Annotated in this window: 48 protein-coding genes, 4 pseudogenes and 1 riboswitch (2 of these 53 running past the window's edge); of the genes and pseudogenes, 15 read left to right on the top strand and 37 right to left on the bottom strand. The window is 37.5% G+C overall.

Translation table 11 applies throughout. The features are described from left to right. Positions 1-346: the 3' portion of a Type 1 glutamine amidotransferase-like domain-containing protein gene (locus tag JNUCC25_RS08225; RefSeq protein WP_253880727.1), read on the top strand. The gene continues 83 nt to the left of window position 1, outside the view; only the last 346 of its 429 coding nucleotides appear in the window; its start codon lies off the left edge, out of view; it ends in the stop codon at positions 344-346. A gap of 38 nt (positions 347-384) precedes the next feature. Next, positions 385-819: a hypothetical protein gene (locus tag JNUCC25_RS08220; protein WP_253880725.1), complete on the top strand. Its 435-nt coding sequence runs from the start codon at positions 385-387 to the stop codon at positions 817-819. Positions 820-894: 75 nt separating this feature from the next. Here JNUCC25_RS08220 and JNUCC25_RS08215 read toward each other — a convergent pair whose 3' ends face one another. From JNUCC25_RS08215 to JNUCC25_RS08200, 4 genes are all read right to left on the bottom strand, one after another. Then, entirely contained in the window at positions 895-2,940 is a 2,046-nt protein-coding gene (locus JNUCC25_RS08215) for a sigma 54-interacting transcriptional regulator (RefSeq protein ID WP_064471524.1), read from the bottom strand. A gap of 218 nt (positions 2,941-3,158) precedes the next feature. After that, complete coding sequence (locus JNUCC25_RS08210; RefSeq protein WP_263033068.1) at positions 3,159-5,729, bottom strand: cyanophycinase; 2,571 nt, start codon at positions 5,727-5,729, stop codon at positions 3,159-3,161. 108 nt (positions 5,730-5,837) lie between these two features. Beyond that, positions 5,838-7,010 (bottom strand): beta-aspartyl-peptidase, encoded by a 1,173-nt coding sequence (gene iadA, locus JNUCC25_RS08205; protein ID WP_013056329.1) that lies wholly within the window; start codon positions 7,008-7,010, stop codon positions 5,838-5,840. A 63-nt stretch (positions 7,011-7,073) separates the two neighbouring features. Then, the gene (locus tag JNUCC25_RS08200; RefSeq protein WP_454223076.1) at positions 7,074-8,495 is read right to left on the bottom strand and encodes a YfcC family protein; all 1,422 of its coding nucleotides are present in this window, start codon (positions 8,493-8,495) and stop codon (positions 7,074-7,076) included. A gap of 457 nt (positions 8,496-8,952) precedes the next feature. On the opposite strand from JNUCC25_RS08200, the pseudogene JNUCC25_RS08195 reads away from it, so the two are divergent. Further along, a pseudogene (locus JNUCC25_RS08195) lies at positions 8,953-9,660 on the top strand (isocitrate/isopropylmalate family dehydrogenase); the annotation flags it as partial. 33 nt (positions 9,661-9,693) lie between these two features. Then, the gene (locus tag JNUCC25_RS08190) at positions 9,694-10,632 is read left to right on the top strand and encodes a nucleoside hydrolase (protein WP_064471520.1); all 939 of its coding nucleotides are present in this window, start codon (positions 9,694-9,696) and stop codon (positions 10,630-10,632) included. A gap of 88 nt (positions 10,633-10,720) precedes the next feature. Here JNUCC25_RS08190 and JNUCC25_RS08185 read toward each other — a convergent pair whose 3' ends face one another. From JNUCC25_RS08185 to JNUCC25_RS08150, 8 genes are all read right to left on the bottom strand, one after another. Continuing rightward, entirely contained in the window at positions 10,721-10,885 is a 165-nt protein-coding gene (locus JNUCC25_RS08185; protein ID WP_454223075.1) for a hypothetical protein, read from the bottom strand. A 3-nt stretch (positions 10,886-10,888) separates the two neighbouring features. After that, the gene (locus tag JNUCC25_RS08180; RefSeq protein WP_078081662.1) at positions 10,889-11,320 is read right to left on the bottom strand and encodes a MarR family winged helix-turn-helix transcriptional regulator; all 432 of its coding nucleotides are present in this window, start codon (positions 11,318-11,320) and stop codon (positions 10,889-10,891) included. A gap of 190 nt (positions 11,321-11,510) precedes the next feature. Then, complete coding sequence (locus JNUCC25_RS08175; RefSeq protein ID WP_025601393.1) at positions 11,511-12,494, bottom strand: agmatinase family protein; 984 nt, start codon at positions 12,492-12,494, stop codon at positions 11,511-11,513. Then, positions 12,469-13,758: an imidazolonepropionase gene (gene hutI, locus JNUCC25_RS08170; RefSeq protein ID WP_098562984.1), complete on the bottom strand. Its 1,290-nt coding sequence runs from the start codon at positions 13,756-13,758 to the stop codon at positions 12,469-12,471. The genes JNUCC25_RS08175 and hutI overlap by 26 nt, the downstream gene beginning before the upstream one ends. Before the next feature lie 16 nt (positions 13,759-13,774). After that, positions 13,775-15,436: a urocanate hydratase gene (gene hutU / locus JNUCC25_RS08165; protein ID WP_029324272.1), complete on the bottom strand. Its 1,662-nt coding sequence runs from the start codon at positions 15,434-15,436 to the stop codon at positions 13,775-13,777. Between the two features lie 50 nt (positions 15,437-15,486). Next, the gene (gene hutH / locus JNUCC25_RS08160; RefSeq protein ID WP_454223281.1) at positions 15,487-16,998 is read right to left on the bottom strand and encodes a histidine ammonia-lyase; all 1,512 of its coding nucleotides are present in this window, start codon (positions 16,996-16,998) and stop codon (positions 15,487-15,489) included. Positions 16,999-17,358: 360 nt separating this feature from the next. Beyond that, positions 17,359-18,183 (bottom strand): aldo/keto reductase, encoded by an 825-nt coding sequence (locus JNUCC25_RS08155; RefSeq protein ID WP_454223072.1) that lies wholly within the window; start codon positions 18,181-18,183, stop codon positions 17,359-17,361. A 37-nt stretch (positions 18,184-18,220) separates the two neighbouring features. Further along, positions 18,221-18,412, bottom strand: a complete 192-nt coding sequence (locus JNUCC25_RS08150) for a hypothetical protein (RefSeq protein WP_098239443.1) — start codon at positions 18,410-18,412, stop codon at positions 18,221-18,223. Positions 18,413-18,727: 315 nt separating this feature from the next. On the opposite strand from JNUCC25_RS08150, the gene JNUCC25_RS08145 reads away from it, so the two are divergent. Next, positions 18,728-19,201 (top strand): YbaK/EbsC family protein, encoded by a 474-nt coding sequence (locus tag JNUCC25_RS08145; RefSeq protein ID WP_013056318.1) that lies wholly within the window; start codon positions 18,728-18,730, stop codon positions 19,199-19,201. An 867-nt stretch (positions 19,202-20,068) separates the two neighbouring features. Here JNUCC25_RS08145 and JNUCC25_RS08140 read toward each other — a convergent pair. From JNUCC25_RS08140 to JNUCC25_RS08125, 4 genes and pseudogenes are all read right to left on the bottom strand, one after another. Further along, entirely contained in the window at positions 20,069-20,377 is a 309-nt protein-coding gene (locus tag JNUCC25_RS08140) for a DUF5634 family protein (protein ID WP_013056316.1), read from the bottom strand. A gap of 307 nt (positions 20,378-20,684) precedes the next feature. Further along, positions 20,685-21,392 carry a GntR family transcriptional regulator gene (locus JNUCC25_RS08135; protein WP_013056315.1) on the bottom strand — a complete coding sequence of 236 codons (708 nt, stop codon included), beginning with the start codon at positions 21,390-21,392 and terminating at the stop codon, positions 20,685-20,687. 88 nt (positions 21,393-21,480) lie between these two features. After that, positions 21,481-22,890: a GH1 family beta-glucosidase gene (locus tag JNUCC25_RS08130; protein WP_013056314.1), complete on the bottom strand. Its 1,410-nt coding sequence runs from the start codon at positions 22,888-22,890 to the stop codon at positions 21,481-21,483. Positions 22,891-23,398: 508 nt separating this feature from the next. Further along, positions 23,399-24,607: pseudogene (locus JNUCC25_RS08125) on the bottom strand (macrolide family glycosyltransferase). A gap of 270 nt (positions 24,608-24,877) precedes the next feature. On the opposite strand from JNUCC25_RS08125, the gene JNUCC25_RS08120 reads away from it, so the two are divergent. Further along, positions 24,878-24,997 (top strand): copper amine oxidase, encoded by a 120-nt coding sequence (locus tag JNUCC25_RS08120; protein ID WP_306471774.1) that lies wholly within the window; start codon positions 24,878-24,880, stop codon positions 24,995-24,997. 105 nt (positions 24,998-25,102) lie between these two features. On the opposite strand, the gene JNUCC25_RS08115 is transcribed toward JNUCC25_RS08120, so the two are convergent. The 5 genes from JNUCC25_RS08115 to JNUCC25_RS08095 all read right to left on the bottom strand — a co-directional run bounded on the left by JNUCC25_RS08115 (position 25,103) and on the right by JNUCC25_RS08095 (position 30,488). Beyond that, positions 25,103-26,227 carry a GerAB/ArcD/ProY family transporter gene (locus tag JNUCC25_RS08115; protein ID WP_025601825.1) on the bottom strand — a complete coding sequence of 375 codons (1,125 nt, stop codon included), beginning with the start codon at positions 26,225-26,227 and terminating at the stop codon, positions 25,103-25,105. A 109-nt stretch (positions 26,228-26,336) separates the two neighbouring features. After that, positions 26,337-27,416, bottom strand: coding sequence for a GerAB/ArcD/ProY family transporter (locus JNUCC25_RS08110; RefSeq protein WP_029711254.1), 1,080 nt, complete (start codon positions 27,414-27,416; stop codon positions 26,337-26,339). A gap of 40 nt (positions 27,417-27,456) precedes the next feature. Continuing rightward, positions 27,457-27,684, bottom strand: coding sequence for a hypothetical protein (locus tag JNUCC25_RS08105; protein ID WP_057274661.1), 228 nt, complete (start codon positions 27,682-27,684; stop codon positions 27,457-27,459). Then, on the bottom strand, positions 27,681-28,889 hold the full coding sequence (locus tag JNUCC25_RS08100; protein ID WP_081252128.1) for a Ger(x)C family spore germination protein: 1,209 nt from the start codon (positions 28,887-28,889) through the stop codon (positions 27,681-27,683). Before JNUCC25_RS08100 ends, JNUCC25_RS08105 begins: the two co-directional genes overlap by 4 nt. Before the next feature lie 36 nt (positions 28,890-28,925). Next, the gene (locus JNUCC25_RS08095) at positions 28,926-30,488 is read right to left on the bottom strand and encodes a spore germination protein (RefSeq protein WP_029711256.1); all 1,563 of its coding nucleotides are present in this window, start codon (positions 30,486-30,488) and stop codon (positions 28,926-28,928) included. Positions 30,489-30,962: 474 nt separating this feature from the next. Here JNUCC25_RS08095 and JNUCC25_RS08090 point away from each other — a divergent pair, with 474 nt between their 5' ends. Next, the gene (locus tag JNUCC25_RS08090; protein ID WP_013056312.1) at positions 30,963-31,736 is read left to right on the top strand and encodes an alpha/beta fold hydrolase; all 774 of its coding nucleotides are present in this window, start codon (positions 30,963-30,965) and stop codon (positions 31,734-31,736) included. Between the two features lie 292 nt (positions 31,737-32,028). Here JNUCC25_RS08090 and JNUCC25_RS08085 read toward each other — a convergent pair. Continuing rightward, positions 32,029-32,371 (bottom strand): annotated as a pseudogene (locus JNUCC25_RS08085) (phosphatase PAP2 family protein); the annotation flags it as partial. Positions 32,372-32,668: 297 nt separating this feature from the next. Here JNUCC25_RS08085 and JNUCC25_RS08080 point away from each other — a divergent pair. Both JNUCC25_RS08080 and JNUCC25_RS08075 read left to right on the top strand, forming a co-directional pair. Beyond that, positions 32,669-32,884 carry a hypothetical protein gene (locus JNUCC25_RS08080; protein ID WP_041816517.1) on the top strand — a complete coding sequence of 72 codons (216 nt, stop codon included), beginning with the start codon at positions 32,669-32,671 and terminating at the stop codon, positions 32,882-32,884. 274 nt (positions 32,885-33,158) lie between these two features. Continuing rightward, positions 33,159-34,091, top strand: a complete 933-nt coding sequence (locus tag JNUCC25_RS08075; RefSeq protein WP_140456706.1) for an alpha/beta hydrolase — start codon at positions 33,159-33,161, stop codon at positions 34,089-34,091. A gap of 263 nt (positions 34,092-34,354) precedes the next feature. Here the strand turns inward: JNUCC25_RS08075 and map are convergent. From map to JNUCC25_RS08045, 6 genes and pseudogenes are all read right to left on the bottom strand, one after another. Continuing rightward, positions 34,355-35,150 (bottom strand): annotated as a pseudogene (map, locus tag JNUCC25_RS08070) (type I methionyl aminopeptidase). A gap of 382 nt (positions 35,151-35,532) precedes the next feature. Next, on the bottom strand, positions 35,533-36,882 hold the full coding sequence (locus JNUCC25_RS08065; RefSeq protein WP_454223067.1) for an LLM class flavin-dependent oxidoreductase: 1,350 nt from the start codon (positions 36,880-36,882) through the stop codon (positions 35,533-35,535). A gap of 21 nt (positions 36,883-36,903) precedes the next feature. Beyond that, the gene (locus tag JNUCC25_RS08060) at positions 36,904-37,755 is read right to left on the bottom strand and encodes a MetQ/NlpA family ABC transporter substrate-binding protein (RefSeq protein ID WP_064471518.1); all 852 of its coding nucleotides are present in this window, start codon (positions 37,753-37,755) and stop codon (positions 36,904-36,906) included. A 40-nt stretch (positions 37,756-37,795) separates the two neighbouring features. Beyond that, entirely contained in the window at positions 37,796-38,449 is a 654-nt protein-coding gene (locus JNUCC25_RS08055) for a methionine ABC transporter permease (protein ID WP_013056305.1), read from the bottom strand. Then, a complete protein-coding gene (locus JNUCC25_RS08050; protein ID WP_029324264.1) occupies positions 38,388-39,470 on the bottom strand; it encodes a methionine ABC transporter ATP-binding protein in 1,083 nt (360 codons plus the stop codon). The genes JNUCC25_RS08055 and JNUCC25_RS08050 overlap by 62 nt, the downstream gene beginning before the upstream one ends. 56 nt (positions 39,471-39,526) lie before the next feature. Beyond that, positions 39,527-40,354 carry a MetQ/NlpA family ABC transporter substrate-binding protein gene (locus tag JNUCC25_RS08045; protein ID WP_013056303.1) on the bottom strand — a complete coding sequence of 276 codons (828 nt, stop codon included), beginning with the start codon at positions 40,352-40,354 and terminating at the stop codon, positions 39,527-39,529. Between the two features lie 508 nt (positions 40,355-40,862). Here JNUCC25_RS08045 and JNUCC25_RS08040 point away from each other — a divergent pair. The 3 genes from JNUCC25_RS08040 (at position 40,863) to JNUCC25_RS08030 (ending at position 45,001) form a co-directional block, all read left to right on the top strand. Then, complete coding sequence (locus JNUCC25_RS08040; protein WP_057274652.1) at positions 40,863-42,041, top strand: acyl-CoA dehydrogenase family protein; 1,179 nt, start codon at positions 40,863-40,865, stop codon at positions 42,039-42,041. 46 nt (positions 42,042-42,087) lie between these two features. After that, positions 42,088-43,482 carry an LLM class flavin-dependent oxidoreductase gene (locus JNUCC25_RS08035; protein WP_029324260.1) on the top strand — a complete coding sequence of 465 codons (1,395 nt, stop codon included), beginning with the start codon at positions 42,088-42,090 and terminating at the stop codon, positions 43,480-43,482. Positions 43,483-43,600: 118 nt separating this feature from the next. Next, positions 43,601-45,001 (top strand): APC family permease, encoded by a 1,401-nt coding sequence (locus JNUCC25_RS08030; RefSeq protein WP_064471516.1) that lies wholly within the window; start codon positions 43,601-43,603, stop codon positions 44,999-45,001. 111 nt (positions 45,002-45,112) lie between these two features. On the opposite strand, the gene JNUCC25_RS08025 is transcribed toward JNUCC25_RS08030, so the two are convergent. The 3 genes from JNUCC25_RS08025 to JNUCC25_RS08015 are packed head-to-tail and all read right to left on the bottom strand — an operon-like array spanning position 45,113 to position 47,623. After that, positions 45,113-45,778 carry a methionine ABC transporter permease gene (locus JNUCC25_RS08025; protein ID WP_013082499.1) on the bottom strand — a complete coding sequence of 222 codons (666 nt, stop codon included), beginning with the start codon at positions 45,776-45,778 and terminating at the stop codon, positions 45,113-45,115. Continuing rightward, on the bottom strand, positions 45,779-46,792 hold the full coding sequence (locus JNUCC25_RS08020) for a methionine ABC transporter ATP-binding protein (RefSeq protein ID WP_064471515.1): 1,014 nt from the start codon (positions 46,790-46,792) through the stop codon (positions 45,779-45,781). 12 nt (positions 46,793-46,804) lie between these two features. Next, positions 46,805-47,623: a MetQ/NlpA family ABC transporter substrate-binding protein gene (locus JNUCC25_RS08015; protein ID WP_063671118.1), complete on the bottom strand. Its 819-nt coding sequence runs from the start codon at positions 47,621-47,623 to the stop codon at positions 46,805-46,807. A gap of 80 nt (positions 47,624-47,703) precedes the next feature. Further along, a riboswitch (SAM riboswitch) is annotated at positions 47,704-47,820 on the bottom strand. Positions 47,821-48,286: 466 nt separating this feature from the next. On the opposite strand from JNUCC25_RS08015, the gene JNUCC25_RS08010 reads away from it, so the two are divergent. From JNUCC25_RS08010 to JNUCC25_RS08000, 3 genes are read left to right on the top strand one after another with little or no spacing between them, the layout of a single operon-like run. After that, positions 48,287-49,132, top strand: coding sequence for a transporter substrate-binding domain-containing protein (locus JNUCC25_RS08010; protein WP_064471513.1), 846 nt, complete (start codon positions 48,287-48,289; stop codon positions 49,130-49,132). Between the two features lie 37 nt (positions 49,133-49,169). Continuing rightward, positions 49,170-49,871, top strand: coding sequence for an amino acid ABC transporter permease (locus JNUCC25_RS08005; protein ID WP_064471512.1), 702 nt, complete (start codon positions 49,170-49,172; stop codon positions 49,869-49,871). Positions 49,872-49,898: 27 nt separating this feature from the next. Next, positions 49,899-50,624: an amino acid ABC transporter permease gene (locus JNUCC25_RS08000; protein ID WP_013056300.1), complete on the top strand. Its 726-nt coding sequence runs from the start codon at positions 49,899-49,901 to the stop codon at positions 50,622-50,624. 69 nt (positions 50,625-50,693) lie between these two features. Here JNUCC25_RS08000 and JNUCC25_RS07995 read toward each other — a convergent pair whose 3' ends face one another. From JNUCC25_RS07995 to JNUCC25_RS07970, 6 genes are all read right to left on the bottom strand, one after another. Then, positions 50,694-54,269, bottom strand: a complete 3,576-nt coding sequence (locus JNUCC25_RS07995) for a GH32 C-terminal domain-containing protein (RefSeq protein ID WP_078081658.1) — start codon at positions 54,267-54,269, stop codon at positions 50,694-50,696. Positions 54,270-54,355: 86 nt separating this feature from the next. Further along, positions 54,356-55,183: a mannose/fructose/sorbose PTS transporter subunit IID gene (locus JNUCC25_RS07990; protein WP_013056298.1), complete on the bottom strand. Its 828-nt coding sequence runs from the start codon at positions 55,181-55,183 to the stop codon at positions 54,356-54,358. 26 nt (positions 55,184-55,209) lie between these two features. Continuing rightward, positions 55,210-56,016, bottom strand: a complete 807-nt coding sequence (locus JNUCC25_RS07985; protein ID WP_013056297.1) for a PTS mannose/fructose/sorbose transporter subunit IIC — start codon at positions 56,014-56,016, stop codon at positions 55,210-55,212. Between the two features lie 12 nt (positions 56,017-56,028). Next, the gene (locus tag JNUCC25_RS07980) at positions 56,029-56,523 is read right to left on the bottom strand and encodes a PTS system mannose/fructose/N-acetylgalactosamine-transporter subunit IIB (RefSeq protein WP_013056296.1); all 495 of its coding nucleotides are present in this window, start codon (positions 56,521-56,523) and stop codon (positions 56,029-56,031) included. After that, positions 56,520-56,960, bottom strand: a complete 441-nt coding sequence (locus tag JNUCC25_RS07975) for a mannose/fructose/sorbose PTS transporter subunit IIA (protein ID WP_014460796.1) — start codon at positions 56,958-56,960, stop codon at positions 56,520-56,522. The genes JNUCC25_RS07980 and JNUCC25_RS07975 overlap by 4 nt, the downstream gene beginning before the upstream one ends. A gap of 254 nt (positions 56,961-57,214) precedes the next feature. Beyond that, positions 57,215-57,671 carry the final stretch of a sigma 54-interacting transcriptional regulator gene (locus JNUCC25_RS07970; protein WP_064471510.1) on the bottom strand. 2,330 nt of this gene lie beyond the right edge of the window, so the window shows 457 of its 2,787 coding nt (coding positions 2,331-2,787); the start codon falls outside the window, past its right edge; it ends in the stop codon at positions 57,215-57,217.

Genomic DNA, 57,671 nt, shown 5'->3' with positions numbered 1-57,671 from the left:
GACGGGTACTGACGCCTATAATTCATATATCTATAACCTAGCAAAAAGTATAGGTAAGCCCCTTAACTCTGTTAGCACAATTGTCGTTGATGATTTAATAAGAGCAGGCTCAGACTCTTCTTTGATTGATAAAATTAACAAAGCAGAAGGTATTTTTTTTGCTGGAGGCAATCAAGCTGATTACGTAGATTTCTTAGAAGGCTCCCCGGCTCTTACAGCATTAAATAACCGTATTACGCAGGGCATTCCTTTTGGAGGAACGAGTGCCGGCACCATGATTCAAGGTGATCACATTTATGATTCTATCTCAGCAGGCTCTACAACTTTAGATTCGAAACAGCGCTAAACAACCCGTATAGTTCTCTTATTTCTTTTACAGATTATTTGATTCAAACACCGCATAATAACAACATTCAAACAGACACTCACTTTGAACAACAAGATAGAATGGGGCGCTTTTTAACATTTCTTGCACGTAATATCCAAGACGGAGAAGAAACTGGAACAAGCGCAAAAGGAATTGCTGTTAATGAACAGTCAGCACTGTTGGTAGAAAAAGATGGTTCAGCTAAAGTAGCAACACAGCCAGGCTCTACAAATGCTGCTGTTTATCTGGCTAAAACAAATAAGGCGCCTACTACTTGTATAAGCGGTCAGCCTCTGACGTTTAATAATATTTCTATCTATAAACTATTTAATGGCAGCACTTTTAATCTTTCCACTTGGACAGGTTCTGAAGGATTAGCTTATACTTTAAACGTAAACGGCGGTGTTATTACTTCTTCTACAGGAAAAGTTTACGGCGGAAATCAGCCGTAAACGCCGAGTTTATGACTACATTATTTTATAAAAAAAGGGAAGCTTAATTAGTTAAGTTTCCCTTTCCCCTGTATATCAAGGATGAATCAAGTGCTGTTTTGTTTTTAAATGATATAGATAATGCAGTCCTTTTTCTGTTATTTTTGTTCCTGCTCTGCCTCTGCGCTTTATAATATACTCTTTTTCTTCTAGTACATCTAAACGATTTCTCACCTGCTGTTCTGTAAGAATAAAGCCTTTTAAATGCTGTGTAATCCACTTTCTGCTTGCTGCTTTTCCTGTATCATTACACTGTTTTATCGTTTCTAACAGAGCATGATTTTCTTGAAGTTCAATCAAGTCCAACGATTCATTTTCAATTTCATACAAAGAATGATCCTCTTTTTGACTACTAAGCCTATATTCTACGTCTTTTGCTTTCACTTCGTTTTCATCACAGACGGTAAGCAAATACTCAATGACTCCTTTTAATTCTCTTATATTTCCTAACCATTCATATTCGATAAGCAGCTTCATCGCTTCTGGATGGATATGCGTCCACGTTTTCGATTTAGAAATAAAATGATGAATCAGTAAAGGAATATCGGTTCTTCTATATCTTAAAGGAGGAATGGTTAAAGATAATACATGTAAACGATAGTATAAATCTTCTCGAAACACACCTTCTTTCATTTTATGTATTAAATTGTTGTGAGTGGCTGCTATTATCCTTACATTGATAGGAATTACTCTTGTGCCTCCTACCCGCCTAATTTCTTTTTCTTGAAGCACTCTTAAAAGCTGGGTCTGCAAACGCGGACTGATATCACCAATTTCATCTAGAAAGATCGTGCCTTTATCAGCGCTCTCGAACAGCCCTTTTTTACCGCCTTTTTGCGCTCCTGTAAAGCTGGCTTCTTCGTACCCAAACAGCTCGCTTTCTAGCAGCGTATCAGTCATGGCACTGCAGTTAACGGCAAGAAACGGTCCATTTTTACGTGTAGAATAATTGTGGATAGCCTGAGCAAACAGCTCTTTCCCTGTACCGGTTTCTCCTTGAATTAAAATAGGATACTCAGTAACCGCCATTTTTCGGGAAATTCCAATCGTTTTAAGCAAAGCTGGGTGTTCTCCTATAATATCTTGATAGTTATACTTAGCAGAAAAACCGTTTTTTCTAAGTTCTGACTGCGCTTTCCCTTCTATTTCAACAGCTTGATTAACACTTTTAAACGTTGCTACAGTAGTATTGCTTTCGTGAATCATTGACTTATAGATAACCATTTCGTATCCGTTTATGTTAAAGTACTGACTTTTCTCGTCCGACAAAGTAATAAACTCCACAAGGCCTTCGTCGAAAATTACATTTTGAATTTCATGATCTACAACATCAGAAGAAGATAGCTGAAACAATGATTCTAACCTTTTATTAAATAACGTAATTCTTTTATTGAAATCCACGGCAAGAATACCATCTTCAACTACATTTACAACACTTTTTACATGCAGGTGAAGTTCTTTCATTTGCCCCTCTGCTTCTATTAGTTTTTTTTGCAGCTCAATAATATTTCGTAAATAGCGATCCCAAATAATTGAATGATTAGACTGATTAAAACCAAATGATTTTATAAGTTCAAAAATGGTAGCCATGTCAAAAAGCCTAACGCCTATATCAATTACATGTTTTACATATGGCGGGCATAAGTGAACCTCACCTGGAGAAACAGCAATTTCAACCCCTTCGTAATAGGTCTTTTGCTTTTTAAAAGGAATAAACTGAACATGATTAATCCCTACTTGATAGAGAGACTCTATTAACTTAAGAGTTTCTTTATCATCATCGTTTACAATTAACACCTTTGTATGGGCAGGGATTTTCAGCAATTCATTTATATGTTTATGGTGAATCGTTCTATTTCCTACGATTTCATGTGCATGCTGAACGTCTAATCTGTCCTTCATTTCGTGCTTTATACTCTCCGATGAATAAAGGACAACATCGCCATCAATTTTTCCGGGTAATTCTTCATCAATCGCAAAGCATTCAATAGAAATGTAATCTCCTAACAACTCTTTTAGTTGATTATGTAAAATGATTCTAGTTTGCTTGCTTCCTGTTATTAAAACTAATTTCTTTTTCATCGTATGGACACCTTTCTACAGGCCTTTAACTTGACTTGCCTTCAGAGATTAGTTTATGGAATATATACCTATCATTTTATACTTTGCTGCGCATTTCATCTAGCGGACGTTTGTCCCTATTACAAATAAAACAAGTAGAAAAAAGAACCTCCACTTCAATAGATGGAGGCACGCTATGTCAAAGCTCTACATGCATTTAATTACTTTCTGTTTTCTTTTTATTTAATAGCTACTTTTATTGGTTTGATATCTAACGTAACTTTCACAATGGAATAATCGTCTTTTTGACCGTCTGTATAAGCCCAATAACCATTGCTTTCAGCGCTTTTTCGGAAGGTAAGCTCAAAACCTTTGTTTTGGTTAAACGCATAGCTCTTTATTTCTTTACTCTGAGCATTATCAATAAGATCGTAAGCTAAAAACTTTCTTAATACACCGTGCGGAGAGAAAAGACCTGTATTTGGTCCAACCTTTTCACTGTAGTATTCATTTTTTCTAGTAGATGTTTTAGCTGGGTTTATGACGATTTCTTTTGTTGTGATATTTACTTTATCGCCTGGCGTAATACAAGAGATAAGAATATTTTTGTAATCACTCGGAAATTTGTCATTTGCCTGTACCTTCGCTAAGTCAACTAGCGTAATGCCGCCTCTTCCCACAACTTCTATTTGCTTTTCTGCATTGTTCACTATCATGGCAGTATCTTCATCAATTCCGTACGCAAGCTGATTTTTATTTCCTTTTTCATATGCTGTTGCAATAAGCCGCCCCAATCTTGCTTTGTTGTCAAAATGCTGATCTACAAGACCGTATTGGAAGAAGCCAAGGCCTTTTTCTAAATAAGCAGGCCCTTGTTCTTGCTGAGTCATATTATCATATGTGTCTGTAAACCCGTACGAAAGAGCTCCGTAGCTATCCCCGCCAGCGAGCATAGTATTACTCATAATTGCAGCTCCGGCGCTCGTACCGCCAAGTACTGCTCCCTTTTTATACGTATCCCATATAGCTTGTAAGACTTTTGAGTCTGAACCATTTTCATTACGCAACGAGCCCGTAATCATCGTCTGATCTCCTCCTACAAACCAAATGCCTGTTAGCCCTTTAACTTTTTGCGCTAGTTTTTCATTGTTCATATTTGGTTTCCAACTCGACTCGTTTTCAGAAGTTCCTTTAAAGTCATGGTTTGAAATAGGTAAAATTTCTATATTTTCTGCCTTCACTCCGTATTTAACTAAATCGCCTTTAAACTGACTAGAGGAATCGAACTTAGTACTCGCTGCAGGCACAATTCCTATTTTGGCCTCTTTTCCTCCTGCAAGATCAATAAACTTGTTATACACGCTTGAATTGCTGCTGCCAAGCGCTCCGCCTGCAATTAAAAGATTACCTTTGATCGAATCGTATGCAGGACTTTCAGATAAAGAAAAAGTAGATTTTTTATAAGTTAAACTAGTTTTTTTATCCGGCTGGAATTTGACGGTTTTGGGCGTAATATCCATTCTTACATTTACAATGGAATAGTCATCTTTTTGTCCGTCAGTATATCTCCAGTAACCGTTTGTGTCATTATCCTTTTGAAAAGCAATTTCGTAACCAGACCCTCTACTGTCATAAACATAGCTGCTAGCAGATTTCATCGATTTATTGTCAACAAAAGAATATGATAAATAAGCCTTTAATCTTCCATAGGGTGTAAAAACACCCGTAGCAGGCAGTGCATTAAAGGAATTATATTCAAATCCCTTCGTTTCTACTTTATCTTTTGGAAATTCAAATGATTTTAAATGATAGTCAATTTGATCTCCAGGAGATAAGTAACTAACTTTTATGTTCGCTAAGCCTGAAAGCGCTTTTTGCTTAGATGTATAGTTTGAAGCTGATTTTAGCTTAGCTTCGCTCATATCCAAGACAGCTACTCCACTTCGTCCAACAACTTCAATTTTTTGATCTTTATTATTAACAACCATAGCTGTATCTTCGTCCACACCGTATGCAAAGTTTTGTTCTTTGTCGCGTTCAAAATTATACGCAGCTACTGCAAGTCGCCCAAGTCGTGCTCGTTCATCCATATGCTGATCGATTATGCCGTGTTGGAAAAAACCCAGCCCCTTTTGAACTGATAAAGGCTCGTACTCTTTTTTACCGTCTTCCCCTTCATTTACATGCTTATTTGCCTTGTTTCCTATACTTTCTTTTAAAGCTCCTAGACTGTCTCCCCCCGTAATCATGACGTCACTCATAATTGCAGCTCCTGCACTTGTACCTCCAATTACTGCTCCTTTACGATAAATATCCCAAATAGCTTTTAACGCTTCGGAATCGCTTCCATTATTTTGCCGAAGGGAATCTACAATTTTTGTTTGGTCTCCTCCAACAAACCAAACTGCCGTTAGTCCTTTAATTGTACCGGATAACTTCTTATCGTTTACTTGGCTCTTCCAAGTTGATTCATCCCTTTGTGTGTCAGAAAAATCGTGATTTGAAACGGGAAGTATCTGAATAGAATCTGAGTTTACTCCGTATTTCACGAGGTCTTTCTTAAACGTTTCAGAAGACTGCAGCGTTGTGCTAGCAGCTGGAATAATCCCTATTTTGGCTTTTTCTTTTCCTCCAGCAAGCGAGAGGAATTTTTCATATATGTCGTGATTAGATGTTCCTACACCTCCGCCTGCAATAACAAGGTTGCCTTTAATGTCCTGAGTATTGTCTTGTGCTTTTGCAAGCAGCGGTGTACTCAAAGAAGAAAGTAATGTAAAGCTGATCAGACATGAAACAAGTTTCTTTTTCATTGGAATGCCCCTTTTCACGCAAATTTCAATAGCTCTTTCTAATTAGCTCATATCCTTTCCACAATACGTTCGTTAAATGATGCTTCGCTGCTTAGAGCCTAAAATCTGTTATTCAAACGTTCCTTTCACAAGAGGAACACCATCTTTTAGCATCATCTTACCTTGAGCAAAAACTGTTTTAATCGTTAGCGTCTCTTTATCTAAAAGGACTAAATCTGCATCTTTTCCAGGTTGAATATGCCCTTTATTGTACAATTTTAATACTTTAGCAGGGTTAGAGGTAATAACTTGAAGAGCTGTTTCTAACGGTACTGATTCCTCTAATACTGCATCTCGTACTTCTTGAAATAAAGAAGACACTTTTCCAACTTGAAGACCTTTATAATCTCCGTTATCATCAAAAAACGGCAGGCTCGCGTTTCCATCGGATGAAAACGTAATACTTGAGATCGGAACTTCTTCTTCAAGCATGATGCGTAACCCTTTGCTGCACTTCACTTCCCCTTCTTCTAAAAAATGGGGAATGGTGCTAGTCGTCAAATCTACATATCCGCCTCGTTTTGCAAATTGAATTCCTTCTTTAAACAGCTCTTCATTTCGATTAATGTGTGTAGGATGAAATTGACGAATTGGCAGGTCTGTTTTATCTGCAATTTGATTTAATAAAGATAATTTTCGTTCTCCATCTCCTACGTGAACTTCTAATATTCCAGCTTTTCCTGATAAAATCCCTCCATTGCGGGCAGCGGAAGCCACCTTTACCAGTTCTTCAAATGTCGGTTCAGAGGAACGGTGGTCAGAGATCGCAATTTCACCTACTCCAATAATTTTATCAATTAAAATAAGATCTTCCTCGATGCTGCTGGTTAACGTTTTTACCGGTATTTGATAGGAACCTGTGTGAATGAAACAGCTAATCCCTTCTTCTTCTAATCCTCTTGCTTTGGCCAGAAGATTTTCCATTCTTCTTGTTGTACCGTCTGTTCCAAGTACACCTACAATAGTTGTAACACCGGCAGTCGTTGCATCGGTTAACATTAGTTCAGGAGTGCGTGTTTTATATCCACCTTCTCCTCCTCCACCAATAATATGAACATGTGAGTCAATGAAGCCTGGAGCTATAATGTGATTAGCGGCGTCTACAACATCAATAGGAATGGACGTATTTAAATGCTCAATATAATCTTTTATAAGGATGATTTTGCTGTCTGCAAGTAATACGTCTTTTTTTCCTAAAGGCTGTGGTGCATATACTTCTGCGTTTTTGATTAAGGTTAACAACTTCTATTCCTCCTACTAGTAAGCTCGACTTGCGGATAATATTTTTCTATATAATTTTAATGCTTAAAATGGTCCGTAATTGATAAAATAAGCAATCACAACGGCTATTAGACCAATCACATATTGAATAAGGACTAACGGCAGCACCCATTTTGCCCACTTTGTCCATGAAATTCCCGCAATCGCTAAGCCAGCCATTAATGTTCCAGCCGTCGGGAAAATAATGTTTCCGATGCCGTCTGCAAAAGAAAAAGATAATACTGCTGTTTGTCTTGTAATGTCAAGCAAATCTGCAAGCGGCGTCATGATTGGCATTGTCAGCATCGCATGACCTGTTCCAGATGCTAAAATAAGGTGAATCAGCGCTTGGAAGTTATAAATTCCGATAACGCTTAAATATCCCGGAATATGTTGAATGGCTCCAGATACTTGATGAAGCATAGGATCTACAATATGACCTTCATTCAAAACAACAAGAACAGCACGAGAAACTCCGATAACTAGCGCTCCTCCAACTAATGCTGCTGCCCCGTTTGTAAACGACTTAACTGTATTTTCAACAGACAGTCTTCCAATAACCCCAATCACAATAGTCAAAATGACAAACAGAGAGGCAATTTCGGTAATGTACCACTTATACTTAATAACCCCAAAAGCAAGAATTACATAGTTAACAAGAAATGCTGCCATAATCCATTTATGCTTTCTAGTTAACTTGGCATCGGAGTTTAAAAGTTTATTTGCATTAGTTATGCTGTATTTTCCGTATGTTCCAATCGAAGGACTTTTTTTAACTTTCATTGCATATCGGTAGACAAACCATACTGAAACAGCGTAAACAACTACGAATAAGATAAGGCGAAAGCCCATTCCAGAAAACATAGGAAGCTCTGCTACTCCTTGTGCAACACCCACTGTAAACGGATTCATAACCGCCGTAGTAAAACCAGCTGATGCTCCAATTAAAACAATGGCAGTTCCCGTTAATGCGTCGAACCCAAGAGCAAGTGCCAGCGGAATTAAAAGAGGAATATAGGCTAGCGTTTCTTCCGCCATTCCCATTAAAGATCCTCCTACCGCAAAAAATAGCATCATAACAGGAATTAATAACTTTTCTCGGGTAGCAAGCTTTTTAGCCATCGTTGTAATTAATACATCTACTGTACCCGTAGCGCTTAGTACACCAAAGAAACCGCCGATAATTAATACAAAAAAGATAATGTCGGCTCCTTCTACCATTCCTGTATGTATCGCTTTGACCATATCAAAGAATCCAACTGTCGTAGAATCAATCCATTTAAACGACTGAGGATCTACCGTTGTTCGTCCGTCTACTTCTACACGTGCGTATTCTCCGGCTGGCAAGATATACGTTAAAATAGTAGCAATCACAAGAAAGCCTAACAATAAAGCAAAAACGTTTATTTTCCTCTCTTTTTTCCTTACCTGATTTAATGAACTCATTTCTTTTTGCGGTTCACTCATTCTTCTTCTCCCCTTCATTGTGAAATAATAACTTTAAACAGACTTCTCGTTCTTTAAAAGCAGCTTCCTTATCTGCAACTACATATTGCTCCTTTCTTTTGTATTCCTCATATACAGTACAAGCAATTTTCGTGCCAACGGATAACCGTTTAATTTTCTGAATTATGATATAATTAAATCATGTTTTAGGTGGTAATTGGGTGTTTTTTTAAATTTAATATCACCAATTAAGAAGCTGTTTAATAGAAAATCTGGAGCACGAAGCATTAGCTAATTCTTTTTAAAAAAAGCAGCAAAAAGAAAGATAAAAGAATTTAATCTATAAACATAAAAAAATACTATTTTATTATTGTCTTTCCTTTAAGTAGATTAATACTATAAAACTTCAATCTATTTATAAAAGCATTGCGCATAATGAAAGGGTGTTCAAATCAATGACTGTTTATCGTATAGGGGTATTGGCCGGCAAAATACAGAAGGATTTTGTGCCGATCGTAATATGTTTTCTGGACACGGGGAATGGCAAATTACAAAAGACGTTGTGGTGACATCGGGCGTATTTACGCGAAAAGCCGTAGAAAGAATTGCGCATGAAGCTTTTGCATTGGCTATGCAGCGTCGTAAAAAAGTAACAATCGTACATAAAGCAAATGTTTTAAGATTAAGTACCGGACTATTTCTAAACGTTTGTCGAGAAGTAGCTGAGCAATATCCTGAAGTAAAAGTGGACGACTATCATATTGATGCTATGGCTGCTCATCTAGTACGCCGTGCAGCCGATTTTGATGTCATTGTAACCGAAAACATGTACGGTGATATTCTTTCAGATTTAGCCGGCGAGCTTGTAGAGAGCTTAGGATTAGCCCCTTCTCTTAATGCAAATGAACATATGGCTATGACACAAACAGCTCATGGTTCTGCGCCAGATATCGCAGGTTTGAACATAGCAAACCCAACCGGTATTATTTCTTCGGGGATTATGCTACTGAGATGGCTGGCTGAAAAACATACGGATCACAAACTTCCAGAAGTGGCTGCTACAGTAGACTGCGCTCTTTATCAAACGCTCCAAGATGAAGTGAAAACAAAAGATTTAGGCGGACATGCCTCTACGTCGGATTTTACAGAAGCTATTTTAGATAGAGTAAATTCCCTGCAAAAATAACATTAATTTATCCATTCTATAGAGGTGACAATAATGAAAAAAAGAAAGATTATTATGGACTGTGACCCAGGTCATGATGATGCCATTGCAATTATTTTAGCTGCTGCACAACCAGGATTAGATATTTTAGGGATTACAACTGTTTCAGGAAACGCAGAAATAGAAAAAACGACGCTGAATGCTTTGAAGGTGTGTGATTTAGTATCGTTACATAACGTGATTGTTTCAAAAGGAGCAAGCGAACCAATGATGCGCAGACGTGAAAACGCGCCTAGTATACACGGTGATTCAGGATTAGACGGCCCTGAGTTCCCGGCTCTCTCTCGCAGCTGGAGCGAAGAACACGGAGTAGATACTATTATACGAATGGTCAAAGAGTCAGAAGATCCCGTTACGCTTTTGCCTACCGGTCCATTAACGAACATTGCTTTAGCTTTAATAAAAGCTCCAGAAATTAAAGAAAATATTGAAGAGATTATCCTTATGGGCGGCGGAACCTTCGGGAACTGGACGCCAACAGCTGAGTTTAATATTTGGGCAGATCCAGAAGCGGCTAAAAAAGTGTTTGATAGCGGCATTCCACTGATAGTAATGGGGTTAGATATTACGCATCAAGCCGTTGCAACAGATAATGTTATTAACCAAGTGATGAACATTGATAATAACGTAGCAAAAAAGGTGGGTGAATTATTAGCATTTTTTAAATCTACCTATAAAGAAACGTTTGGCTTTGATGCTCCTCCTGTTCACGATGTATTAACCGTTGCTTATTGCATAGCTCCAGAACTATTTACGCTAAAGGAAGTTAATATTGTGGTAGAAACACGCGGAGAATACACGGCTGGAACGACTTCAGTTGATTTGCTTGGAGTTACAGGAAGGAAAGCAAATGCGAAGTTTGGTTTAACCCTTGATGTGGATGGATTTTGGGATCTGATGCTTGAAGCTCTTAAATCATATTCAGCTTCGTAATGTTCATTTAGAAAATAAACTTTATAAACGAGAGGCAGCACCATAGCTGAGTTGGTGACTTGCTGGTGCTGTCTTACGTTTATTCATACTATCTAGCTGTTCTTTTCGCTTTTTGATTGAGCATTACCGTAATGATTGAAGCGACAATAACACCTGTAATTAAACAGTTGGATAGATCTTTATAAATTACTCCCATTACTGTCCCGCCTATAACGCCTACACCAATAAGTGAAATTCGCTCTCTTTGATTCATGGTTTATCCCTCCATCTTTTTTAATAAAACATTTAATTTATGAAGAGCGAAGTGCAGGTCTAATTGCTCTTCTTCATTTAACTTCGCAAGATTTGTATGAAAGTTACTATAAATCCCTCTCCATTTTTCTTCTTGAATACTTTTTCCTTTAGACGTTAATGAGACTAAAACTGCACGCTTATCTCGCGGATCAGGCATTTTGATTAAATATCCTTCATTTTCTAATTCACTGATAACATTCGTTAACTGTTGTTTGGCAATATTTAATCCATTACTAATTTCCTTAATATTCAAATCTCTTTTTTTCATATACATAAATTCAACTACGTGATTTTGTAAATGTGTTAATTTCACTTCATTCCTGTTTAAGTTCTTGAAGTTTTCAAATAAAACCGGTATTAAAGCGATATATTCCTTAGCCAGATTTCCCTCCATAAGATGTCCACCTTCTTTAGTAAATATATTATTACTAAATTCGAATAAAAACAATAAAAATTGTTTATTTTAGTAAAAATATATTTACTAAAATCCATACACACTTCTAAAGTTATTTTATCCCACTCTCAACAATCGTTTATTAATCTTATAAAAATAGCCATATAAAAAAGTAAGGAAGCACACTTCCTTACTTTCTGTTTGCAACGCCCGTTAAAAAATTCAAAAACACGTGTACGCCTGCTTTCACGGTAATTTCTCCTACATCACGCAGCGGATCTAGACATACAATATCCATTGCTTGAACAAGTGGATGACTCCCGGCGGTGTATACTGCTTCAAACAACTCATCTGTCCTCATTCCGCCTGTCGTTCCTGCTGGAACTCCCGGTGCGTAAGCGATATCTAACACGTCCATATCAACTGTTAAATAGATCATGTCTACCTCTTTGCTCAGCTGTTTTAATGCTTCTTTCACGGTATGATTTATTCCTGCTTTTCTTGCTTGCAGTAACGTTACATAATGAACGCCTTTGCTATCTGCATATTCCTTTAACGATTTTGAATTATAAAACCCGTGAAGTCCGATATTCCATACATGAGCTGCATCAATAGTATTGCTTTCGATTAAATTTCGTATAGGGGTTCCGTTAGAAGGACCGTTATCTTCTAAGCTGCGTAAGTCAAAGTGCGTATCAAACTGTAAAATCCCTATTTTCTGTTCGGGATGTGACTCTTTCCACCCTTTTACTAACATAGCTGTAATAGAATGATCGCCTCCAAGCATAATAGGTAGCGCATGCGGATGACATTTCCGCATAGACATCATCGCTTCTTTTATATACTGATGAGACTTCCCTATATCCGTTACGTGCTGTTTGACGTCTCCTAAATCCAACACTGACAAGGAAGTCAAATCCGTATCATACTCAATATGATACGGGTTAAAGGATTTCCAGAGCTTCCTCATGGCCATTGGCGTCTCACTGGCTCCAGAAGCGCTAATGGAAGATCTTGAAAGAGGCACGCCCAAGACCGTAATATCTATCGATGTAAAGTCGACGCTGCTTCCATCTTCAACTGTCTGAATCCAATCACTTACTTTTGGGTCAGGAGTACTTTGACGCTGCCAGCAAAAAGGCGGTCGATCAAGCTGTGGGTACGGATAGTTCATGCAAAACACCGCCTTCAACCACAACTTTTCCAGCTTTTAATACCGTGTCTACAAGGTTTACGGCATAGTTATACTGCAGCGTTTGGTAATTGGGAGCGTCAAATAGCACTAAATCGGCTTTTTTACCTACTTCAATACTTCCGATTTGATTCCCTTTGCAAATGGCATGAGCCGCGTTGATCGTACAGGCCGTTAAAACTTCTGCTGGCGTCATCTTCATCGTTAAACAAGCTAAATTCATAATAAACGGCAGCGATTCCGTAGGAGAAGATCCTGGGTTTCGATCTGTAGACAAAGCAACCGGCACTCCTGCTTCGATCATTTTTCTAGCACGCGCCGGCTCTTCCATTAAAAAGAATGCAGTACCCGGCAATAGAACGGCTATAACTCCGCTTTCAGCCATTTGCTTAATTCCTTGATCCGATGCTTTTAACAAATGATCCGCAGACACAGCTCCCACTTTAGCCGCTAATTCTGCCCCGCCAAAAGACACAATTTCATCGGCGTGGATTTTAGGTTTTAGTCCGTATGCTTTTCCAGCTTGTAAAATACGATCTGACTGTTCAACTGTAAACACGCCTTCTTCACAAAATACATCACAAAACTCCGCTAGCTCTTCTTTTGCAACGATTGGTATCATTTCTTCGATAACGAAACGAACAAACTCATCTTCATTTCCTTTGTACTCGACTGGCACCGCATGAGCTCCCATAAAGGTTGAAACAACATCTACTGGATGCTGTTCATTCAGTTTCTTCGCTACTTTTAATTGTTTGATTTCATCTTTAAGATTTAAACCGTACCCGCTTTTGGCTTCAACAGTTGTAACTCCGTACTGCAGAAATTTATTTAAACGTTTTGTAGATTGCTTGATTAGCTCCTCTTCTGTTGCTTGTCGTGTACTAACGGTTGTTTGTAAAATTCCTCCTCCCGCTTTTAAAATATCAATATACTTTGCCCCGTTTAAGCGCATTTCTAATTCTTTTTCACGACTGCCGCCAAACACAAGGTGAGTGTGGGGATCAATCAACCCAGGCGTTACGATTTTTCCTTCGGCATCAATTATATTAATAGGTTCATGGATATGCTCAAGGTATTCCTGCGCTTTGACGTCAGGCCCAACAAATACAATTCTTCCATTTTTCACGAGTACGCTGCCATTTTCAATGATTCCTAGATCTGACATTTCCTCCGCTCGTCTAGGCTGACTTCCTCCTTTAACCGTAATGACTTGTGCAGCGCATTTGATATACGTAATAGTCATACGTATCCCTCCTTTTTTATTCATTTAACGCCGGAATTTGTATTCCTTTTTCTTTTGCAGTTTGAATCGCCTTATCATAGCCGGCGTCTACATGACGAACAACTCCCATGCCTGGGTCTGTTGTTAAAACACGTTCTAGACGTTTGGCGGCTTCTTCCGTCCCGTCTGCTACTACAACCATTCCAGCGTGAAGAGAATACCCCATACCTACTCCTCCTCCGTGGTGAACAGATACCCAGCTTGCGCCTGCTGCCGTATTTACTAATGCATTCAAAATCGGCCAGTCTGCTACTGCATCACTGCCGTCTTTCATCGCTTCAGTTTCCCGATTTGGCGAAGCCACAGAACCGGCATCTAGATGGTCTCTGCCAATAACGATAGGCGCTGACAGCTCTCCGGACGCCACCATATCATTAATAATTTTTCCAAAGCGTGCTCTTTCTCCGTAGCCTAGCCAGCAAATACGAGCCGGCAATCCTTGAAACTCAATTTTTTCTCTCGCCATTCTAATCCAGTTGCAAAGATGCGTATTATCCGAAAACTCACGTAAAATGACTTCATCTGTTTTATAAATATCCTCTGGGTTTCCTGACAAAGCGACCCATCGAAACGGTCCTTTTCCTTCACAGAACTGCGGACGGATGTACGCTGGGACAAATCCCGGGAAATCAAATGCATTCGTGACACCTTCATCCAACGCTACTTGGCGAATATTATTGCCATAGTCAAAAGCAACCGCGCCTTTTCTTTGCATCTCTAACATGGCTTGAACGTGAATAGCCATACTTGCTTTTGATTGTTTTATATATTCATTTGGATTTGTATTCCGCAATCTTTCTCCTTCTGCTAAGCTGACTCCAATCGGCAAATATCCGTTAAGCGGATCATGTGCCGATGTTTGATCCGTCACAATATCTGGGATAAATCCTCGCTCTATCATCTCAGGAAGAATCTCGGCTGCATTTCCAACTAATCCAATGGAAAGCGCTTTGCCCAATCTTTTTGCATCTTCAGCTAACGTGATCGCATCAGCTACGCTTTCGACTACCGTATCGCAATATTTTGTTTCGATACGTTTTTCAATACGCGTGCGATCAACATCAATTCCAATTACAACCCCGCCTGCCATCGTAACAGCTAGTGGCTGTGCGCCTCCCATTCCTCCTAATCCAGCTGTTAGCGTAATCGTTCCTTTCAAAGTTCCGTTAAAATGCTGGTTGGCACACTCAGCAAATGTTTCATACGTTCCTTGAACAATGCCTTGGCTTCCAATATAAATCCAGCTTCCTGCAGTCATCTGTCCGTACATCATTAACCCTTTTTTATCAAGCTCATGGAACGTCTCCCAATTTGCAAAAGCAGGAACAAGATTTGAATTCGCTAATAAAACACGCGGTGCATCACTGTGGGTTTTAAAAACCGCAACTGGCTTGCCGGACTGTATAAGAAGCGTTTCATCTTCTTCTAACTCTTTTAACGCTGCGACAATACGATCGAACGCCTCCCAGTTACGGGCTGCTTTTCCGATTCCTCCGTATACGACTAACTTTTCCGGATGCTCCGCTACTTCGGAATCTAAATTGTTTAGAAGCATGCGAAGAGCAGCTTCTTGCACCCAGCCTTTGGTCGTTAGTTCTGTTCCACGGGGTGCTTTCATTCCACTTTGTTTTGTCTCCATTTTGTTTTCCTCCTCTATAAAAATGAAAAACTGTTAAACTAACATTTTTATTACAGCGCTAGTTCATAATTAGTATCTTGCACAAAGGTTTTGAAATCAGCTGCTAACGCCTCAATATCGCGTGAGAAAATTCGGTCTTTAATAATGATTGGTACGGTTTTTCTAATTCTTGAGTAAATTTTTCTTGTTTCTGAAGCAAGTTTATCCACTCCTTGAATATCGGCCGCTTGAGCCGCACAAATTGCTTCAATTGATAAAACTCTTCGTGTATTTTGGATAATTTGATAAGCGTGACGTGCAGCAGTCGTTCCCATGCTGACATGATCTTCTTGATTCGCTGAAGATGGGATGGAATCGACACTTGATGGATGCGCTAATACTTTATTTTCGGAAACTAATGAAGCAGCAGCATATTGAGTAATCATGAGTCCAGACTCTAAACCAGGATCTGCACTTAAAAATGCTGGCAGCCCGCTAAGCTGAGGGTTTACTATTCGTTCGATGCGCCGTTCAGAAATATTCCCAAGCTCCGCCATTGCAATTCCTAGAAAATCCATAGCAAACGCAATGGGCTGCCCGTGAAAGTTCCCTCCAGAAATTACTTTGCCGCTGTCGGCAAAGATGAGCGGGTTATCGGTTGCTGAATTAATTTCAATTAACAGCTTTTCTTTTACATAATTTAAAACTTGATAAATAGCACCATGAACTTGAGGAATGCAGCGCAGTGAATACGCATCTTGCACTCTTATTTGACCTTGAGAAGTAGTTAATTGACTGCCTTCTAAATACGAAAGAATTCGGGCAGCTACCTGCTGTTGTTCCGGATAAGGTCTTACCGCATGAGACTCGGGCATGAATGCATCTAAAATGCCTTGCAGACCTTCTAACGTCAGTGCTGCAATCCCGTCAGCAAGATCTGCTAGCTTTTGAGCTTCAAGGTACGAAACTACTCCTACAGCTGTCATTGCCTGAGTGCCGTTAATTAAAGCTAGCCCTTCTTTCGCTTGTAATTGGATAGGTTTAAGCCCAGCTAGCTTTAAAGCTTCTTCTCCTTGCATTCGCTGGTCATTATATACAGCTTCTCCTTCTCCAACTAACAGCAGCGCTAGATGTGATAATGGAGCTAAGTCACCGCTAGCTCCAAGTGAACCTTGACTTGGGATAACCGGCACTATATTTTGGTTTAAGCAATCGATAAGCAGCTGCAAGGTTTCCAGTCGTATGCCGGAATACCCTTTAGCCAATGCATTCGCTCGTAACAGCAGCATCACTCTGCTTACTTCTAAAGAAAATGGTTCTCCTAGTCCGCAGGCATGACTGCGAATTAAGTTAATCTGCAGATCAGCTAAGTCCGTTTTTGAAATAACCGTATCGCTAAACTTTCCGAATCCAGTATTTACTCCGTAAATTACGTTGTTGTTCGTAATACTCTCTTCAACCAACGTTCTGCTTTTTTGTATATGTTCAACTGCGTGATCGCTAATTTTCACGGAGTATCCTTGGTAAATAACTTTGTAGATTTGGTCGAACGTCAGTGAATTTCCATCGATTTGAATAAACATCATACTCGCTCCCTTGTTAAACTGTATACTACCTTTTCTTTTTGAACACAAAAAGGGGCTATATCAAAGAGGAAACAAGCTCCTTTTGATATAGCCCCCTATAAACTAACCTACTTACACTATGGGCTTTTATTAATAATCAGCACTTCACCTTATACATACAAACAATCGCTAAATGACTAAATCACTATACACTTTAAGCTGTACAACTTAAAGCAACTAGGGTACCTACACTAAGTATTACGCTGAATTAATCATTTGTCAATTATTATTTAAGAAAATTTTAAATAATCTGAAATAAAATCTTTATTTCTTATAGCAGCGATGATTCACGGCTGCACATTCTTATTTCTTTAAACGTTATCGGACGTTCATGTCACTTGGGTGCGGACCTTTGCGGCGATTGCTGTTTAACTCATTAATCTCTGCCATATCATCGGCAGTGAGTTCAAAATCAAACACGTTAAAGTTTTCTTCTATTCTAGACGGTGTAACTGATTTAGGGATGACAATTGTGTTGTTCTGTAAGTGCCAGCGCAATACAACTTGAGCCGGAGTTTTGCTATGTACTTCAGCAATTTTTTGAATGACTTCGTCTTGTAACACTTCTCCTCCTTGATCAAGGGGGCTCCATGCTTCCACAAAAATATTATGTTTGGCACAAAACTCTTTTAATTCATTTTGAGCTAGATACGGATGGCACTCAATTTGGTTTAAAACAGGTGTTACATCACATTCGTTTAACAAGCGCTCTAAATGCTCAATTTCAAAGTTACAGACGCCAATTGCTTTTACTTTTCCATCGTGATAAAGCTTTTCTAATGCTTTATACGTCTCCACATACTCATCATATTGAGGCGTAGGCCAGTGAATCAAATATAAATCGACATAATCAAGTCCTAATCGTTCTAAGCTTTCGTCAAATGCACGTAATGCATTTTCATAGCCTTGATCGCTGTTCCAAACTTTTGTTGTAATAAACAGCTGTTCTCGAGGAACAGAAGATTCTTTAATCGCTTGACCTACTCCTCCTTCATTTTTATAAATCATGGCTGTGTCAATAGAGGTATACCCAACTTCAATTGCTTTTGACACTGCAGATGCTGCTTGGTTATCTTCTACTTGCCATACGCCAAATCCAAGCTGAGGCATTTTTAAACCGTTGTTTAATGTAACAATATTCATTTTACACGTCTCCTTTTTTGTTAAAAAGTTCAAAGTTTTAATGATGGTGCCAGCCGATCAGCATAGCAACCTGTCCCATTATAATGCCGACTGGGATTCCTATAATCATGGCTCCAAATCGAAATTCAAAAGACCATGCGCGCGGCACAAGGGAAAACAAATAAATCATACTCATCGTTGCCATACATGTACTGCTAAAAAAACTGACGACAGTGTGTAAATTTGGCATTACTTCTCCTCATTTCACTAGAACGTTTGCGCCTTTTCAATTTCATCATTTATCTTTCGCTCTAATGCCTATGTTTTCGCAGCCGACATAGTTACATTCGTCAAAGGGTTCCGTAATCCTGCTTTAATCAGTTAAAAATACTTTACCTACGTAACTTTTTTAGTTAAAACGAATATGTGCTTTTACCTTCAAAGTTGTGTATAATTTCTGTATATTAAAATAATAAGATTTTTTCACTATAAAGAACAACTGCACATTCTCTGTAAGGCAATCATACATATTTGCAAGAGTTAACGAAAGGAATGGATATAAAAAATGGCGATTGAAAAAGTAAAAGCATATTTTAAACAATATGGTATGGAGAATCAAATTATCGAAATGGATGAGTCCAGTGCTACTGTAGAACTGGCAGCGCAAGCTTTGAAATGCGAGCCGAAACGCATCGCAAAAAGTCTTTCTTTTAACGCCGAAGGAACTGTTCTATTGATTGTGGCAGCAGGAGATGCAAAAATTGATAACCGAAAATATAAAGAAGAGTTCGGAACCAAAGCAAAAATGCTTGGAGCAAGTGAAGTAGAAACGCTGATTGGTCATGCTGTAGGCGGAGTATGCCCTTTTGCCGTTAATGAAGGTGTTCACGTGTATCTAGATGAATCTCTGAAACGTTTCGTCACCGTTTTCCCTGCCTGTGGAAGTGGAAATAGTGCAATCGAATTAACAATACCTGAACTAGAAGAATTTTCGAAATGCTTAAAGTGGGTTGATGTCTGCAAAGGATGGAATGAATAATTTAGGTAAATTACGGTACATCTATACATAAAATAAATAAATCAGCACGCCAACAAGCTGAAACAGTTTTTTGTTTCAGCTCATTGGTGTATCTAAACGAATTTATGAAACAGCTTAACCCAACCTAGGTAAGAAACCCCTAAGAGAAATACAAAAAGAAATAGTAAAGGAATGTTCCTAGGGATAAAAAGCCAGCCGTCTAACGTATTCCACAGAAATTCACTTTTATTTGCTTTTCTCATCATTTTCACCTCAAGCAGATTTACTATTTTGTATTCAAAAATTCTTTTACATAGTTATATACAGTATCTTCAACTTATGACCTTTTTTCAAGAAAAACGTGCACGGAAAATTGATTGAATGTGAATCTTTTCAATTTATATCCGCTATGTACTCATCCATCATCTTAGTTTCATCTGTAAAAAAGAAGAAGCCTACATTTTTAGATGCAGGCTTCTTCTCGTTGATTCAGTCTTTCCTTTGTTTGCCTAGTCAGGCCCTTTCGTTACGTATATCGGTTCATAACCAAAGTGCCTTGCGTGAGATACGAATATCTACTTTCAATTTGCGGTAATACATTTGCTGAAGTCGCTGTTAAGCCTTTCAAAACTAATCAGTCCCTTCATACACTAAGTATTTAACCTTTCACAACAACCATTTGCATGATAGCTGCTGTACTATATGTGTACCCCGTATTTATATAGTAAAACCTTAAAAAACAATTTTTTATTATATAATTTTCTAGACTTCAAAGCAAAGAAAATTTAGATAGTATAGATGAAAGACACCCGTCACCTATTAGCTCCTCTACTGTTCGTACTCAAGCGTTCAAAGAAAAGCATCCGCAGTGAAATTCATCAAATTTATTTAATGTATGATTTCATCAATTTTTTGAAATGCATCTTCAAGTGAAGTATATCCATTTGTTTCTCCTTCGTTACCTTGAACGGTCCATTCTTGCTTTTCTACTGCTAGTTTCCCGTCTTTATCTTTTATATAAGGTCTGTTAAGCATAAACACATGATCATCCTTTTTTACTGTGTAGCCAAGATAATAGTGATTACCTTCTCCTTCTTCCTCATATACGGAGACGCCTTGAAGGTTATATTTGTTTAAAATGTCATCCATATGATGAGTCAGTTCACTTATAGCCGTTTCTCTTTTTACATATTCCACATTTTATACCCCTTTTCATTTTGATTTATGTTTAGCATTCCCTTGAGCATATTCAATTACACTATATTTCAAACCATTCATTATGTGAAATTTCCCCTGTATCGGCATTAAAGAAGTTACGGCTTGTCATTTGATATAAAGAAATTTAATCTACCTCCTCTTACCTTGTTGTAAAGAAAAATCATTTTTCTCTTTCGTATCTCCAATTAGTTATCATAGAAAAGACCCTCATATCCACGACCTCATTTCATTCTTAAACAATCAAAAACCGGTTAAGAAAAATAAACTTAACCGGTTAATGCTGATGTTATTTAAAATTGATACGATTTAAGATTTTTGCTTTTTGAAAGTGAAAGATAGATTTTGACAACTCAAAGATCGTTCCGTTCGTTAAGCACACCGTATTTTCGATAATCAGTGCTGGGTCGAATGGGTCGATATGAAGGAGTTCAGCACTTTCTTCATCAATTTTTTCGCAGTTGATGACTTTGTCAGCAAACCCAATGTTTAATTTTAAGTGATCTATCAGGTAACTATAAATAGAATTTGATGCAATATCTTCATTTAGATAAGGTACCACATCTTTTTTAAAGTAACTGATTTCAATAGAAAAAGGTTCTTCATCTACAATTCGCAGCCGCTTCACATAATATAGCTTGGTTCCGCCTTCACACCGTAAACCTTTTGCGGTTAATTCATCAGCTTCTACCACGTGCAAAGAAAGAATTTTTGTCTCAATTGTTTTCGACGTTAAGTCTTTCGTTAATCCTCTAAGACTGCCTAAATTAATATAATCTGTGACTGATTCCTCACGCAAAAACATGCCGCTTCCTTGGACTTGATAGATATAGCCGCGATTGACGAGCTGAGTCACTGCTTTTCGAATTGTATTACGGCTCACTTCAAATTTTTTTATCAATTCTTCTTCCGTCGGTAGCTTTTTTGTTTGATCAAACGTCCCTTCTCGAATTTCCCTTTCTAAACGATCTGCAATTTCTTTATATTTTATAGCCATATAATCTCCCTAGTTTACATTCTCAATCATTTACTGCTTCTATTATACACAAAACCTCTTGATCAAAATCAAGAGGTTTTCTTTTTACTTATAGCTCTTCTCCTCTCGTTTCAATAATATGCTTGTACCAATGAAACGACAGTTTTTTCTTTCGATTTAAGTTATCGTCGTGATCTACGTAAATGAATCCGTATTGTTTTTTATAACCATTTAACCAGCTTAATAAATCAATAACAGACCAAGCGTAATATCCTTTTAGATGAATGCCTTCTTTTATTGCGCGCTTAATCACTTTTAAATGTTCTTCAATATATTTAATACGGGGAACGTCTACAATTTCACCATCAATAATCGGATCTTCATCACCAAGACCATTTTCTGTTACGTACATTTTAATATCACCATAACGCTCTTTTAACATATGCAGCCCGTCTAAAAATCCTTGAGGTGAAATTTCCCATCCCCATTTTGTATAGGTTTTATCTGTCATCTTTACTGTGCGATAAAAGCCGTCAAACGATGGATTTCCAGGAGCTAAAGTAGATGTTTCCCTCGAGTGCTCCATAGACGAAACAGCTTCTTGATTTTTCTCTACTCGAATCGGTTGATAATAATTAAGACCAATGAAATCATTGTTTTCGGCATTTCTTTTTAATGTATCTAGCTCTTCTTTCGTCCAGCTTGGGGTCCATCCGTTTTCTTTTAATTGCTGTACGACGTAAGATGGATATTCGCCTTTTAAAATCGGATCATAATACCAAAACGTTTCGTATTCATTCGCGTGTCTAGCAGCTAAGATATTTTCCTTTTTATCATCAACACTGTAAGCCGGTAAGAAGACATGTGTAATACCAATTTCTCCATACTGCTCCAGCTGCTTATAGATCTCTACGGCTTTTGCATGTGCATAAAACACATAATGTGTAGCTTGAAAGTACTTTTTTTCATCGTTTTGGATACCAGGCGGATGTGCTCCTTTTAAATAGCCTAATCCGCAAAACATAACGGTTTCATTGAACGTAATCCAATGTTTAACACGGTCTCCAAATGCCTTAAAACAAACCTCTGCATACTTAACGAAAGCATCGGCTGTTCGTTTATTCGTCCATCCGCCGTCTTCTTCAAGCGTCAAAGGCAGATCCCAGTGATACAGCGTTACAAATGGAACAATTCCATACTTTAAGCATTCATTAATCACTTGATTATAAAATTCCAAGCCTTTTTCATTCACTTCTCCATCGCCAGTTGGCAAGATACGTGCCCATGAAATAGAAAAGCGGTACGATTCTAGTCCCATCTCTGCCATTAACTTAATATCTTCTTTGTAGCGATGGTAATGATCAATAGCTACATCTCCATTTGTGCCTTTATATGTTTTTCCAGGAATCTTTGAAAAAACATCCCAGTTTGTTTCGCCTTTACCATCTTCATTCCAAGCTCCTTCTATTTGATAAGAAGCTGATGCAGCTCCAAATAAAAAATCCTTTGCGAATTTCATTATAGCACTCCTTATTTTCATACTGACTTTTTAAATTCATTCCAATATATTAAATTTATAGGTACAAATTTAATATTGATTATATACTTATTTTTTGCATTTGACTACAAAAAATGTAATACAAAGACCTTTTTATTTTTCTCTAATTTAAAGAAAAATTTCGTTATCTTACTCATACTTGATAAAAGAACAAATAAAAAAGCCTGCTTTGAAAAAATTGATCAAAACAGGCTATTTATTAATATGACGGATTAACGCTTTATAATAACTCTCATCGTTATTAAACTTTCGTTTTCACATATAAATAAAGACCATACTCTGTGGGAACAGCAGGATAACCCATTACAAGCGATTTTAAGTTTTTTAAAACTTTTGCTATTCCTCGTTTTAATAATATTATATTAATTTAGGAAAAAAACGTTATTACCAAAGGATTCTTCATTCAAAATGCACATTTGTTTATAATTGATAATTGATATAAAAAAATAAATTAATACACTTTATTTCGTTAACTAGAGGTGTTTTTGTTAATGCCCTTCTTGAATTTTAAAATTGTTTCTACTGCTTTTTTATATCCTCCAGCCTCTTTTAAAGATTCTCCAATTTTGCAGCTGCTTTCTTTAAATGATGGATTTAGTAACACTTTTTCTGTTGTATTTCGTAATGTAGCAGCGTCTAACTTTTTACGATTAAGCTGTAATCCAGCTCCTAAATTTTCAATTTTCTTGGCTACTATTGATTGATCAGCCATGACAGGAATGACAACAAGAGGAATACCAAAATAGAGTCCTTCACTGGAGCTGTTCATTCCGCCGTGGTAATGAAAACATCTGCCTGTTGTAGAATTTCTAATTGGGGTACATAATTACGCACTATAAAATTAAGGGGAATATTATTAAATTGGCAAATATCTGTCTGCCTTCCTACAGATAGAATGACTGTGACCTGAGTATCTCCAAATGCTTCAAAGCAAGTAGTATAAAATTCAGGCTGATGATTAAATACCGTTCCCATCGAAATAAAGATGAGTTTGTTTTGTCGAATGTTCTCCAACGTAAAAGCTTCGACATCTTTACGTAGCGCAATAGAAGGGCCAACAAATATGAAAGAGTCGTCAAATTCTTCGGCCATGGGTTGATATAGCTTGGTGGTAAATACAATCGTTATATCTCCAGGACACGTCATGGTATTTTTCTATCAGTAAGAATAACTCCATATTGATCTTTCCACTTTTTTGAAATTTGTTCAATTTCCATGTATCTTGGAGATTCCTTATCTATTTCTCCCCTGTTCTTCATAAACATAGAAAAAATTTGGCCATTAATTGCAAAAGTTGTACAAGAACATACTTTGGGTATTCGTAATATATCAGCTATAATCCATCCGGCAGCGAAATTATTATCATAAATAACATAATCGTACTTTTCCGCTCTTATTTCTTTTAAAACCTCTTCTATAATCTTATCCATAGCCCTTCCCATATGCAAAAGCATTTCAAGAGGATCTATTTTCTCTGCCATCCTTTTTCTGTATTTATATGGAGTAGAAAGTTTTCATAAGGACGAAATAAAGCGCCTGTTTTTTCAATCTTGTTTCTATATTCTTCTATGCAGTAATAGACCACCTCTTCTCCCTTTTTCACAAGCTCTTCTACTAATGCAATGGTAGGATTAACGTGCCCTTCACCGGGAAAGTTAAAAAAAAGAACATTTGCCATCTAACTCCCTCCGTTTCTCAGCAAATAAATATACTAACCTTGTTTAGAATAAATTTTCTTCTTATCTAGTGTAAAGTAAGAATCAATTTCATTAAATGTATAAAACAAATATCAAGCAAAATGACCCTATTATTAACTTTTAAGGTTTTATAAAGAGTTAAAAAATTAAGATGAGCAAGTAGCTGATTCTTTAATGCTTGGCTGTGGCTGTCTAGAGGGAATTCGCTATTTCGACACTAAGATGCCAGGTAGTAAAGGCACTATAAAACGATTTCTGATGCAATCTGTTTACATGAAGAGGATTACGGAATTGCGTGGAAACACAAGGATTGGAGAATCGAGGAAGTAGAAGCACGTAGTTCACGTCTCTTGACCATTTTTTCCGCATAACTTTTTCATGGATTTTTCTGGTCTTTCTATTTTTCAATTCTTTTATAACGTGTAGAAGCAAAGCGCCGGGTTTCTGCAGAAAGCAGCTGCTTTACCAAATCTTCGCTAATGATTCTTTTGATTTTTAGTTCCATTGCTATTAAGCCCCCCATTTCTCCCTTTTTTTATAAAAGCAATAAGGAGGAGAAAAAGTGGAATTACAATTTCTAGAGAAAAAAAGAAAACAATGCCACTTGTAGACAAAAAGGAAACAAGTTGTTGAAAATTGGAAGATATCCACAAAGCAACTATAACTTGGAGAAAACCAAATGGAAGCACAAATGGCTTATAATCACGTACGTTTAGACACTGCGCTGTCCCAAGTGTAAGTACATAATAAATGGCTGAAACTTTAACAAAAATACCTGTAACCCAGACTGCCATCACCATTGATTCGACATGTTCAAAAAAATTAGCTATGCTGATATACCTTGAAACACTTATTACGGGATAAATGTATTCTTGAGTAGTGCTGCCTAATACAAGAATGGTAATTAAATTTGTAATCACCATAGTTAGTACAACAGCTACAATAGAAATCACACCCAATTTTCTTGCCTTACTTCGATCTTTCAAAAAAGGAAGAAAAAAAGAAATATAAAAAAAATCGTTAAACCATGACTGAATAGAAGTAGCTCCTTGTAGAGAGGGTAAAATACCATTCCCCATGATAGGAAATATATTATCAATTTCTATATCAGGTAGCAGTAGAAGTACCATCAGAAGAAGAGGAAGAATAAATAATGGAAGAAAAACTTGTGTGGCACGTGCTAGCACCTCTACTCCTCCGTATACAACAAACATGCAAACTAACACCATACTGGCTATTACTACAGGTATAGGGGTTTTCGGAAGAAAGTTTGCAATGAACTCCGCGTACTGTCGTAGAACAATACCATTCAAATAAAGATGAAAAAACAAATATATAAATCCAAGAGTCTTTCCGGCAAGCTTTCCAATAATACGCTCACTGTACTGAATAATATTTTCATTAGGATAAAACTTGTTTAATTTTAAAAAAATACCTAATGTCAGAAAACCAATGAGGGAGGCCCATATTGGTGATAGCCAAAGATCTTGCTTCGCATCTTTTCCGGCGACTGATGGAAGAGTCAGAATAGCTGTAGCTAATACAATAAAGTATAGTAACATCGCCATCTGAAGAGATGATATTTTCCCTTTTTCAATCATTTCTTTTTACCCCATTCTATTTTTTTATTATCTTTTACAAATATTTAAATCGACAAAATATTGTGTATGTTATTGATTTATAGGCATATGATTACATTTTCCTTTCTAATTATTTTTTCCGGATAGTAGCGATGAGTAGTAGTAAAACCGGAATGAACGTCATAATGAATGTTCCGTAAAAAGGAAATATATTACCTAAAAATCGAGTTAATTCATACATGCTAGGAGTTACCCATATACCGAATATAATCACCAGAAAACCAAGTGGAAATACAAGGGGGCGGTAGTCAGATAGATGTAGCCATTGGGCCGTTCCTAAGACAAGTGCATAGTAAAATACTGAAAGTTTAATAAATATTCCCATTACCCAAATAGTAATTACAAAGGCTTCAAGATGTTCAAAAAAAGTAGCAACACTAATGTATCGGAAAGCAGTAAACACCGGATAGATATAACTGGTTGCTGATTCTCCAAATAAGAATATGTTCACTATATTGGTGTAAACCATGACTAACATAGTGATAACCACCGAGATCATACTCCACTTCTTTCCTTTTTTATGATCTGTCAAAAAAGGAAGAAGCATGGAGATAAGAAACATTTCGCTAAACCAAGACTGTGGTACAGCTGCTCCAAGGATCGAAGGCATCATACCATGCTCCATAATTGGAAACATATTCTCTGGTTTGAATTGAGGTATGAGTAGTATAAATAGTAACAGTGGAAGAAGTATAAAGATTGGAACGAACAGTTGGGCAGATCTTCCCAATACTTCCACGCCGCCTCGTACAGCGAAAGCACATACAAGAACCATGCTCCCAATAACTACAATCATCGGGGTTTTAGGCAAAAAAGCATTAATAATGAAATCTATATACTGCCTGGATATGGTGCCACATATATGCAAAAAAAAGAACAAGTAGACAAACCCAAGCACTTTTCCCGGAATCCGACCAATAATATGTCTACTGTATTGGATGATCGATTCCTTCGGATAGAGTTTATGTAATTGATACACAATAAACGCCGTAAAAAATCCATTGAGTGAACCTAAAATTGGCGAAATCCACATATCACGCCCTGCATACTTGCCCGTAATGGCTGGGATGGTAAGAATAGCGGTTGCTACTATCGTTGGTACGATCATAAGCGCCATCTGAAATGAAGAAATTTTCCCTTTTTCGATCATTCTCTTTTCTCCTTCTTTTTCCGTAACTTCTATGCCCCTGCTATTTCTCCAACATCTTACCAAGTGGTTTGAAAAGCATGTCAATCATCTGTGTAGGACCTGGCATATCCGGAAAGAACAGAAGGAGGATGGCAAGCAGCCATCCCATCGTTGTTAAGATCACAAAGGCTGCTTTCTCCTTTTTCTGATTTCGATCCATTTTTGGCCATTCATACAAAAAGATAAGAACCACGCATACGGTTATTCCTATTACCGTTATCCACTTCATTTCTTTTCTACCTCTTTTTCTTTCAAGCCCGCCGGCGTAGTAGATAAACCAGGTCGGCGTACACGCGTTTTAATATCTATTTTCACTTCCACATCCGGAAGGACTGTATCCCAATGATCTTTGACTTTCGACCATTCTTTAGGGTATTTTCGATGAAACGCATCTGCGAAACCAAATGCGTCCACATTCATCCCTTTCTTCACCTGTTTAAGAGACTGGTTAATGCGTTTTTTGATATCTTTTTCTACGTCTTTCTCCACTCTCTTCGTAATTTGTGGACTCATAACATCAAGATCACTGCCATTTTGCACAATTGTCCCTTCCGATGTAATCTTCGCTAGGATCTTCCATTTTCCATTCTTAAGGGTAGGGATGAGTTTCGTCGTTTGTCGAATAGGGTCTAGCGAGATGGATTCTCCTTTTTTAGGATTTACTGTAACCGAAGTCACTTCGATTTCATTTCGTAACCATAAAAGTCCTCTGGTAGCCTTAATATCAACTTGACCGATCATTTTATCTTTCTTAAAAATAGCAGTCCCCATTATATAAGCAATCGTTTCCTGTGGTTTCCTCCCAAGAAACGGCGGTAACTTTTTAATTAAAGGTAGGAGAGCCACTCCAGAATCCCCTGTTAACATCTGTTCAAAATCTTTCACTGTAACATCCATACCAATCTTCATCTCAGATAACTTTCGCAGCACTTCTCCCTCGTATGATTCTAAAGGTGGCTGTAATGCTAGAACATCGGCTGCCTCTCCATAACTGACAAACAAATGAGCACGTTCCCGAGGTTCTGGATGGCGAAGTAAATAGTCAATTTGCTTATGAATACCACCATTTCTAGCAAACTTCTCACCGATAATATAAGCTTTGCAGTGACCCCAGAAGATTTTACGTGGGATTTTTGTCTGCACCTTTGACATAGCATCTGCTATATTTTCTCCAATTGCCGATCTCACCAAACTCTCGGAGCCTGTTCCTGATGCTCCTCCTCCCTGCTGCTGACCATTCACAGCCTTAGGAATCAAAATTTGAACAGTAAGCCTAATTCCCCCCCCTTTTTCTTTATCAATAGCAGCCCCTAACACAAGCGCTGTGTCATTTACTTCCCTTCTGTCCCAGCAACCGCTCAGTAGAAAGCTAGCCAAAAAAAAGAGAAGAATGGTCAACGTTTTTATGACGTTTCGAGATAGAAAGAGATTCATTCTTGTTCACATCCTTCTCATCATGTATTTACTCTACTATTCGTCTCCTTTACTGGAATTTGGTTTTTGGCTAGGGGACTGTCGGTATGAGTTGAACTCCCCGGTTAAATGGGGGCGTGTGTCCATTTTCCACCATGGAGCTCGAATCAAGGCATCTTTCAACTCACGCCCCTTCACCGGAGCGATTGGTGTCAAGTATGGAATCCCAAAAGAACGCAACGTACATAGGTGAACGACGATTGTAATCACCCCAAGCATAACTCCAAGCAAACCCAACGTTCCAGCAAGCAGAATGATAGGAAAGCGTAGCATTCTTAACGCAATTCCTTGCGTATAGTGTGGCACCATAAAGGACGAAACTCCTGTAATCGCAACAACAATGACCATTGGAGCAGAAACCAGACCGGCCTGAACTGCAGCTTGACCGATGACCAAAGCGCCGACAATACTAACAGCGGCACCGACCTGTTTTGGAAGTCTGACTCCTGCTTCACGTAGTGCTTCAAATGTAACCTCCATCATTAATGCTTCAACAAGTGCTGGAAAGGGAACACTTTCCCGTGAAGATGCCACGCTAATCAGCAAGGCCGTCGGCACCATCTCTTGATGGTAGGTAAGGACTGCTACATAGAGCGAAGGTAAAAGAAGAGAAAGTACCATAAATACAAAGCGTAAAATGCGGATAATTGAACTAATCATGTAGCGTTGGTAATAGTCTTCAGGCGACTGAAGTAGGGAAAAAAAACTAATAGGCGCAATTAAGACAAAAGGAGTACCATCCACTAGAATCACTACACGCCCCTCTAAGAGATTAGCAGCAGCTACATCCGGCCGTTCTGTATTGACAAGTTGAGGAAAAGGAGAATAGGAATTGTCTTCAATCAGTTCTTCAATATATCCACTTTCCAATACACTATCTATTTCGATGCGCTGCAATCGATTTTCGACTTCCTCAATAAGGGTGTGATCCGCAAGTCCTTCTATGTAGGCAATTACAACATCGGTGTTAGTATAACTCCCGATTTTCATCGATTTCATTTTGAGGTGAGGACTTTTGATCTTCCGTCGGAGGAGGGAAGTACTGACTCCTAATGTTTCCACAAAACCTTCCCTTGGTCCCCGTACAACACTTTCTGCGGTTGGTTCTTCAATCGATCTCTTTTCCCACTTTGCCAACCCCAAGGCAAGTCCAGATGCTTCATGTTGTACGAAAAGCACAGGGTTCCCGATGGAGATATTCTCTATACAATCTGCGAACGTCTTAACTTCTTTCATCTTTGAAATGTGTATCTTTTTCTTTAACATTTCACGTAAACTACGAACCCTTTCTTCTGTTTCTGACGTAAGTGGGGCGAGAACATTCTCATCAATCTCCTCAATATTAGATAAACCCTCTATATAGATAAGGACGGCTTTTGTTTGTCCACCTATTAAAAACGTCCGAAAGACTACATCAAAACAGTCCTGATAGATGGAGCGAAGAACCTGTAGGTTTTCATCTAAGTCTAAAGAAAGCAGTACTTGTTGCTCGTTAATCTGTTGATCCGTATAGAGTTGTTTTAGCTTATGGAATCTTCTTCGAACCTTTCGAAACAACATAGACAGCTCCTTCCTTTTATGTAAGGTTGCATAGAAAAGCGTAATGAAACCTATCCTTATCTTTTGTTGTATTTTCCAAAATTATTATATCTAGTTAAAAATTTCATTGATTATTTAAACTTAACTCTTTTTGTATGTTTTTTCGTTACAAATTATATAGATAGTAAAGCTTAGATAAGAGCAGTTTTTTCTATTTTTAGCCTGTATAAAGTATTTATTTCCAATCTGTATAATGGACATTATAGGAAATCTTATTAGTAATTGTTAAATCTAAATCTTTTTTAGTGTGTATAGTGCCACTATACTAATCCCATACTAAATACTAAAAGAAGTTATTTGAGATTAAACAATACAGAACAAATAGTTAATTGTATTAAGTTAAATGTAAGATGAAAAAAAAATTTCAGTTTTCATCAACCGAATTAACTTTAACTAAAAAGTAGTTATTAATCGATTTTGGAGTGAGAAATAAGCATGCCTTTTGTTGAAATAGACACTAATCAATATTTGTATTATGAAGAGTATGGACAGGGTATACCTATCATCTTTATTCATCCACCTGGGATGGGAAATAAAGTGTTTTACTATCAATACGATTTATCCAAGCATATGAGAGTCATCTTTCCTGATTTAAGTGGTCATGGACAAAGCCCAAAAGCTGCACAAACTGTATCAATTCCCTTCTACGCAAACGAAATATTACGCTTTATGGATGCATTACATTTAAACAAGGCCATTATATGTGGCTATTCTGCTGGCTGTCTAATTGCTCAAGAGCTTGCTATTTATCATTCCGATAGAATAGAATTATTAATTTTCTCAGGAGCATATCCTATAGTAAGAGATATGCCTGGACAATTATTACATAAAATAGGATTATATATGGTAAGAGAACACCTAAATATATTAATAACAAGCATTGCTAGAAGTCATACCAGAGACAAGACACTAAGAAGAAACCTAGTTAATTATATGAAAAAAGCCGATCAAGAATCATGGTATCAGTATTATAATCATTCATTACAATATAACTGTTTAGACAAACTTCATCGTTTAACAGTACCTTTGTTGTTTATGTATGGTGGAAAAAAGGATTGGACTATCCGCTATATGAAAGAGTATAAAAATAAATGTAAACATGCTGAATTCTTTATTTTTACACAGCAGGGTCACCAACTGCCTACAAAAAAAGGGATTCAGTTTAATGAACTAATTACAGGGTTTGTCTTAAATAAATCCAGTTTATAAAGCTAAAAGGCACTTGAAAAATGAAGAATCCTAAAATCCCATATGTATAAGAACGGATGATAAACTACGAAGACTGATAAGGTTGCTCAGCTCATCAGTCTGAATATATATTTCACAATTAAAAATAAGACGCTTCGGAAAATCCCTTAGCCGCTTTAGCTTATTATCATCACTATCCACAAAAGTCTCCACCATAACAACTATATAATAATCACTAAAAGGATAAACAATGTGACTTATAAAGCTAATCCAGAACCGAGTCTACCACAATTAGATATTCAAAACGCTTCATTTATATATTGGAACATGATGATACTTTTATTTTTCGTTTCATTACCTTTAAAGCACCTGGGAATTTGTCAACGATAGTGCTTGTCAAGCTACCAAGGAAGACTATCAGAAGGATAATGATGTCCTAGCCAAATCCTTGAGAATCCCGTTAACAAGGACAATCCCAACATAACTGACCCAAGAATACGTTTATGGAGAAAGATAGAAGTGGATACAGCAAAAGCAAGCAACGTATGTTTACTTAAGAATGAAGAATCCATCTTTGAAGGAATGAGTATACCGACACGGCGCTCCATAAATGGACGAGGCTTAAAATAAAAACATTTAATCAACGTATTAATAAAGTTGGATCAGGTTCAGCTTCATCCTTTTTATCATTACAACCAAAAAGAAACCCTACTGATAAAATGGTTGATAGGAGACCAAATAAATATTTTCTTTTCTTCACTTATTCTTCACCCCTTACAGTAGTCGTATATCTATTAAGATCCACATTATTCTTTTAATAATTACAGGTAATAATTTAAAATCCCAAATAGGGATAGTATCATTTTCCGCGTATATATAAGTAACATCGTCAAAAAATAAAGCCGTTGGAAGAACAGTTTCTTTCAAACAACTATCAAAGAGGGATTTGCATAATGAACAACTTACAGGGGCTAACTTCTTTATTTAATTTTAATGGAATGTTTGGAAAGAGAAATAATAACAGAGTCATACTACTTTCACTTTTAGGTGTAGGAATTGGGACTTTGGCCATTTGGCTAATAAGAGGGACGGGGAACAAAATCGCATCTCCAACCATGCAAACAATGAAGAGTAGAAGCCAAATGAAAAACGGTTTATCTAACCAATAATAGACACGCATACTTTCTCTACGATATATAAATTAAAGACTAACGATCAGTTTAATTATGGGAATAATATATTTAATGTACACCTGTATTAATAGTTCACCATGCTGATTACAAAAAATAAAAGCCCCTAGATTTTTGTTAAATCTAGGGGCTTTTCAAACTTACTTAAACTTTTTATTCTCTAATACAATCATTTGGTTCTTCATTTTCTGTAATTAAATGGGGAATATAATATTATTCGATGAGATAAATTACTGAGATACAGAGGTGGAATATGAAACAAGTTATTAAAAACATTCAAAACGATCAGCATTTTCCTTTTACATACGATTCACGCCCCATGGCTGAAAATATGAAACGTTACAGTGAGTTTTACAATCTTCCAACAGAGGGGCTAATGTATCGCTACGGATTTGAAACGGTTGCTCATGAACGGTTGTTTATCCAATCTTTTCGTCCCTTACAGATAAAAGCTCATATACTCCTTCTTCATGGCTATTATGATCATGCTGGAGTACTAAGTACGGTTATTCGTTTTTTGATTCAAAAAGGGTTTCATGTGTTGACATTTGATTTACCAGGACATGGATTGTCAACAGGAGAACGAGGAGCCGTATCGGAGTTTTCTCTCTATGTAGAAAGTATTCGAGAAGTCATGCGTAGACACCTGTCTTCAAGCTCTCTACCTATCTATATTGTAGCTCATAGTGCTGGCGCTGCTGCTGCAGTCGATTATATACTGAATAACCATGAAGCATCTCAGGTTCGAAAGGCGGTCCTTGTCTGTCCCCTCGTTCGTCCTTATCACTGGAATGCAATCACCATTTGTATAAAGTTCTTAAAAGTGTTCACCACGAATTTGAAAAGGATAATTCGAAACAATTCATCAGATTCAAAGTTTTTGCATTTTGTGAAGAATGATCCGTTACAGTATGATCAGCTCCCCCTCGGTTGGGTAGAAGCCTTGATAAGATGGAATGAATTAATTAAGGAAGGGAGCCCTAGTCCTATTCCTATTCTCATCCTTCAAGGAAAAAAAGATACAACAGTGGATTGGAGGTATAATGTTGGTTTCTTACTGAAGAAGTTTCCAAATATAGATATTGAACTTATAGAGAATGGAAAACATCATTTATTTAATGAAAAAGAGCTGATAAGAGAAAAAGTGTTTACTTCTATCCATCGTTATTTAACAGGTAACGTGTAAACACAGGTTCCGAGAACAAAGTATATAATATCTGTCTATTATTCGAACGAAGGGAGTTTTATTGATTAATGAACATCGAAATATCTGTGTAGTTTTTTACTAGTGTCTACTTGATGCGGAGCAGACCACTTGAATAAGAAGTTACATTTTAAGTTTTCCTGAAAAAAGCCACCTCACTGCAATGAACGATCATTGCAGTGAGGTAGCTTTTGCTAATAAAATCTTTAGAAATTAGCAGGTGCGTGGGGTAATATGCTGCACCCTCATAGTTCAGTTAAAATAATCGGTTCACCGTTTGTTACAACAATCGTATGTTCACATTGTGCTACAAGACTATTATCAGGTGTAACAAACGTCCAGCCGTCGTCCCCGCGTTCAATGATATGATCAGCTTTCATAGAGATAAACGGCTCTACAGCAATAACAAGGCCTTTTTTCAAAAGGGCTTTATCCATTGGATCATAATAGTTTAAAATATGGTTAGGAGCGTCATGCAAGCTGCGGCCCACACCGTGACCCGTTAAGTTTTCAATAACAGCATATCCGTTTTGATGTGCAAAGTTAGATACAGCACGACCAATTTGGTTTTGTTTTGAACCAGCTTTTACTTTTTTCATGGCTGCCCAAAATGCATCTACTGCAGCTTGGCACAACTTTTCTTTTTCTTCGTCTTGCCCAATAACAAATGAAATACCCGTATCTGAATAATAGCCATCAAGTACGGCAGATACATCCACATTGACTAAATCGCCATCTTTTAATACTCGGTCTCCGGGAATACCGTGAGCCACTTCTTCGTTTACACTAATGCACGTTACACCTGGGAAATTATATTCTTTTTCAGGTGCAGAAATAGCACCGTGTTCATCCAATATTTTTTTACCGATCATATCAAGCTCTTTTGTGGTCATGCCTGCTTTTGCTTGGTTTTTCATCTCTTCGCGCGCAAGTGCAACAATGCGTCCAATTTTGCGTAAACTTTCTAAATCTTGTTCGTTACCAATAATCATAAAAAACACTTTCCTTCCTCGAAATATATATCCTATCCGATTTTATCATATTTTTATGAGGATTTTTCAAAAGACCTTTTAAGAACTAAAATGTACGATTAATTAGACTAGTAAGATATTTATCATATGCTAAACTTTTGTTTCTTAACCAATTAAATCCACAAAAAAAGAGGTTGAGACATACCTAAATCAAACGAATCTAAAGACGGACAAATTGAATACATGAGCTGAACCGCTTGTTACACCGCTGTGGATTTCCGTGCAAGACTTCGCTTTCCGCGGGCAGCCGATGAGCCTTGCCCTCCAATCAACAGCTAGAAGCACCTACATACATGAAACCTGCGTTCACCACAACAACAAAAAATCCGAACGATTAATAAAATTTATTAATCGTTCGGATTTACCTTTAAACAAAATAATTTTGCTTCTTTCTACATGATCGGCCTTACACCTTCATCAACAAACTTATTTCCAGGTTTTTTAAGCTCCAAATGGTCTCTTAATGTGCTTCCTTCATAGTCTAACCGAAACAAACCTCTCTCTTGTAAGATTGGTACAACAAGATTTACAAAATCATCTAAGCCAGATGGAAGCAAAGGAAACTGCAGCATAAATCCGTCCGCTGCTTTTTCCTGAAACCATCTTTCCATTTCGTCCGCAATTTGAATGGGGGTTCCTACAAAGTTATCTTTCCTTGCAGCACCGAAAAATCGCGTATAAAGATCTCCTACCGTAAGTTTTTCCCTTGCTATAATTCTTAGTATCTCATCAAACTGACTTTGAATGCCATTCACGACTGGAAATTCCACCTCTGATGCAGGAGTATTTAGGGCATACTTGGTAAAATCCACGTTCCCCATATACCCAGAAACGAACTTTAATCCTTCATATGGATTCACTAGCTTTTGTAAATCGCTGTATTTTTGAACCGCTTCTTCTTCTGTTCCTCCTACAATAGGGGAAATACCGTGAAGAATATGTAAATCCGCTTCTGTTCTATTGTATTCAGAAAGCCTTGATTTAAGGGATTTATAAAAGCTTTTGGCTTCTTCTATGTTATCTCGGTGAGCAAATACCACTTCTGCCGTTCTTGCCGCTAAGCGCTGTCCCGGCTCAGAAGAACCGGCCTGAACGATAACGGGCTGTCCTTGGACGGAACGAGCGATATTTAACGGCCCTTTTACAGAAAAATACTTACCTTTATAGTTAAGTTCATGTACCTTTTTAGCATCAAAAAACGCTCCGTTTTCTTTATCATATAAAAAGGCAGCATCTTCCCACGAATCCCATAACCCTTGAACAACATCAATAAATTCTTCCGCACGTTCATAACGGTGATCGTGTTCCCAATGAGTATCACGGTTAAAGTTTAACGCCGTTTCACCTGTTGCATCTGCTGTCGTCACAACATTCCAGCCCGCCCTTCCTCCACTTACATGATCGACAGAGGCGAACTGACGCGCTAGTGTATAAGGTTCATTATAAGTAGTTGAAGATGTGGCAACAATGCCAATTTTTTCAGTAGCTGCTGCCATTGCTGTAATGATTACAATAGGGTCAAATCGATTTAAAATCTGAGGGTGCGACTCTGCATTTACTGCTAAACTGTCGGCAATAAAGGCGATATCAAATTTTCCTCTTTCAGCGGTTTGTGCAAGCTTTTGATACACAGAAACATCGATGCTTGCGTCAGGCTTTGAATCAGGATGACGCCATGAAGCTACATGCATACCTGTGCCAATCAAATATGCTGCAAGTTTCATTTTTCGTTCCTTGGCCATTTTCCCACTCCTATTTTGTACTTATTTTGTTTTATACGTGTCTTTGTACGTATTCAATTCTTTCAAACTAATAAACGTCGGAATATAATTTCCTTTGTATGTTTTTTTAATAAAGGCAGCCGTACTTTTGGATTGATACACTTTTACTAGCTTCTTTAAATACACTTTATCCTGATCTTTTTTTCTTGCAGCGATGACATTAATATAGGGCTTCGCTGTTTTATTTTCATGAATGAGTGCGTCCTTTAAACTTAGACCCGCTTCCACAGCTACACCGTTGTTAATAATGGAAGCCGCCGTATCTTGCATAACGCGGGGAGTGCTTGCAGAATCGACGGGAACAATCTTTAAATTTTTAGGGTTGCTTTTAATTTTATCCTCTCCTCCGTTACCGTCAAAGCCTTCGACCACTGTAATTAAATCTGCTTCTTGCAGTAAAACTAGTGCTCTTCCCCAGTTGGAAGGATCATTTGGAACAGCAATTTGAGCACCGTTTGGAATGTCTTTTAATGATTTATATTTTTCAGAATAAAGACCTAGAGGGGCAATGATGGTCGTTCCAATTGGCACAATATCCGTTCCGTTCTTTTGATTAAATGAGTCTAAATAAGCAACGTGCTGAAACGCATTTACATCTATTTCTCCTTGAGCTAAGGCTTGATTAGGATCGTAAGCTGAAGAAAAATTCACAAGTTCTATATCCAGGCCTTGTTTTTTTGCTTTCTCTTTTATAAATTCCCACGTCCTAAGTTCAGAACTTCGAATGCCTACTTTAATTTTAGCTTCTTTACTATTGGCACTGGATGAGGAATTAGAACATCCTGTTATGACGAGGATGAACAACAGCAGAAGCAGAAATATCGGTTTTTTCATTTATAACTCCCCTTTTAAAAAGCTTGCTTCTAATACGTTTTTACACTCTTCTAATCTTGCGTTCTATGATGTTCCCTAAAGATTGAATACCTTGAACAATAATGATAAGAAGCACGACGGTGACTACAATAGTAATCGTGCTGAAGCGCTGATAGCCGTAAGTAATAGCTAAATCGCCAAGCCCTCCGCCTCCGATAGCACCGGCCATTGCCGTTGCTCCAATTAACCCAATTGTGACAGTTGTTAAGCTTAAAATAAGAGAGGGAAAGGCCTCTGGAATTAAAAAACGGAATACAATTTGAGTTTTAGAAGCACCCATCGCTTGCGCTGCTTCAATAATACCTTCATTTACTTCAAGCAAAGAATTTTCAACGAGTCTAGCCATATAAGGTCCAATATGTAAAACAAGCGGAACAATAGCCGCCGTTGTACCGATAGTCGTTCCGACGATGAACCTTGTAAATGGGATGATCGCTACAAGTAAAATAATGAACGGAATCGAACGAAAAATATTTACAATAGGATTTAAAATTGAAAAAATAACTCGATTTTCAAGAATATGACCCTTGCGTGTTACAACAAGTAGAATTCCTAAAGGAATTCCAATTAAAGCCCCGAAAAGCAGGGAAGCACTAACCATGTACAGTGTTTCCCACAAAGCCGCTAATATCAACTCTTGGCTTACTTCTAACATTCTCAACCACCTCTTCTATTTTTATATTTTGCTGCAGTGCATATAGTTCAGCTCGATCTATTTCTTCTTGTGTGCCAATTAATTCAATAATTAAATGACCAAATGGAATCCCCTGTAACTCTGTAATATTTCCAAGTAAAATATTCACCTGTACATTAAAGCGCTTAGATAAAGTTGAAATTACAGATTGACCCGAATTACTGCCGAGAAAGTTAATCTTAAAAATCTTCTGATTTGAATTTGTAGTTTGAACTAATTCATACACGTTTTGTGGAATGTCATCTCGAACAACCGACTGGACAAAATTTTTAGCAATTTCAGTACGTGGACTTGAAAAAATATCAAATACATTTCCTGTTTCAATAATCTTCCCGTCCTTCATCACAGCGACACGATTACAAATTTGCTTAATGACTTCCATTTCGTGTGTAATTATTACTATCGTAATTTGATATTCTTCATTAACTCTTTTCAGTAATTTCAAAATAGATTCTGTTGTATGCGGATCTAATGCCGAAGTTGCTTCATCACATAATAAAATAGAAGGGTTCGTTGCTAATGCACGCGCAATGCCCACTCTCTGTTTTTGACCTCCTGATAGATGATCAGGATATACACCAGCTTTGTCTTCTAAACCTACAAAATGAAGAAGTTCTTCTACACGTAGCTTTATGTCTTTTTTTGGTTTTCCACTTAATATAAGGGGCATTGCTATATTTTCAAACACTGTTTTCGAATTTAATAGATTAAAGTGTTGAAAGATCATGCCGATTCTTTTTTTGTTTTTTCTTAGCTCCGTTTCAGACAACGTTGCTAAGTTTTCTCCATCTACGATCACTTCACCTGACGTCGGGTACTCCAGCAGATTAATCGTTCGAAGCAGTGTGCTCTTCCCCGCCCCGCTTAATCCAATTACCCCAAATATGTCTCCTTTTTGTATCGTTAATTCAATGTCTTTGAGGGCTTCAACTTTCTTTGAACCACTCTCAAATATTTTTGAAACACGTTGAAACTTTATCAAAAGAACCCCTCCTTTTCTTTCAAACTGTCATTCCTATTTCTCTTTTACTCCTATACTTAGAAAGCTGGAACGACTGCGCCATCATATTTGTCATTAATAAACTTTTTAACCTTGTCTGTCGTAAGTGCTTTTGCTAAACGTTGAATATTTTTATCATCTTTTTTCTCTTTCGTAGTCACTAAAATATTCACGTAAGGAGACTCTTTCTTTTCAATAATTAACGCATCTTTAGTTGGTTTAAATCCGCCTTCAAGAGCGTAATTCGTATTGATAGCTGAAGCTTCTACATCATCAAGAGAGCGGACAAGGAGCGGACCGTCTACTGCAACAAAGTCTAGCTTCTTTTTATTCTTTGAAATATCTTCAACCGTATAAGAACTACCACTAGGTTTCTTGTTTAATTCAATGATTCCATTAGCCTGGAATAGCTCTAGTGCACGTGAAAAATTCACCGGGTCATTAGGAACAGCAACCTTTGCTCCTTTGGATAAATCATCAATTGATTTTATTTTTTTAGAATACACTCCAAACGGTTCAATATGAACGTTTGTCACGTTGACAAGATTTAATCCACTGTCTTTATTCGTTTGCTTTAAGTATGGCGTATGCTGAAAATAGTTGGCATCTAATTCTCCATTTGCTGTTTGTTCATTTGTCTGTATGCCGTCTTTAATATTTACAATGTCCAACTTTATACCTTCTTTTTTCAAATCGGGTTCCACATACTTTAAAATTTCGGCATGCGGCGTGGAAGCTGCTCCCACTTTAAGAACTATATCTTCTTTCTTGTCACTATTTTGGCCAGATGCTTTTTCTTTATTTCCACACCCTCCCACAACAGTAATCACTGCTAATAATGCAAAAAGCCATACAAATTTCTTCATTTCTCTCTCTACCTCCATCATTTGTGATGTATTAAACATATGGCGTTAATCTGCGGCCACTAAAAAAGACAAAAAATCTGAGGTAATCCCCGTCATTTTTGTCTCCATTCGTCTGGTCGACTGTTCTATTTCCGCTATAGGTTTAACAAACATTTTTAAATCCGATAATTCCAATAAGAATTTTAAATCTTTTGAAAAATATACCAAACATCTTTTTGACTGTCAATTTAGTATTTTTAAACCTTGAGATTACATATTTTATTTGTGCTGGCTGTACTTGAGTGCCTCAATCGAGCATTAGATAGAAAGTCTAAAAAACCTAACCAAAATGTTTATGTTACCCAAAAAACTGACTTTACAAATAGGAATAATTAACTTAATATAGACTTCATATTAATCAGGCCGTCTGGTCAACCGGAGGCTCTTCAAACGTATCCATAGCGTTTGAGGAGCCTCTTTTGTTTTGTAGACAAGTATTAAAATTTTAAAAATGAAATGAGGAAAACAAATGACAAATGCAACTGTACAAGAATCTTCTTACTACATAAAAAAAGCTTCTTTACTCGCTGAAGGGTTTGCTAAAGATGCCGCTGAACGCGATAAAGCAGGCGGAACGGCAAAAGCACAAAAAGATGCCATTCGTAACAGCGGCTTACTTAAGGTTTTAATTCCTATTAAATACGGAGGCGAAGGTCAAAGCTGGTCTGTTGTGCTTCGCATTGTTCGGGAACTAGCCAAAACCGATGCTGCATTAGCACATTTATATGGGTATCACTTTCTTCACTTAACAACTCCCCACTTTTGCGGATCTCATGAGCAAAAGAAATATTATTATACAGAATCTGCTGCCCATAATTGGTTTTGGGGAAATTCATTTAATCCAATTGAACCTACTTTGCAAGGAAAAACAGAAGGAGATACAGTCATTTTAAACGGACGTAATACCTTTAGTACAGGGTCCCAAGATTCTGACCGTCTGTTAATTCTATGGGAAGAGAATGGTCAACCATACGTAGGTATAGTTCCAACTAAACGTTCAGGCATAACGATAAACGACGACTGGGACGGTATGGGTCAAAGACAAACAGATAGCGGCTCAGTTACTTTTAAAAATGTAATCATACATGCTGAAGAAATTATCAACTTAACAGATTCAGAACGGACTGCATTCTCTACATTTGACGCTATTATATCTCAAATTGTATTAGCAAATGTTTTTGTTGGAAGTGCTGAAGGGGCATTGGAAGAAGCCCGTCGTTATACACGAGAAAAGTCTCGTCCCTGGTATTTGAGTGATTATGAACAAGCTGTTGAAGATCCTTTTATTCAGCGTCGCTATGGTGATTTTTGGGTTGATATTCAAGCTGCTGTCACCTTGGTAGAAAGAGCAGGAGAAAAACTGGATGAAGCTTGGGCCAAAGACAAAGCCGTATCTGCAGAAGAGCGTGGAGAAGTGGTTCTTGCTACAGGGGCAGCAAATGTATTCGGAACAAAGGTTGCTTTACACGTTACAAGCAGTATGTTCGAGGTAATGGGTGCCCGCTCGGCTACAAGAAAAAATAATTTTGACAGGTTTTGGCGTAATGTACGTACTCATTCTCTCCATAATCCAATTGAGTATAAAAGAAAGAACATTGGACGTTGGGTGTTAACAGGAGAATACCCGACACCTACTGATTATTCTTAATAACTCTATAAATTTTAAAAGACAAAAACAATAAGGAGAAATGGATATGACTAAAAAACGAATATACCTTAATGCTTTTGAAATGAATTGCGCCGGACATTATTCTCCTGGACTATGGACACATCCTGATGATAGATCCTCTACTTATAAAGATGCTGAATATTGGACGCATTTAGCTAAAGTATTAGAAAAAGGACACTTTGATGCCATTTTTCTTGCTGATGTGTTAGGAACCTATGATGTGTATCAAGGTTCACGCGATCCTGCTGTACGCCAGGGAGCACAACTTCCAGTTAATGACCCTGCATTTTTAATTCCCATTATGGCACAAGCAACAAAACATCTAGGTTTCGGGTTAACAGTGTCCACAAGTTATGAACATCCTTATATATTTGCACGACGTATGTCTACTTTGGATCATTTAACAAAAGGACGTATAGGATGGAACATTGTTACTTCTTATCTAAACAGTGCCGCTGTTAACACTGGATTGAATCAACAAACAAGCCATGATGAACGCTATGAAATAGCGGATGAATATTTAGAAGTGGTATATAAGCTATGGGAAGGAAGTTGGGAAGACGATGCTGTATCTGTAGACAAAATTAACAAGGTATATACAGATCCTAATAAAGTTCATGATATTCAACATAATGGTTTATATTATAAAGTTCCAGGAGCTCATTTATGCGAACCATCTCCGCAAAGAACCCCTGTTCTTTTTCAAGCGGGCGCTTCTAAAAAAGGGCGAGCATTTGCTTTGAAACACGCTGAACTCATGTTTATTAGCGTGCCGACAGCTTCGATTGCAAAAAACTATGTTCGAAAAATACGTGAAGAAGCCAAAATCAGCGGGCGGGACCCTGAGACAGTTAAAGTCCTTTCTGTATTTACACCCATTATTGGGCTAACTGAAGAAGCAGCAAAAGCCAAATTCCATGATTACGTACAGCATACTAGCTATGAAGGCAGTTTGGCACTTTTAGGAGGATGGACTGGCATCAATTTTGACGAGTATGCTCCTGATGAAAAAATAGAGTATATACAAAGCGATGCAATTCAATCTGTTATTGAGACCTTTACAAAAATTGATCCAAACAAGCAGTGGACCATACGGGAAGTGGCTGATTTCGTAGGAATAGGCGGCCTTGGTCCAGTAGCCGTTGGAACACCGGCTCAAATTGCAGACGAGATGGAAAAGTGGATTGATGAAACGGATGTAGATGGGTTTAACATTGCTTATGCTGTATCTCCTGGTACGTTTGAAGACTTTGTTGAATATGTTGTTCCTCTACTGCAAGAACGCGGCCTTGTACGGAAAGAATATGAATCAGGTTCTTTTCGGAAAAATTTATTCGGATACGATCAGCTGCCAGATCATCACCCGGGACGTCAGTATCATCATTACTTTTCAAAGGAAACCGCTACGTCTAAAACATAAAAAATTCAGACTTAAAATATTGGCTAAATGGTCAACCTGAGGCTCCTACTCTCTTATTCATTGAGAAAGAGCCTCTTATTGTAGATAAATCCTTTTTATTATACGGTGGAGGAAAAATATGAGTACTAAGATAACGTCACAATTAGCTCCGAAAAAAAGACTAACATTATTTGATGCAGTAAACTCTACATTGGCTCAAATTGCTCCAGCAGCAGCCATTTATTATGGATTACCAGTTATTTTTCTAGCGACAGGTACCGGCTCTCCCCTCACATTATTAATTGCCGCATTAGCAGTAGCAATGGTCGGGTTAAGTCTAACGAACTTCTCTAAGAAGTATCCCTCGAGCGGGTCACTTGTAAAATATATTGGTATGACGTTTGGCAGCGTAGTTGGAACTGCCTCAGCAATCATATTTATAGTTGGAACATTTTTTCTTGCCGCTTCAGCATTTATTGAATTAGGTGGTTGGACAGCCGATTCGCTAGCGCTATACGGAATTCATATTCACTGGATTATTCCTACGATTCTTTTAACTTTATTAATATGGGGATTGACAATAGTCGGAATAGATCGTTCTACAAAAATTGCTTCTGTAGCATTAATAATAGAAGTTATTGTTCTATTAGTTGTTTCTATCTTGATTTTATTCTATCCTCCTGAACCATTATCTTTAGAACCATTTCATTTATCTTCTATTAAAGGTGGACTCGCGGGAATTGGTTTAGGTTTCCCTTTAGCTGTTTATCTATTTATTGGATTCGAAAACTCTGTAGCACTGGCAGAAGAAACAGAAAATCCAGAACGTAATACATCTCGAGCTGTTTTAGCCAGTATTGCAATTATGGCTATCTTCTATATATTTGTCACATATTGTGTGATTCAAGGGTTTTCTAATAGTGCTTCTGCTCTAAGCAAAAGTTCAAATCCATTTATGGAATTGGCAAACAGGTATTTAAATGAACTTGCTATCTTTGCGATTATCGCTGGGTTTACTAGCATTGTGGGGATGTCCATTGCTTGCTTAAATGCCTTTTCAAGAATTGCTTTTAATTCTTCTAAAGAAGGGTTAATTTCTACCAAATTTTCAAAGGTATCTAAATGGGGAACGCCGATTGGAACTTTAACATTAATTATGGGAATAGGTTTAGTGCTAGCAATCCTCTTCGGTATATTCAGTGAAAATTGGGTCGTTGGATTTGGTTACGTAAGCACGCTAGGTACCATCCCTATTCTACTAATTTATTTAATGCTTAACTTAGCTGTTATATTTAATAAAAAAGAAAGATGGCCATTTCACCGTAAATTTATCTTTCCAATTTTAGGATTAGTAAGTATTAGCCTTCCTATTTGGGCTATGGTTCAACCTGGTCAGCCGCTCCCAACGGGTTACTTTCCTTGGGCAATATTAGCAGTATGTATAGTCAGTTTAGTTTACTCGTGGTTTAAAGTAAGAAAAGGAAATTCTAAAGCTTCTGCTATAAATCCATTAGAACCATTCAGCACTCAACGGAAATAGTGATGAACAATTATCTGTCATTCACCCGTTAGTTATAGAAGAACTAAAGATTTGTTCCATTTAAATAAGAAGCTCACGCACCTAGAATGCGTGAGCTTCTTATTTTTATAGTCAGCTGTCTTTTTTTAATTTCCTTGCTGAATAATTCCCCAAGGACTGTATCAACTGAACAATAACAATCAAAATTAAAATGGTTGTATACATAACAGTGGGCTCAAAACGTAAGTGTCCGTATTGAAAAGCAATGTCTCCAAGCCCTCCTGCTCCAACAAGCCCTGCCATCGCCGTCGCCCCAATAAGACCAATAGTAGCTATTGTCAGCCCAAGAATAATACCTGAACGTGCTTCTCTAACAACAACATACCAAATAATTTTTGGTGTTGAGATTCCCATTGATTGATAAGCTTCTATAATACCTTTATCTACTTCAAGTAATGCAGATTCCATTAACCTAGCTATATAAGGGGCTGTATACACAACTAAAGGGACAATAACACCTTGTACGCCAATTGTAGTACCTGCAACTAGTTTAGTGAATGGAAGGATGAAAAATAATAAAATGATAAAAGGAATGGATCGAATAATATTAATAATCCAGTTGCACGTTCGATATACCCACACATTTTCAGCTTGCCCACCTGGTCTTGTCATTACTAAAAAAATTCCCATTGGTAAACCAATGATGATGGCAATAATTAACGAGATAATGGTCATCGTAGCGGTTTGTAATAAACCTTCCCAAATTACACTTCCCCACTCATTAAAGAAAGCAGCCATTTAGTTTACCTCCTCTACAATTACGCCTTGATTTGTTAAGTATGTAATCGCTTGTTCATATTCTTCCTTTTCACCACGTAAATGAACGAGTAACTTACCAAGAGTGTGGTTTTTTAGCTGTTCGATTCCCCCTGCTAATATGCTTGGCAATACATTAAATTTCCGAGAAACTAAAGCTAAAGCTGGTTCTTCTGAAAGCTCATTTCCAACAAAGTGCAAAGAAACCAGCTTACCGGTACTGCGATAAGACGCCATTATTTCAGACGGAATAGTGAAAGTATTTTCAGATTCTACAAAGCGCTTTGTTGTCGGATGCTTAGGGTTAGTAAAAAGGGAAACGACTGTACCTTGTTCTACGACGTATCCATTTTCCATAACTGCAATTCGGTCACAAATGCGTTGTACCACATTTAACTCATGCGTGATTAAAAAGATTGTTAATCCAAGCTCTTTATTAATCTTTAACAGTAAGCACAAAATGGCTTCGGTCGTTTCCGGATCAAGTGCACTAGTTGCTTCATCGCTTAATAAAATCTCAGGTTCATGCGCTAGCGCACGAGCAATAGCAACACGCTGCTTCTGCCCGCCGGAAAGCTGTGAAGGATAATGATTTTGTTTATCTAAAAGTCCTACGATTGATAAATATTTTTCTACGCGCTCCTGAATTAATTTTTTGTTTACGCCTTCTAGCTTTAATGGAATCGCTATGTTGTCGTAAACTGTTGCCGTTTTTAATAAATTGTAGCCTTGAAAAATCATGCCGATTTTCCTTCTCGTTTTCTGCAGCTCTTGCTTACTTAGCTTTGATAGATTTTTCCCATCAATGATGACCTCTCCAGAAGTCGGTTTTTCCAATAAATTAATGCAGCGAATTAATGTGCTCTTTCCAGCTCCGCTATAGCCAATAACACCGAATACTTCACCTTTATTAATCGTTAACGAAACATCTTTAACAGCTTCTACCGCTTTTCCGTTCACTTTATAGGTTTTAGAAGTTTTCTTCAGTTCAATCATTCTAACCCCTCCTTAAAATGCCGGTACAACAGAACCTTTAAATTCTTTTTCTATGTATGTACGAATTGTATCTGAATGATAATATTTTTCTAGTTTATCAATAATTTTATCTTGTTTATTCTCTGTACGGACAACAAAATAGTTTGGATATGGATTATTTTTTATTTTTTCATGATAGATTGCATCATCATTAATCGATAAACCCGCTCCCATTGCAAAGTTTGTATTAATGGCTGCTGCAGCTACCTCATCCAACTGAGAAGGAAGTTGAGACGCCTCTAGTTCTACGATTTGAAGATCAAGCTTATTTTCAGCAACATCTTTTTTAGTAGCCGTTGTTTTCACACCATCTTTTAATTTAATAACTCCTGCAGATTCAAATAGTTTTAGCGCGCGGTATTCGTTGCTTGGGTCGTTTGGTACTGCAATTTTGTCTCCTTTTTTGAGCTCACTAACATTTTTTAAGCTATTTGCATAAATACCCATCGGGAATGCTACTGTTTTGAACACATCTGTAATCTTATAATTTTTATCTTCCACTTGCTGCTTTAGAAAAGGCAGGGTTTGATAGTTATTACTATCTAAATCATGTTGATCTAATGCTGTATTAGGAGTGTTATAGTCATTAAAGACTTTTACCGTAATATCAATACCATCTTTCTTGGCTAATTTTTTCACCTGATCTGCAATTTGCTGGTGAGGTCCACCCGTTACACCGATTGTAATCTTTTTCGAATCTAATGCTTGTGCTTCTGTTTTACTGCAGGCCGCTGACACCAACAGCGATGCTGCCACTAAAGTAAGTCCAATTGCTTTTGTTACTTTTTTCATGTTTTTATTCTCTCCTTTATTTTCTTCATAAAAAAACGCCTCCCTTAAAGATTAAGAGAAGCGATAGTTTACGATCGGTTCTCTTATCTTCCAATGCACATAATATGCACATTGCTGGATTTAGCACCAAAACAATACGTGTATTGTTGGGTTGCCGGGCTTCAAAGGGCCAGTCCCTCCACCGCTCTTGATAAGAGTTGTTTTTATAAAGTTTTATTTACATTAATTTAACTTTATTATCCGAAAATTGTCAATGTTTATTTTTAATATAATTTTCAATATAGGAATAATAAAAGATTTATATAAGAAAACTCAATTAAAAGATGATTTGTATAACTTATGATTTCTCTTTTCTTATTCTTATATAGTGAATAGCTTTCTATTACTTAAGCAAGAATACTTTTCTTTGCATTTATGACATTGACAAAAACAGGAATACATCGATATAATTCATATTAATTCTATCGGTAATATATAGTTTATGGAATTCCAAATCTCATTTAAAAATTTTTTACTGTTAGAATATACTTCCTCTATTGTAGTAGTAAGTATATGTTCACTGCCTACTGGATCACCAATGGCACCGAAAAAGCTTTTTAGCAGCTTTTTCGGTGCTTTTTTATTATTCATCACACAGAAATTAGTATCGGGAGGAATAAAACGATGAAAAAATTATACTTTACTTTAGCTTTTGCAATTGGACTTATTATGGCTTTAGGAGGATGCTCTCAAAGCTCTAGCTCAGAAAATAGCGATAAAAAAGTAGTCAAAGTTGCTTTGAGTGATGAAGTAAATCCGCCTTTTCTATTTACGAACGACCAGAATGAGCCTATTGGATATGATATGGATTATTTAAAACAGCTTGAAAAAAAGCTTCCGGAATACAAATTTGAATATACGCTTGGGGAAGAAGAAACAAATTTGGTAGGTGTCTCGACGGGAAAATATGATTTCGCCATCAACTGGTTCTTTAAAAACCCTGAACGTGAAGAAAAGTTTCTTTATCCTGCACATGAATATGGTTATTCTTTAACGGCCTTAGTGACACAAAAATCACGGAATGATATCAAAACACTTGACGATATGGCAGATAAAAAGTTTCCACCCGTATCTGCTACAGGTGGATTGCGCGCTATTTTGAATGCTTATAACAAAGAACATGCCACTAAGCCTTTAACATTAGAAAGCATTGATAACCCTTCTACGGCAGAAAACTTAAAGTTAGTGGATAAAGGTAAAGCGGATGCTATTTTTTTAAACGTAACAACATTTAACGAAGTACAAAAACAGCTCAAATTAAATTTAAAAGTAGGAGGCATTGTATCAAAAGAACCAACTTGGTTAGTCTTTAATAAAAATAATCAAAAACTTGCTGATGAAATTGATAAAGCGACAGTCAAATTAAAAAATGACGGGACGCTAGAAAACTTGGCTAAAAAATGGTTTAAAGTAAATTTCTTTAAAGACTTAAAGTATATTAATCAGCAAAACTTCAATTTCCAAGATTAAATGAGTATAAGAATTCATCATTAAGGCGGGGTGAGATATGATTAGTACTGATTTTCATGATTGGTTAAAACTATTGTGGCAAGTGGTAGATAAACTTCCTTTAACACTATTTATGTTAGGCCTTTCTCTACTTTTTTCGTTGCTTTTAGGTTTCGTGATTGCCCTGATACGCATTCAAAAAAAGCCTGTTCTTTCTAAAATGGCTACCATCTATTTATCTTTTATGCGCTGTACACCGCTGCTTGTTCAGCTGTTTCTTGTATACTTTGGCCTTCCTCAGCTGCTGCTCCTTGTCCATATCGACATTAACAGCTGGAGTCGCATCACTTTCTTGGTGATTGCTTTTTCCTTACATACTGCCGCTCCTTTATCAGAAGTTATTCGTTCAGCATATCTCTCGATTGATAAAGGGCAGTTCGAAGCAGCGTATAGTATAGGCATGAACTATTTTCAATCCTTAAGAAGAATTATCCTTCCTCAAGCGTTTGTAGCAGCACTACCTAATTTAGGAAATGCTACGATTTCATTATTAAAAGATACTGCACTTGCTTTTAGCATTGGGATTATTGATATTATGGGGCAAGTTCGCCTTATTTTGGGCAACAACTATGGAATAGGAATGTTTGAAATTTATGTTACGATTTCACTTGTTTATTGGAGCATGTGTATCGTAATTGAAATCATAGTCAGTTATTTAGAGAAACATCTTAAAAAAGGCAGGGTCAGCATCTCTAAATAACCTGCACTAGTAAAGGAGTGAACATGATTGCCTATTATTGATTTGCGATTTGCTTTGGAGCAAACTCCTGAAGTCTTAAAAGGTGTGCCTTTAACACTAACAATATCGATCATTTCAATGGCGTTAGGAAGTATTTTTGGTCTTTTCATTGCGGTATGCAGAATATATAAAATTCCACTGCTAAAGCAAATAGCTGTTATATACGTCTCATTTATGAGAGGCACCCCATTGCTCGTACAGCTCTATGTATTTTTCTACGGAATCCCTATTTTTATAGAATTTCTAAACGAGACTCAAGGATGGCACTTAGGTGGGGATACTATTTCACCTTTAATTTATGCTTTAATTGCGTACACATTAAATACCTCTGCTTATCAATCAGAGGTATTCCGTTCTTCTATTCAAACCATTGACCGTGGTCAATTTGAAGCTGCATATTCAATAGGAATGACTACTTTTCAAGCTATTAAAAGAATTATCTTCCCCCAATCTTTAGTAGCCGCTATTCCTAACCTTGGAAACATTTTTATTAGTTTAATTAAAGCCACTTCTCTTGCTTTTGCGGTAAAAGTAGTTGAAATTATGGCGATATCTAAGGTCATCGCCAATGATGGGTATAGATATTTAGAAATGTATCTGGTCGCTTCACTTATTTACTGGATTCTTTGCTTTTTCTTTGAAAGGCTGTTTGTAGTCATTGAGAAAAAGCTTAGTTATTATGAATTAAGAGAAGAAGTGCGTTCAGCTTCTTAGTCCCCCTAGAAAAATTACTATAAACTCATCAAGAAAGCTGCCTTAGTAAACGGCAGCTTTCACAATCCCTTAATCCACTATTTCAAGCTTCACTTCATTAAACAAACTAGTAGAATTCCACACATTCAACCCCGCATAGCCTTCTGAAAAGGTATGGTCCACTGCATCAATCACAAGCTTATCATCGAGATAAACTTGAATGTGTTCTCCTTCAGCCGTTACTTTCAAGCGATAATCCGTATTTGTCTTTAAATCCAACTTTCCCCCATCATCGTAAATAATGAGATCCTTGCCTATTCCGTCTCTAAACGCAATGAGTTTTACTTGATTATTAAGCACATCTACATTCGCAGCATAAGCGTTATTTGCCTGTTCATCCGAACGGAATACTAGCGCTCCTGCTCCTGTAGAATTTGAAACAGAATCGGCTAACACCTTTATCTTTGCCTCATATATAAAATTCTTTGCTTTTTCTGATGATAAAGCAAAGGTATCTTCTTTGCTTCGTCCTTGTTTTCCATTAATCGTATCGGCCCATAGTCCGCTAATGCTTTTCCACCCTGATAAGTTTGTATCAACAGGACTTTTATTCCAAATAGATTTTAATGGATACATCTTTAGAGAATTCAATTTTACACCTCCTCCTTTGCTATAAAGCCTTATTTTATTGCTTGAAAGCTTTGGAAAGAGCTGATCTGTTATTACTTCAGTGCCGTCATTACCAAATACTTCTACAGATGACTGGTCTACAAACATATGAAGCTTAACCTTTCCGTCTTTTGGAAGCATGGAAACAGAGTGTTTGTCTTTCACATTTTCACCAAAATCAAAACTTCCAGAGTTTGTTCGGTCAACAAATAATCGCTGCTTGTTTACGTTATAGCTGACTTTTGTATTTTCACTGCCTTCTTTTTGAATTTGAAAACCAAATTCTTGTGCATCTGTATTTGAAACATCGAATTCTGCAATGATTTCATATTTGTTTTCCTGTATGCCTGAAAGAAGATTTTTGTTCTCAGTAACCATCAGATTCTTCAACACCTTTTTTTCTTGCTTATTGCGAATTGAATCAATTGAAACAGGTATTTGTTTTAAACGAAGCCCTTTTGCTGTGTTGGTGAGTTCTATTTTTCTTGGGATTGACATAGAGCTTCTCCAAGTAGTAGTTGGGGTATTGTTGGCATATTGCCAGTTGCTCATCCAGCCTAGCCAATACTTTTCTCCGTTATCTCCTTCAACTCCGCTCCAATCTACAGCAGCATAAAAGTCGGCACCATAATCTGTCCAAAGCACTTCCTCTGGCGGGTTTTCATTTTTAAATGTTTTTCCGTCAAAATCACCAACAAAGTACTGCATACCTGAACCTCCAGCTGCCGCTCCATCATTGATGCTGACCTGCAGCACCCATTTTTTCTTTGTGCTGTCTCCATCAACCGGCAGTTCAAGTAAAGTAGGACACTCCCAAATCCCTCCGTTGCTTCCATGAGTTGATTTCACCCATTCTCCTGACACAGTATTCCAATCTGAAAGCTCTCCGCCTTCCCTTTGTTTAACTTCCTCCGGTTCTTTTGCTACACTGTCTACTTTATCCGGCATTTTTTCTGTATTAAATACATTAACATCATCTAGATTAATATGCCCCCATCCGCCTACAGCTTGATCAACGGCTTTAATGTACAGTACTTCTCCTATATACTTAGAAGCATCCCACACGTAGGGCTGATACTTTTCATCTGCAAACTTTGTATTCGCTTGACGAATCAATTCTTTATCGTCAGATGCTCTGACTAAGGAGACATAGCGGTTTGTGGAGTCGTTTCCGCCTCCCATTAACAAATTGATTTCACCTGAGCCGCTCAATTTAAAATAAGACGAATGTAATTCTCCAGTGGCATTATCGCCATCTTGCTTATCAGAAAAACCCCATAAATGATACTTTCCTTTTTGTTCAAAAAGACCGCTCCAATTTGCGGTTGCATCCGTTACATGATCGTTTGTGAATGCATTTCCCTTTATCGTTTTCCAGCCGGTGAGATCTCCTGTTTCAAAACTTTTATTTTTAATTTCTTTTTCATCCGTATCAATAAACTTAGTCATATTAACGTCTTGAAACTGGACTGAAGATTGATTAACGTGTAGTCCAAACAATCCTTTTGAAAAAGTTTCATCTTTTGCAGTAAGGGTGAAGTTATCGTCTATATGCAAATCAAGTTTATTTCCCGATGCAGTTACTTTTACTTGATGTGATTTGCTCGTATCAATTTTTTCGTTTGTTTCGGCAAGGACAGTTGAAATGCCATTTTGAAGCTTTACTAGTTTGACTGTATCTTTAGAAGCATCCACGCTAGCTATATATCCGTTTTTGGCTTCCGCGTCTGCTCGAAAGAGTAGTGCACCTGAACCATTTGCATCTAAAAATGTCATATTTGACTTGAAAATGAACTGATCTCCCTGTTCTTCACTTATGATATATCCATCGCTGTCAGATTTACCAAGTTTTCCAGCAGCAGTATCATTCCACGTTCCAGTAATAGGTTTCCAGTTAGATAGATTGGTTATAAAATTAGATTGATTCGTAAATTTAACATGACGAAAGACAGCTGTGGAATTCCATGCTGTTAATCCAAACTGACCATTTTCAAAAGATGCATCACTGCCTTCTAGAACCTGTTTGCCGTTTAGCAATACCTTAAAGTAGTGACTGTTTGCTTCTACTTTTACATGATATGCTTGTGATGTATCAAGCCTCATCGACTTTGAAACAACGGTTGTTACGTTTCCTTTCTCTACTTTGTTAAGTGTTAAGAGGTTCTTTTCAGCATCTAAATTGACGGTATATGCGTTTGTTGCGTCTTTATTAGAACGAAAAACAAGACCGCCTGCGCCTGCGCGTCCATTCTTTTCTACAAGCGTAATTTCTCCCTCTAGAGTAAAGGATTGACCTTTTTGTTCGGATAAAGTATATGAGTAGGCACTACTTTGACCGTTTGCTTGGATGCCTCCATCAGGTCCAAACTCACTTGCGTATTTCCAATTTTTCAAGTCAGGTGATGTATAAAACATAATTTTATCTTTAGCAGCTAAAGACATCACCCACTGCTTGGTTTGGTCGTGCCAAAACACTTTTGGGTCGCGCCAGTCAGGAACTGGGGGATTCGGCATAACAGGATTTCCTTCATATTTGGTCCACGTTCTTCCGCTGTCCGTGCTGTATGCTAGACTTTGCACTTGTCCTTTATTGCCCGAGTGTGTAAAGATAGCTACCATTGCTTCTTTTCCAAACCCTGCGGTATTATTCCAATCGATAACGGCACTTCCTGAAAAGATCTCTCCGTTCTCGTCTGGAGAAAGAGCAATCGGCAGGTGTTTCCATTTCACCAAGTCTGTACTAACCGCATGCCCCCAGTGCATAGGTCCCCAAGTGGTACCGTAAGGATAATACTGATAAAAAAGGTGATACTCTCCGTTATAATAAACCATTCCATTTGGATCGTTCATCCAGTTCGCTTCTGGAGAAAAATGAAATTGATTCCGGTATTTTTCTTGATAATACCCTGTATTATCAGCTAATACAGGGCATGCAGAAAACAAGCTTATAGAACAAGCGACTCCAATCATCAATAACTTTTTAACGGTTCTTTTCATCTTCCTTTCCTCCTTTATTTGCATACTGGTTATGTAAAACATTTTCACCAGCAGATGTTAGAAGAATAGATGACTCCTCTTATTTATCAACCTAAAAAGCCTATCCAATAACCTCCTATACCAATTAAGAAAATACCGAAAATAATAAGCAGCGGATTTGTACCTTTTCGAAGCATCCATGCTACTAATAAAGTTAGCGCTAAAGGAAGTAGCCCCGGTAGAATACTATCAAGTACGTCTTGCACGGTTTTTACCACAACTTTACCAGAATCATCTTTGATCCTAGAAACAACCACTGGTATATTAATAGTGGTCCATTTCGAAACCAACGCTCCCATTACGAAGAGTCCTAAAATGGATGCACCTTCTGTCAGTTTTTGAATTCGATTGCCTACTAAATCTTTTAAAATTTCTGTTCCTTTTAAGTAGCCATATTTTAATCCATAATATTTTGTACTTAATCGAATTGCATTAATTAAGATGAAAAACAGCAGTGGCCCGGCAATATTCCCTCCTAACGCAAGCGATGCGCCTAGGGCTGCGAGAACTGGTCGAAGCGTTCCCCAGAAAATAGGGTCTCCTACACCAGCAAGCGGGCCCATTAATCCAATTTTCATTCCGCTGATAGCTTTCTCATCAAAATCTTTTTTGTTTGCCATTTCTTCTTCCATTGCTGCCGTGACGCCGAATATAGGTGCGGAAATCCATGGGTGTGTATTGAACCATTCTAAATGACGTTTTAATGCTGCATTTCGCTGAGCTCCTGGTCCATATAAGCGCTTGATTGCTGGAATCATAACATAACAGTAGCCCATTGCTTGAACACGCTCAAAGTTAAATGAACCGAGTAAAAAATTCGAACGAATGAACATGCTAAAGATATCTTTTTTCGTTAATCTTTTTTCATTTTCCATCTCTATCCCTCCCTTAAGTTCGCCGTTTAGGCATCTAAATCATCGTCATCATCATATACTTGTTCGCTCCCTGTAGCTGCGGGAACGCCTGCCGGCTGCATTTGATTTCGCTGCTGCATTACTTGCTGATAAAGAAGTGCTAAACAAAGACCCAGCGCTCCAAATCCTACCAGGTTAAACCCTGTAAATGCCGCCAATAAGAACCCGATATAGAAAAAGGGCTTTAAATGAGGAATGTTCATCATATTGATAACCATGGCGTATCCTACGACCACGATAATTCCTCCTCCAATTTGCAGGCCTTTTGTAATAACTTCCGGAATATTTCCGAGGAAAGTTTGCACGGCGCTTACGCTGATTAATGTAACAATTAAAGTTGGAATCATAACGCGGAGAGCTTGAAAACCCATAGCAGTAATATGCATAATTTCAATTCCTTTAAAATTCCCTTCTTCCGCATACTTATCAGCTCGATGAATTAAAAATACTGTAATGGTACGAACAAAAATGGTGAGCACTTGCCCTGCAGCTGCTAAAGCTATGGCTACCGCAATGCCTTCACCAATACCCTGACCAGCTGTGATAACTAAAATAGTTGAAATAACAGAAGCAATAGCCGTATCAGGTGCCATCGCCAATCCAACATTCATCCATCCAAGAGCCATTAATTCCAGTGTTCCACCTAAAATAATGCCGGTTTTTAAATCTCCAAGCACCAAGCCTACTAATGTGCAGGCAATGAGAGGACGATGGGATTGCCCTTCGTCCAACACGCTTGCGATGCCAGTTACCGCTGCAATGACTAATAATAAAATAATTTGTATGGAAGACATAAACTCATCTCCTTATTTGATTTTTGTTTCATTTCTCAGTAGTTGAATAAAATTTTCACTAGAATCTGAAGGTAATTGGCGCAGCTCAAGCTTTACGCCTAGTTCCTGCAGTTTCTCAAAAGCATCGATATCTTTTTCGGTAACGCTTACAGATTTAGTGATTTGTTTTCGGTCATTAGCAAAACGCATGCCGCCTACGTTTACTGTCTCAATAGGTACGCCCGCTTGAACAAGAGCGACAATGTCTGCGGGATTTTCAAACAGCAGCATGGCTGTTGTATCCTGATAACGAGGGCTGTGAAATGCTTTTGTCATTTTAGAAATCGAGACAGCGCTCGCTTTTACATTCGAAGGGGCCACAGAAAGAATAAGCGTTTTTCGCATTTCATCCGCTGCCACCTCATCTGAAACAATGATAATTCGATCTGCTGCATTTGTTTTGATCCATCTTGTTAATACCTGCCCGTGAATAAAGCGGTCATCAATTCTTGCTAAAACGATTTTCATAATAATCCATCCTCTCCGATTTGGTTTGCTTGCTGGATTTTCTCCAAATGTTCACTGCACACTTGAAAACTTTCTTCATTCACTTGCTTTAATCTTCCTAGCATCTCTTTTAATGTAACGTGTTCCCTCATGGCTAACACTTCTAATAGCATAGGCAAGTTAACTCCGGATACCATATCCGCTGTTTTATTTTTAAGGATATATGGAGTAGCCGCATTGTAGGGTGTACCTCCGAAAATATCGACTAAAAAAAGCACTTCATTTTCTAAGGGCATTTCCTCTAGTGCCTGTTTATATTTTTCTTCAAGGGTTTGGATACCCTCTCCTTTTAGAAAAGGTACGGCTACTACGTGATTCTCTTCACCAAATATCATTTTGGAAGACCCCTCTAACGCTGGCGCGAAATCACCATGTCCACTAATAATGACTGAAATCATGTACACTTGCTCCTCTCTTTTACGTTCTACACTTATTTATTGCAAGTATCGTGCCAACAAAGAGTATTAAGCGCTTTCATTTATTTTTCAATACCTTTTTCTGTGTTGTTGATACAGGTTTCTTAAAATAAACAAACCTGTATCAAAACGTCATGCGTTTTAATACAGGTTTTTCTGTTATTTAAAAAGTGGGATAAAAAAAGAAACTAGTGGCATATAAATCAAACTAGTTTCTCAGAATTATAATATGATTTTTACATTTCATCCGCAAAAATGGTGGCAATAAATAATTTTTCATCTCTTGTTAAGGTAAGTTTCAGCTTTTTTTCGACGGCTTGTATTGTTTTTTCCGTTTTTTGATAAATATTTTCTAACTGATGAGTGATTTCTTCATCCTCTGGAAAAGTAAGAGGTTCATTTTTTATCATTCTTTCTAAAGCAAAGGCTGTATGCATCACAATTCGAATCATAACAGTGTTGCTTAATTCCATTTCTAACTCATCTTGTACATGACTTAACCACTCTAACAGAATCTCACTTATGAGGTACGGATTAATAAATAGAAGGTACTTTCGCAAGTTTTCTTCGCAAAGTTCACGCACCACAATATTCGCTTCGGTTTTCTCGTCATCATAGCGTATCGTTTCTTTTGTAATTGCCTGTTGAAGTATTCGCTCTCCCTGCCCTTCAATGAGGACTTCTAATGATACA

The sequence above is a fragment of the Priestia sp. JNUCC 25 genome (assembly GCF_053667915.1).
Note: the sequence above shows the minus strand (reverse complement) of the source record. Positions and strands in the feature narration are given on the sequence as shown.

Coding starts and splice junctions, on each gene's coding strand:
- JNUCC25_RS07975 (WP_014460796.1), bottom strand. CDS start 56,960: ATGATTTCAGTCATTATTAGTGGACATGGTGATTTCGCGCCAGCGTTA.
- JNUCC25_RS08135 (WP_013056315.1), bottom strand. CDS start 21,392: ATGGCTATAAAATATAAAGAAATTGCAGATCGTTTAGAAAGGGAAATT.
- JNUCC25_RS08105 (WP_057274661.1), bottom strand. CDS start 27,684: ATGAAGTGGATAACGGTAATAGGAATAACCGTATGCGTGGTTCTTATC.
- JNUCC25_RS08010 (WP_064471513.1), top strand. CDS start 48,287: ATGAAAAAATTATACTTTACTTTAGCTTTTGCAATTGGACTTATTATG.
- JNUCC25_RS08180 (WP_078081662.1), bottom strand. CDS start 11,320: ATGGAGGGAAATCTGGCTAAGGAATATATCGCTTTAATACCGGTTTTA.
- hutI (WP_098562984.1), bottom strand. CDS start 13,758: ATGACTATTACGTATATCAAATGCGCTGCACAAGTCATTACGGTTAAA.
- JNUCC25_RS08200 (WP_454223076.1), bottom strand. CDS start 8,495: ATGAGTGAACCGCAAAAAGAAATGAGTTCATTAAATCAGGTAAGGAAA.
- JNUCC25_RS08055 (WP_013056305.1), bottom strand. CDS start 38,449: ATGTTAGAAGTAAGCCAAGAGTTGATATTAGCGGCTTTGTGGGAAACA.
- JNUCC25_RS08210 (WP_263033068.1), bottom strand. CDS start 5,729: ATGAAAAAGAAACTTGTTTCATGTCTGATCAGCTTTACATTACTTTCT.
- JNUCC25_RS08095 (WP_029711256.1), bottom strand. CDS start 30,488: ATGTTGTTTCGAAAGGTTCGAAGAAGATTCCATAAGCTAAAACAACTC.
- JNUCC25_RS08015 (WP_063671118.1), bottom strand. CDS start 47,623: ATGAAAAAAGTAACAAAAGCAATTGGACTTACTTTAGTGGCAGCATCG.
- JNUCC25_RS08045 (WP_013056303.1), bottom strand. CDS start 40,354: ATGAAGAAATTTGTATGGCTTTTTGCATTATTAGCAGTGATTACTGTT.
- JNUCC25_RS08100 (WP_081252128.1), bottom strand. CDS start 28,889: ATGAATCTCTTTCTATCTCGAAACGTCATAAAAACGTTGACCATTCTT.
- hutH (WP_454223281.1), bottom strand. CDS start 16,998: ATGTTTATTCAAATCGATGGAAATTCACTGACGTTCGACCAAATCTAC.
- JNUCC25_RS08090 (WP_013056312.1), top strand. CDS start 30,963: ATGCCTTTTGTTGAAATAGACACTAATCAATATTTGTATTATGAAGAG.
- JNUCC25_RS08025 (WP_013082499.1), bottom strand. CDS start 45,778: ATGGCTGCTTTCTTTAATGAGTGGGGAAGTGTAATTTGGGAAGGTTTA.
- JNUCC25_RS08075 (WP_140456706.1), top strand. CDS start 33,159: ATGAAACAAGTTATTAAAAACATTCAAAACGATCAGCATTTTCCTTTT.
- JNUCC25_RS07995 (WP_078081658.1), bottom strand. CDS start 54,269: ATGAAAAGAACCGTTAAAAAGTTATTGATGATTGGAGTCGCTTGTTCT.
- JNUCC25_RS08115 (WP_025601825.1), bottom strand. CDS start 26,227: ATGATTGAAAAAGGGAAAATATCATCTCTTCAGATGGCGATGTTACTA.
- JNUCC25_RS08175 (WP_025601393.1), bottom strand. CDS start 12,494: ATGAACTATCCGTACCCACAGCTTGATCGACCGCCTTTTTGCTGGCAG.
- JNUCC25_RS07980 (WP_013056296.1), bottom strand. CDS start 56,523: ATGAAAATCGTTTTAGCAAGAATTGATGACCGCTTTATTCACGGGCAG.
- hutU (WP_029324272.1), bottom strand. CDS start 15,436: ATGGAGACAAAACAAAGTGGAATGAAAGCACCCCGTGGAACAGAACTA.
- JNUCC25_RS08150 (WP_098239443.1), bottom strand. CDS start 18,412: ATGCCAAATTTACACACTGTCGTCAGTTTTTTTAGCAGTACATGTATG.
- JNUCC25_RS08145 (WP_013056318.1), top strand. CDS start 18,728: ATGGCGATTGAAAAAGTAAAAGCATATTTTAAACAATATGGTATGGAG.
- JNUCC25_RS07985 (WP_013056297.1), bottom strand. CDS start 56,016: ATGTCTTCCATACAAATTATTTTATTATTAGTCATTGCAGCGGTAACT.
- JNUCC25_RS08130 (WP_013056314.1), bottom strand. CDS start 22,890: ATGAAATTCGCAAAGGATTTTTTATTTGGAGCTGCATCAGCTTCTTAT.
- JNUCC25_RS08060 (WP_064471518.1), bottom strand. CDS start 37,755: ATGAAAAAACCGATATTTCTGCTTCTGCTGTTGTTCATCCTCGTCATA.
- JNUCC25_RS08035 (WP_029324260.1), top strand. CDS start 42,088: ATGACTAAAAAACGAATATACCTTAATGCTTTTGAAATGAATTGCGCC.
- JNUCC25_RS08155 (WP_454223072.1), bottom strand. CDS start 18,183: ATGAATATTGTTACATTAAACAACGGTTTAAAAATGCCTCAGCTTGGA.
- JNUCC25_RS08215 (WP_064471524.1), bottom strand. CDS start 2,940: ATGAAAAAGAAATTAGTTTTAATAACAGGAAGCAAGCAAACTAGAATC.
- JNUCC25_RS08190 (WP_064471520.1), top strand. CDS start 9,694: ATGAAAAAAAGAAAGATTATTATGGACTGTGACCCAGGTCATGATGAT.
- JNUCC25_RS08020 (WP_064471515.1), bottom strand. CDS start 46,792: ATGATTGAACTGAAGAAAACTTCTAAAACCTATAAAGTGAACGGAAAA.
- JNUCC25_RS08080 (WP_041816517.1), top strand. CDS start 32,669: ATGAACAACTTACAGGGGCTAACTTCTTTATTTAATTTTAATGGAATG.
- JNUCC25_RS08005 (WP_064471512.1), top strand. CDS start 49,170: ATGATTAGTACTGATTTTCATGATTGGTTAAAACTATTGTGGCAAGTG.
- JNUCC25_RS08030 (WP_064471516.1), top strand. CDS start 43,601: ATGAGTACTAAGATAACGTCACAATTAGCTCCGAAAAAAAGACTAACA.
- JNUCC25_RS08185 (WP_454223075.1), bottom strand. CDS start 10,885: ATGAATCAAAGAGAGCGAATTTCACTTATTGGTGTAGGCGTTATAGGC.
- JNUCC25_RS08065 (WP_454223067.1), bottom strand. CDS start 36,882: ATGGCCAAGGAACGAAAAATGAAACTTGCAGCATATTTGATTGGCACA.
- JNUCC25_RS07990 (WP_013056298.1), bottom strand. CDS start 55,183: ATGGAAAATGAAAAAAGATTAACGAAAAAAGATATCTTTAGCATGTTC.
- JNUCC25_RS08040 (WP_057274652.1), top strand. CDS start 40,863: ATGACAAATGCAACTGTACAAGAATCTTCTTACTACATAAAAAAAGCT.
- JNUCC25_RS08110 (WP_029711254.1), bottom strand. CDS start 27,416: ATGATCGAAAAAGGGAAAATTTCTTCATTTCAGATGGCGCTTATGATC.